Below are 54596 nucleotides of genomic sequence, written 5' to 3' on the forward strand. Positions count from 1 at the left end.
CTGCGTCAGTGAATCTTGCTGTTGTTGCAGCGGTTGAACTTTCGCCTGATGCTCCTGCTTATCTTGATCGGTCGCGACAACGCGGCGTCCGTGGCGGACACCTGAGAAGGTCGCGTACCAGGAATAATAATCTCGCTGCAGAATGGGATCGAATTTGTGATCATGACAACGAGCACATCCAACCGTGAGCCCCAGGAATGCTTCAGCGGAGGAGCGAATCATCTCGTCGATGGTATTGGCTCGGATTTGAGCAGCTTGCTCGGCATCCTGATTTCCGACATCGTCATATGGGCCAGCGACAAGAAAGGCTGACCCGATTTCACTTTCTGGATTCCCTATGCCGATGACATCACCCGCGAGATGTTCTCGGATGAATTGGTCGAACGGTTTGTCTTCATTGATAGATTGAATCACATAATCACGAAACGGCCAGAGATCATTGATGAGCACATTTCGTTCGAAGCCGTTGCTTTCTCCGAACCGAACGACGTCCAGCCAATGGCGGCCCCAGCGTTCACCATAATGTGGGGAGGCAAGTAGTCGATCGATAAGTTTTCGATAAGCTTCAGGCGAATCGTCATTGAGAAAGTGCTCGACCTCTTCTGGTGTTGGCGGCAATCCCGTTAAATCGAAAGTTGCCCGGCGAATGAGTTCGCGTCGAGTTGCTCGCGGATTCGGAGAGAGCTTTTTCGCCTTGAGTTTCGCAAAGATGAAACGGTCGATGGGATTCGTGTTCCAGTCTTCCGGTGCTTGTTCGTGCATCGGTGGAGTGGAAAGGCTCAGAGGTTGAAGCGACCACCACGATCCGTCCGCCTTCGATTTCTCGCGGACGATCACATCCTCGGGCCATTTCGCTCCTTCCAGAATCCATTGCCGGAAGATGTTGACTTCAGCTTTCGTGAGCGGTTCCCCCTCCTTGGGCATTGCTGGTCGTGTCCCGTCGGAGGACGAAATTTGGTCAAGCAGGTAACTGGAATCGGGCTCACCAGCACTTAGGTAATTGTTCCGAATGAGGTGCTCGGCAGAATCCAGTGAGAGCTCCCCTTTCGGGTTTCCGGGAGAGTGACAGCGAATGCAGTGCTTCTCCAAAAGGGGAGCGATCTCCGTTTCGAAGTTGACCAGCTTTTCCGCCTGAACATTTGCGGGAACGATGAGCAGGATCAAGGCGAGTTGGCTGAGCAGTTTTCCGGACATTAACTCTCGCATAAACAATTCATCCCGGGCAACACCTGGCTGCCTTCTGAGTGAGGACTTTGCGTCCGTGTGGTCTTTTTGCATCGGCGCGTTTTGATTCGTTGTTGAGTGTATCTTCTGCGAATGCCGAATTCAAAACGGCGACCATTTCGGCATTTTTGGGAACTCCACGTTTCTCCACGGCTTCACGTTGATTTCTTCTCAATAAAGAGCCACCAGAAACGCCATCAAAAACTGTCGCCAGAGAAACTTGCTCGCCCGTATGCCAGTGTCGGTCGCTTTTCTCCAGTGAATCTCCAGTGAAATTGCTGATCGCCACGCGGCAGATGGAGACTCCAATCCGAAAAAACAATCTCATCGCAAAGCAGGAATTGTCGCTGACTCGACAATTCGTCAGTTTTTTTGAGCGATGCCAAAACGCAACGAAACACTAAATATGGTTTAAAGGGTCGTGTGACAGACTCGATTGCTCATCAGTTTGCGAAAGGTTCAAAATCAGGCATGCAAGTACGGTTCTGTCATCTAGGTTTTCATGTTCGCTTTGAAAATTGACGAGATCAAATCCAGCGTTGGTCATTACGTCCTGCCTCGTGGCGAGAAGTCTGTCAGGTCATGAAAGTGACTTCATAGGCACGACAAGTATTGAAAAACTCTAGCTGTAACAAGACCTGAAATGATTTCGGAATCCTCGTGATTCGGAATGGATTCAGCAGTGTTGTTCGCGGTTTAGAATATGATTCCCCTGATGAAATGCGGAGCTTCGGATGTCTCAACAACAGCCTGTGATTTGTCTTGAATTTAGTGAACTCACGCCGGTCCTTCTCGACAGATTTCTGCAGGCAGGGCATCTCCCAAATTTTCAGAGGTTGCGAGATGAGTCCATTGTTCAGACAACAGATGCGAATGCTGAAGGCGAATGGCTGAACCCCTGGGTTCAATGGGTAACAGTCCACTCAGGATTGGAAGCTGCCGAACATGAAGTTTACCGACTTTCAAACGCTTACAAGCTGACCTCGCCCTCGATCTGGGATGTGGTTTCAGCTGCCGGGAAGAATGTTTGGGTTTGTGGCAGCATGAATCCCTGGTGCAGCGAAGATCTGAACGGACACATTCTTCCCGACCCATGGTCCTATCAGGTGAATCCGTATCCCGAAGGAGAGTTCGACGACTACGACGGATTCGTACGAAAGAATGTCCAAGAGTATGCTGCGAAGAAAACACCTGTCTCGATTCGAGAACGCTGGAAGTTTCTCTCGTTTATGCTGGATCATGGATTGCATGTTTCGACCATCAGAAGAATTCTCAGTCAGCTGGTGAAAGAGAAATTCGGACGACATCGCTGGAAGCGAGCTGCCGTATTGGATGCGATTCAATACGACCTGTTCGAATGGTATTACAAAAAGCATCAGCCCACGTTCTCAACGTTCTTCTCGAACAGCACAGCTCATTTTCAACACAAATTCTGGAGGAACATGGAGCCAGAATCGTTTTTGATCCGACCATCATCGTCTGAACAGCGGGCTTACAAGAATGCCATTTTGTACGGCTATCGCCAAATGGACCAACTCGTTGGACGAGTCTTGAACCTTGCTCCGAAGGCGACAATTGTGTTGATTTCTGCTTTGGGCCAGCAGGCATTCCAGGAAAAAGATAACGAAGGGGGCATCAGGCACTATCGTCTGCACAACAAAGAGGCTTTGACGAACAGTTTGAAGATTGCCGGTGAGTTCAATTATGAACCAATCATGGCGGATGAATTCTTCCTGAAGTTTGCGAATGAGATCGATGCAGAAGCCTGTTCAGCTCGGTTGCTGTCGCTGCAACTCCCAGATGGAACGCCAGCATTTTCTGCGGAACTTGAGGGGTGCGAAGTGATCGCCCAGTGTCGGTGCCGTCAACTTATGCCGGACAATGCTCAACTCACCGTTGCGAAGAGTGAGGAGCAGATCAACTTTCGTGACGTCTTTTACTGGGTTGATTCGATCAAGAGCGGAACACATCATCCCGACGGAATCTTCTGGATTCGGCAACCGGGACACGCTTGTGAAGTTCGAGATCAGAAAGTTTCCCTGACGACCATCGCGCCGTCGATTCTTGAACTCCTCGACATCGAAAAACCAGAGTCAATGCACGATCAATCCGTACTGCAATCGATCGGTGCGGCTAAGAAGTCTTCTCGACTTCACGAACTCGTGCAAGCCTGACATCCGAGGTCTCTCCCTGGCTGCAATCAGTTCGCTGATTGCAGCGTCGAATATCGACGGCATCTGGATTCAACGATGCGTACTCTGGCAGCGGCATGATGATTCGTTCATCATGTAAAGCTCGGATTCGCTCTCTGTTGATTCAGGAACTCGCATGCTGGTTGCTCGCTTTTCATTGCGGTTTGCTCAAATTCTTTTTACTGGGCTGATCACTCTCTCAGTTGGGAGTGTTCTTCAGGCTCAGAACTTCGGGGAGATGATTCGGAGTTCAGATCCGCTGACGCCTGAAGAGGAATTGAAAACCTTCACCGTTCCCGAGGGCTTTGAAGTTCAACTTTTTGCGGCTGAGCCGGATATTCAAAAGCCGATGAACATGGCTTTTGATTCACGTGGACGATTGTGGGTGAGCGGGTCGAACGATTATCCGTTTCCGAATTTTACTGAGTCAGCGACTGACAGCATTCGAATTCTGGAAGATACCAACGGCGATGGCCGCGCAGACAAATTCACAACCTTTGTCGAGGGGATCACTGTTCCGATCGGACTATATCCCTATCAAGACGGGGTGATTGCCTTTTCAATCCCGAACATCACTTTTTATCGAGACACCGACGGCGACGGGAAATCTGATGAAGCGAAAGTACTTTATGGTCCATTTGATTATTCGCGAGATACACATGGGCTGAACAATGGATTTCGGCGCGGGCTCGATGGCTGGATGTATGCCTGTCATGGATTTAATAACAATTCGAAAGTGGCCGGAGCGGATGGGCATGCCATCACGATGCAATCCGGGAATACATACCGCTTTAAACTCGATGGTTCTCGCATCGAGCACTTCACGCACGGGCAGGTGAATCCATTCGGAATGACGTTCGATCATCTTGGCGATGCCTACACTTCTGACTGTCACACAAAACCGGTCACGCTGTTAATCCAGGATGGCTACTATCCCAGCTTCGGGAAGCCGCATGATGGCCTCGGGTTCGTTCCGCCGGTGATGGAACACTTGCATGGCTCGACCGCCATCGCCGGAATTTCTCAATACACCGGCGGTGGATTTCCAGAGGAGTATGAGAACAACCTGTTCGTCGGGAACGTCATGACAAGCCGTGTTCATCGAGATGTGATTCAGTACACCGGCTCAACAGTCAAAGTCGTCGAGCAACCGGACTTTCTATCCAGCAGCGATTCCTGGTTCCGACCGGTTGAGACACAGTGCGGACCCGATCAGGCTCTGTATGTTGCCGACTTCTACAACCGTATTATCGGGCATTATGAAGTCCCGCTCGATCACCCGGGTCGTGATCGACATCGCGCCCGCATCTGGAGAGTGAGTTATGTTGGAGATCAGCCTGTGGACAGGTTGCAGCCTCCACAGGATCTTACGAAGCTCTCTGCAAGGGAACTCATTTCGCAGCTGACAGTCCCAAACTTGCCTTACGATTACCGCATCGTTGAACAACTTGTCGATCGTCTCGGCGAGGACTGTTTGCCTGAAGTTCGAAGTGCGCTTGAAGATCCCAAAACGCCGCTGCAGCATGCCTATCTGCTTTGGGTGAGACATCGGCTCGACGATCTTTCGATTGTCGATCTGCAAACTGCTTTCGGTTCAAAAGACGAAGTGGTTCGCATCCACGTTCAGCGAATTTTGGCGGATCTCTCAGACTGGTCGGAGGGACATGTTCAGCTCGCCTGTGACGGTTTGCAAAACAGTCCACTCGTTCGCAGAGCCGCAGCGACGGCGCTCGCGCAGCACTCACGAATTTCACACATCCCGGTACTCGTGGCAGCACATCAAACGGCATCTGAACATGATGTGCATCAACGGCACGTTTGCAAAATCGGACTGCGAAACGCCATGCAGCTCGATGGTGCGTATGAGTTCATCGAAAAGCTTGACTGGAGTGAAGCTGATACAGACTTGCTGGCCCAGGTCAGTCTGGCGGTGAAGTCTGAGGCGTCGGCAACTTATCTGCTGCAACTTGTTGACCGGGTTGAGTTTTCGAATGCCGACTTAAGGCAGATTGTCACGCTCGCTGCGCGGCATTTGCAGGAACAGGATATTTCGCAGGTTGTCAGCCTCTCGAAGTCTCGCTTTGCAAGCGATCTCGATCAGCAACTGGAATTGTTGCTGGCGATTCAATCGGGCTTACGGCAGCAGGGGCGTATGCCGACAAAAGAGCTCAGCAACTGGGGAGTTGATCTGGTTCAGCAGGTTTTCGAGGCAGACGATTCCGGCCGAGGAGATTGGAAATCGCTGGGGCTTCCGAAGAAAAGGCCCATTGACTGGGGGCTCGAACTTCGCAACACCGTAGACGGAAAAAAGGATGTTCCTTTCCTCAGTAGCTTGCCAGCGGGTGAGCGCGCCGTCGGTTTGCTGAGATCAAAAAGTTTTATACTTCCGGCGGAACTCTCCTTCGATCTTTGTGGTCATCTCGGTTTTCCTAATCAGGCTGCCATCCCGCAGAATTTCGTGAGCTTGCATCTGGCGAAGAATCATCAAGAAATTCAGAAAGCACTGGCACCGAGGAATGACACAGCTCAGAGAGTGACTTGGGACCTTGGTGAACATGCAGGAGAAAAAGGCTATCTTCAGGTCACTGACAATGTCAGTGTTCGCGCCTATGCCTGGATTGCGATCAGCGGCATCTCTCCACCGGTCGTTCAAATTCCGAAAGTCGATCTCAAGACAAGTCACCAGCGTTTGATTTCGTCAGCCAACATCTGTCGGCAACTCGGTCTTACTCAATTTGAGGCAGATTTGAAATCGATCGCGCTCAATCCGTCTCTCGTTGCTGCTGTCCGGTTTGCCGCGCTCGAGTCATTGGTGACGAAGCAGTCCTCTCCAGACGCAGATGGGTTGCTCTCGATCTACAATTCATCGGAAGTTACAGGTCAGCAGAAAATCCGTATCGCTCAAGTGATCCTCAACGATATAAACCAGAACGGCAAAGCGGATGCCGATGCTGGCGAACTCGAATTCCTCGCCTTGTTGAAAACGTTCCCGCTTACAGTTCAAACGGCATTGGCCCGTTCAATGTCTCTGCAAGAGGCAGGAGCAACGAGGTTGGCGGAACTGATTGAGAACGGAGCGATCTCACCCTCAGTGCTTGCCTCTGCTGTAGTGAATGCTCAACTTGAAGCTCTTGACGACAAAGACCTGCGTCAGAAATTCACATCCCTCAAGGCGACGCTTCCTGAGGCAGACGACAAAATCTTGAATCTCATTGAACAGCGAAGAAGCGAATTCAAAATGGAACTGGTATCGCTGGATGTCGGCAAAGCGATTTTCAAAAAGAACTGTGCGGCATGCCACTCTGTTGGTGAAGAAGGAAAAAAAGTCGGACCGCAACTCGATGGCATCGGCAACCGTGGGCTTGACCGCGTCCTGGAAGATGTTTTGGCTCCGAATCGAAATATCGATCTCGCCTTTCGCTCCCGTATCTATTTACTGGAAAGCGGGAAAGTTTATTCGGGCTTGTTTCGTCGTGAAGAGGGAGAATTGACGGTCATCGCCGACACCAAAGGGGAAGAAATTTCTTTCTCAACAAAAGAAATCGCCGCTGAGAAAGTTTCAAACCTGTCGATTATGCCTGAGAACTGGGGGGAACTCATCAAGGATGATGAATTTCAACACCTTCTTGGCTATCTCATGAGCCAGCGGCAGAAGTAGACAGTTCGCGACGTGGGCGCTATTCTGTCATAGAGACTTCCCCGGACGCATTTCATGAGTCCGAAAATATAGACACAAACTGAAACCTGCTTCATGTCACGGACGTTTGAAGAACTCGCTCCACAAAATTTCTCTTTCAACAGTCCGCTTGGCTGGTGTCCGGCATGCGAAGGGTTGGGAACCGAAATTGGCACGGACCAGTCCGCAATTGTTGCCAATCCGAATCTGACTCTCGATCAGGGAGCCGTCTCCGCCTGGCCGAATCCGCAAGAGAATCCCGGATTTGCTGCCGTTCTCGAAGCGGTCACTGACCAACTTGGAATTCCTCGTGACCAACCCTGGTATCAGCTCAGTCCACGCTTTCAACGGGTGATCCTGCACGGGACCGATGAGAGATGGTTTTCCGTTTCGCTACCCGGTTCGGTGCAACCGATGACCGTTCAGTACAAGGGGCTGTATCCTGCCATTGAAGAAGCCTCGCGCGTTTCGTATCCGTATCGGGCGAAGTTTCAGGATCTTGTGGGGGAGAAACCTTGCTCGGTTTGTAATGGTGACCGTATCCGAGATGATGCAGCCGCTGTCCGCTTGAACGACAAAACGCTTCCAGAGTTGTGCAAACTTCCACTCGAAGAGCTGTTGCCATTTTTGCAATCGCTCAAGCTCGATATGAGCGAGAAAAAAATTGCTGGCGACTTACTGAATGAAGCGTCCCATCGCCTCTCGTTTCTCGTTGATGTCGGCCTGCATTACCTGACGCTCGATCGCAGTATGCCGACGCTCTCTGGCGGAGAGTCGCAACGAATCCGACTCGCAGGTCAAATTGGTCGCGCATTGACAGGAGTTCTTTACGTGCTGGATGAGCCGACCATCGGGCTGCATCCGCGTGATAACGGTCGACTTATCGAGGCCCTCAACAAGTTGAAAGAACTTGGGAATACGTTGGTACTTGTCGAGCATGATCGAGAAGTAATTGAAGCAGCTGACCGGCTTTATGATTTCGGGCCCGGGTCTGGTCGATACGGCGGGAACGTCGTCGCTGAGGGAACTCCGAAACAGATCAGCCGGCAAACCAAAGCATCCTTAACAGGCGCCTATCTTGCTGGCACAATGGGGATTCCGGTTCCGATTCGGCGCCGCATGCAAGTTATCGACGAAAAGAATGAACCTGTTATCGAACTTGAAAAACTTCAGGAAGTTTACGGCAATCCACCGGGGGAAAGCTGGCTGGAGATTCTGGGTTGCCAGCAAAACAACTTGCGAAATGTCGACTTGCGAATTCCACTCGGGACGATGACCTGTGTGACGGGGCTTTCCGGGTCGGGCAAAAGCTCATTGATTCAGGATACGCTCGCTCGCGGAGTTGCACGGCATTTGAAACTGAAAGGTCCAACCCCGGGACCGTTTCGGGAGATGAACGGAGCTGAGCAAATCAGCCGTGTGATCGCTGTTGATCAAAACCCGATCGGAGCAACTCCGGCCTCGAACCCAGCGACGTATACGGGAGTCTTCGAACCGATTCGCCAGCTCTATTCGAAAATTCCGGACTCAAAGATTCGTGGTTACAAGCCGGGGCGATTCAGCTTCAACCGGGCTGGCGGACGCTGCGATGACTGTGAAGGGATGGGGCAGAAGAAAATTGAAATGCACTTTCTTCCAGATGTTTGGGTGGAGTGTGATACCTGTCGTGGAAAACGTTTTAATCAGGAAACTTTGGCGGTCAGATACAAGAACCATTCCATTGCCGATGTTCTGGAAATGAGTATCGGGCAGGCACTGGAATTGTTCCAGAACATTCCGAAGATTCGAACTCCTTTGGCAACGCTCGATGCCATCGGGCTGGACTATTTAACTCTTGGGCAATCTGCGACCACGCTCAGTGGTGGTGAAGCGCAGCGAGTCAAACTCGCTGCCGAACTGGCAAAACCGAACAGCGGTCGAACGTTGTATCTGCTCGATGAACCAACCACCGGTCTGCATTTTGATGACATTGCCAAGCTGTTGAAAGTTTTGAACAGCCTGGTCGAACATGGCAACACGGTGGTCATCATTGAGCACAATTTGGACGTTATTAAAACCGCAGACTGGATTGTTGATATCGGTCCTGAGGCTGGTATCGGCGGCGGGTGGATTGTCGCAGCGGGAACCCCGGAAGATGTGGTTGCTCAAAGTGATCATTATCTTTCCAACGGAACTACTAAGAAAAAAACGAAGCGGAAGAAGAAATCTGTTGCTCCACTGGCGACCGACCAGCCAGCATTTCGAAGTTGGACCGGCGAGCTTCTAAAGCCTGTTTTGAAACACGATCAACGTGGTGAGGTCGATGTTTTTGATGCGAAGGAAGCAGCTCGCAAGAAAGAGGGTGATCTCGACATCTCTAAAGTCGGCAAAGACATCGCTGCCCCTTGGGAGCAGGATGGTCGCCGCTGGCATACGGTTGACCGCATCGCCCGCAACGGTAAACCGATTCGCTGGGAAGGTGACGCGTTGCTTCTGGTTACCGACACTCTGGCCGAGATCGATGGACTTCAGGAAGCTGCTTGGAACGATCAGGCAAGTGTCGAAATTACAGCCCAGAAAAAAGTTGGAACCGGCTGGTTCTTTCATGGATTAACGGGTGATGAATGGTTGTTGAGATTTTACTTCCGCGTGCCGAAAGGGACGTTCGAAGAAGCGGACGTGCAGGCCCGCATCCCTCTCAAGCCGGTCAATGATCTCGATGAAATTCAGGTCTACAATCGCAGCGAGCGAGTCCGTGTCAACGAGAAGAAAGGTCCATTCCAGGAAGTTGTCTTCGATGTTCACTGGCTCGAAGAAATAGACACCCCGGAGTTTCGTCAGTTTCTGAAAGAGGCTGCCGCAGCGTACTTGAAGCAGGTCGAAACGGTCGAGAAGAAAGATCCCAGTGAGTTAATGCCGTGGAAAGTCCTTGGTAAGAAATGGCATCTCACTCGCAAAGGTTTTCCTTCGAATAAACGAGTAGCCTGGAAATTGGAGACGCTTGAAAAACTGTTCGATATTCTGGACGACACATTCAGCGGGCTCACCCCGGACCATTCCAATAAAACAGATGTCCAATACAAAGACCCAAATACCAACGATGTCGTCGCCAAGCTGCAAACCAAACGTCGCGACGGCATCTATCTGAGCCTCTACTCCGAACCGGGAACCTTCGCTCTCGGTCAGGTTTCCTCACTCGGGAAAGATCGACAAATCACAGCAGCCGGAAGCAAAGAAGCGATCCAAATTCAGTTGACTGCCCAGTCCCATGTCAAATCCGCCGCTCTGAAGAAGTTCCTGAACGAGTTTGTGGCAACTGTTTGTGGTGAGTAACGGTCTCCCCCCGGTGGTGACTCACTCGGGGTTATCTCGACACTGAAGACCAATGTTGGAGCTGCGTGAGTCGTACTGATGAACCTCTCTTTAATTGATCAATCCCTCCTATTGGCAGCGTATTATCGCGGGAACGATTTACAGCAGGACAACTGGACTTCCTGCTGTGATCAGGTCGTGCAGCTGTCACTTTTTTATTCAGGTGATTTGACTGCGGAGGAGTGTCAAAGCAGATTTTCGCAAGGAAATGTTAGCGGTCTCTATCAAGATGATGGAGAGCTCATCTCGCAAGTCGAAACGCGATACCAACAGTTGATTGAGGTTCTTCGAAGTTACCCACATCTCATCGAAGGTGGTGGTGATTTTGACAGCCCTGCTGATCCGACTTTCACAGCTTGCCGTCTCACCGAAAAAGGGCTTGAGTTGATTCCTGAGATCCTCAATCGCTTTCCACAGAAGCCAGATTTTCCCAATTGGCCTGACAAACGGATATGAGATCTCTTCACGGTGAACTTTTCACGGTGATGTCTTTGTTCTCCGGACGCAACATGAATCTACCCGCGAACAATTGCGGGGAAGCAGAAAGACTAGAGCATCTTTCGAATTGGTTTGCAGGTTCTGCCTCGTGGCGAACAGCATTTTTCCTAAAGAAATGCGTTTTTCACGGGCAAGCGGTAGAGCAAACTGCTCTAAATGGAAAGATGACATTAATTTGGGGGCTGAAGAAGATCAAAAAAAGACTCAGCTACGATACCACGTTGACGAAACTCATCATTGGCGAGCAGGTGAGAGAAATCATGTGTGAAGGTAATGTTAATGAATCAAAAAATTGCAAAAACGCAATGCGCACGGCTTGTACTTGAAGGTTCTCGTTTAGAAAATCGGTAAAGGCAGTTGCAGGCACTCGAACGGGCCCCTCCTTTCGACACGTGCTTCTGTGGAAAAGTCGCTCAATATGTGAACGTGATCTCACTGTATCACTTTCTAGCTGTCTGATCGTTTCGAATTGTCCCACTTTAAAGGAGCTACTGATGAGCCGTGCTGAGTTTGGATTAGGTTGCTGCAAAATGTTTTTTGCTGCAGCTGTTGTGATGGTCGTCGGATTGAATCCGACATTCGCTCAGGAGGGGAAACCCAACATCTTATTTATCGTCTCTGACGACACCGGATTTGGAGACCTTGGTCCCTATGGTGGTGGTGAAGGGCGCGGCATGCCGACGCCAAACATCGACCGCATGGCTGCAGAAGGGATGACTTTCTTCTCATTCTACGCTCAACCAAGTTGTACCCCAGGTCGCGCTGCGATGCAGACTGGTCGGATTCCAAATCGTAGCGGGATGACAACGGTTGCTTTCCAAGGCCAAGGTGGAGGTTTGCCTCAAGCCGAGTGGACGCTCGGTTCCGTTTTGAAGACAGCCGGCTACAAAACATACTTCACCGGGAAGTGGCATCTGGGAGAAGCTGACTACGCGCTTCCGAACGCGCAAGGCTACGACGTCATGAAGCATTGCTTCCTCTACCACTGCAATGCTTACACATATGGAGACCCGACCTGGTTCCCCGACATGGATCCCAAGTTGAGAGAGATGTTCGACAAGGTGACCAAAGGTTCTTTGTCAGGCAACGCGGGCGAACCAGCGAAGGAAGACTGGAAAGTCAACGGACAGTATGTCGACACGCCTGACAAAGGGGTGGTCGGTATTCCTTTTATGGACCAATACGTCGAGAAGTCTGGAATTGAGTTCCTGGAAGATGCTGCAAAGAACCCCGATCAGCCGTTCTTCATCAACATCAATTTCATGAAGGTCCATCAACCGAATCTTCCAGCGCCTGAGTTCAAACACAAGTCGCTGTCGAAATCAAAATATGCAGATTCTGTCGTTGAACTCGACACTCGTATTGGTCGGGTCATGGACAAACTGCGTGAGTTAGGTTTGGACAAGAATACACTCGTCGTCTACACGACTGACAATGGAGCATGGCAGGACGTTTATCCCGATGCTGGATATACACCGTTCCGTGGAACCAAGGGAACTGTCCGCGAAGGGGGCAACCGTGTTCCAGCAATCGCCCTCTGGCCGGGTAAAATCAAGAATGGAGTGAAGAACCATGATATCGTGGGTGGTCTCGATCTGATGGCCACATTCGCTTCAGTCGCTGGCGCTAAGCTTCCGACGAAAGACCGCGCCGGAGAGCCGATCATTTTCGACAGCCAGGACATGACCCCAATCTTAAAGGGGACTGGCAAAGGGACGCGGACGGAGTGGTTCTACTTTACTGAGAATGAACTCACCCCAGGTGCAGCTCGCGTCGGCAATTACAAAGCTGTCTTTAACCTCCGAGGTGACGACGGACAGGCAACTGGTGGTCTCTCTGTTGATTCCAATCTCGGTTGGAAGGGTGCAGAAAAATATGTTGCCACCGTTCCACAAGTCTTCGATCTCTGGCAAGACCCACAAGAACGGTACGACATCTTTATGAATAACTACACTGAACGTACCTGGACGATGGTGTCAATTAGCGCGTCTATCAACAAGCTGATGAAGACCTACGTTGAGTATCCGCCACGTAAGCTGCAAAGCGAAACGTACACAGGTCCAATCACGATCTCTGGGTACGAGCGATTCCAGCACGTGCGTGAACAACTCAAGAAGGAAGGTGTGACGATTCCGCTGCCAACAGGCAACTAGAGCAAACTGCGAGTCAGATTTTTGAAATCCTCTCGCAGTCAGTTGTCTCTCCTGATTTTTTAAGTGGACCGTTCATTGAGAGCGGTCCGCAATAAAAAATTAAACCGATCTGGAAATCTTGCACCCAAGGTTCTTCTCAAACTTTGAGAAACCGAGGGCAGGTTTCAGGATCGGTTTTTTTATGTCATCGACTTAAGAAAAACGGCTCGGAGAGCACGTCATGAAGTGGCAGAAGGATCACTTACTTCTGGGCAGAAACCTCTGTTTTCTCTGACACTTTTTTCCAGAAGTACTCTTCCGGTGGGTCATCAAAATCGACGAGGTGCATCTGCTTTTCGCTGATGCTGAGGATTTTGAAATAGCCCTTCTCTCCGAAGTCTTTGATGATTTTCTGTTTGTTTTTCTCTGGCGTCCCACTCACAATCGTATGGGTAAGCAGATCATCTTCGAGCGTCCATTCCAATTCCAGATGCACTTCGTTTCCATAGAGCAACGACGCCCAAAATCCGAATGTGACATCAATACTGGCTGTGCCGTCGGCGCGATTTTCGATGACGCGATTTGCTTCCGGGGCGTTGAGTGCCCACGTTCCGAGGATCTGCTCCGAAGTGATCTCTCCCAGTTGTTCAGTGGCTCCGATCGCCACATCGCTGTTAACAAGCACACCTTCGGTGGCGTCTGACCGGGTTTCCCCGGAAGCAGGCTCTCGTGCGAGGTATAGATAGGCGGTACCGAGTGTCAAGAACACCATAAGCGGGATACTGAGAAGGCCCAAGAATTTCCGGGAATTCGGTGTCATTGTGGAATCTGCCGCTTGATCGCTCATGGTTTGCTTTTGATGTTGATGCAACATCAAAATTCTGTTCGGGAAAGAGTTATTGGGAGTCAATTTACAATTTTACCGACAGATGCCAGAATTGGGTACGCCGATTTGAATCTCCCTGTCCGTCAACTTTCTTCGACGGGGCAGCCGTAAAATTAACGTAATTCACGAGAGAAAACATGATAAGTGGAATTCAGCGATCAGTTCTCGCACTGCTGGTCTTCTTTTCGTCGAGTCAAATATTGATGGCTCAAGGGGTTATCACTCCCAACGATGGTGACAAAGTCGTCATCCTGGGGAACACCCTCGCAGAGCGGATGCAGTATTTCAATCACTGGGAGACATTGCTTCATCATCGATTCCCCGAGAAGAAACTTGTTGTTCGTAATCTGGGTTGGTCCGCGGATGCGATCGATACTCGTCTTCGGTCACAGGATTTTCAGGATCACGGGCACACACTTGTTGATCACCAACCGAACCTGATTCTGGCGATGTTCGGTTACAACGAATCATTTGCTGGCGAAGCGGGCATTCCTGAGTTTGAAGAAAAGCTTTCAAATTTTGTTGATGAGATCAAAGCACTCAAGTATCCGAGTCAATCTTTCAAGCGTGGTTCTTATGAGCCGCAAATTCAGGATAAAGAAGGTGCACCGAAGCACGACGTTCGAGTTGTGTTGATCTCTCCGATTGCCAGCGAAGATCTCCCAAACCGTGGAATCACCGCCGGAACCGACAACAACAAGAATTTGGAATTGTACACTGCTGCCATGCAGCGTGTCGCAAAAGCCAAAGGGGTTCCGTTCGTCGATCTCTTCTCGCCAACCAGGAAGCTTTACGAAGAGGCAAAAAAACCGCTGACCATGAACGGGATTCATCTCAATTTTAATGGCTACCGGGAACTGGCAAAGATTCTTGATGGCGAACTGTTTGGCGAACCAAAAGCCTCGGACGTCAAACTTGGCCAACTGCGAAAAGAGGTCGCTGAAAAGAATTTGCAGTTCTTCTATGACTACCGTGCGGTGAACGGCTTCTACATCTATGGTGGTCGCAAAGAGCCGTTCGGTGTTGTGAACTTCCCGGCAGAGTTCGAGAAACTCCGTAAGATGATCTCTGTTCGAGATGAACGGATTTGGAAGGTTGCCAGTGGGGAATCGGTTCCGAAAGAAATCGATGATTCAGGAACGGGTGACTTTACTGAGATTCAAACTAACTTCAAAAACGAAGTCTATATCACTCCTCCTGAAGAGGCTCTTGAATCGTTCACTCTTCCTGAAGGTTTTGAGATCAACTTGTGGGCCTCGGAAAAGGATTTCAAAAACCTTGAGAACCCGGTCCAATTTACTTTTGACGGAAAGGGACGTCTGTACGTGACGACAATGCCGTCGTATCCGATGTACCTTCCGGGTGTGCCTGTCGACGACAAGATTTTAATTCTCGAAGACACCAACGGGGACGGAAAAGCGGATTCAGAAAAAGTTTTTGCGAAAGGACTTCATCTTCCGACCGGGATTGAACTCGCCAACGGAGGAGCTTATGTCGCACAACAGCCGAACCTGATGTTCATTAAAGATACCGATGGAGACGATGTTGCTGATGTGTACCAGCATCGGCTTCATGGTTTCGACTCTGCTGATTCTCACCACTCACTGAGTGCCTTTGAATTGGGACCGGGGGGCGAATTGTATTTTCAGGAAGGGACCTTCCACCACACGCAATTCGAAACGCCTCAGGGACCAGAGAGAGTCGCCAATGCCGCAGTGTTCCGCTACGAACCACGTTCAGAAAAGCTGGATGTGTTCGTATCTTATAACTTCGCGAACCCCTGGGGACACTGTTTTGATAAGTGGGGACAGAACTTCGTTGCTGACGCATCTGGTGGAGCAAACTACGTGGGAGCAGCCTTCTCGGGAGATCTCGATCACCCCCGCAAGCATCCTGGGTTGAAGCAGTTTCTCGTGAAGCAATGGCGTCCGACTTGTGGATGCGAAATTGTTTCGAGTCGAAACTTTCCGAAAGAGATGCAGGGCAACTACCTGTTGAACAACTGCATCGGTTTTCAAGGTGTGCTGCAATATCGCTTCGAAGACGATGGATCAGGTTTCGCAGCTGAGCCAGTGGAGCCGCTGTTACGTTCGTCCGATCCCAACTTCCGTCCTGTTGATTTGCAATTCGGTCCCGATGGAGCTCTGTATGTTCTCGACTGGTTCAACCCTTTAGTCGGTCACATGCAGCACAATCTCCGTGATCCAAATCGTGACAAAGTGCACGGTCGCATCTGGCGGATTACTTACAAAGACAACCCGCTCGTCGAACCGACCAAGACCGCACTTCAATCGACTGAAGAGCTTCTGACCACATTGAAGACTTATGAGGATCGCACACGCTTCCAGGCCCGTCGTGAACTCGGTTCTCGGAAGAAAAAAGAAGTGATCCCAGCTGTCGACAACGCGATCTCGGAAATCAAAACTGACAGCGAAGCGGATCAGCACCTGTTGCTAGAGTTGCTGTGGGTGAAACAGCATCACGATGCGGTTGACGTCGAACTTCTCGACCGAATCCTGGCCTCCAAAGATGCTCGTGCCCGAGCAGCAGCCGTTCGAGTTCTGTGCTATTGGCGAGATCGTATTGACGAACCACTCGCGAAAATTCAAACAGCCATCCATGATGAGAATGCCCGGGTCCGTCTTGAAGCGGTTCGAGCCCTCAGCTTCTTCGACAGTCAACAGGCTCTCGACATCGCTGTGGAATCTCTGATTTATGATCAGGATGTCTATCTGGAATACGCATTAAAGGAGACTATGGAGACTCTGCAAAACCGGATCGACGCCAACGGAAAAGCTGTTTCACAAAATGATTCGAATTAAAGCAGTTTGCTCTACCGTGTGCCCGTGAAGAACGCATTTCTTTAGTAAAAATGCTGTTCGCCACGTGGCAGAACCTGCAAACCAATTCGAAAGATGCTCTAAAGCAGATTTTGTTTCCGTGTCTGTGAAGCTCGCATTCATGGTTTCATAGACTGCTTATCACGAGGCAGAGCGTGGCTTCTGTTGAGGCTGCAAAATTACAAACGAGTCAGTTTCAGGCCGAAATCGTTCACGATTTCGGCCTGTTTTTCGTAATTCACCCAGCTTGAATCGTGTTGGGAATTGAATCGTCTTGCTGTGAAGCTGGGTCAGTTCTACAATTTCAGAGTATTCACTGGTAAAGAATACCGATATGAATTGTAAGAACGCCTGTAGGACAATATCTCAAACCTCTGCATCTCAAACCTCTGCTCTGTACGTTTGAACAAGTTTGAGTGAGCACTGCCGCGTGGACACAGTAAAATTCAGCCTCTGAAGGCCTTCTATGAAATACCGATCTGAATCTGTTCTTTGGGCAGCGACCTCTGCGCTGTTGACAGCTGCTATTTTTATGGCGACCGTTTCGACAGGTGTCGCCAAAGCACAATCGAGCGATGACGACGAATACTACGAGCTCATGCGAGTTTTCGTCGACACATTTCAGCAGATTGATCGGAACTACGTTAAAGAGGTCGATAAACGCAAATTGATCGATGCCGCCGTTCGCGGGATGCTCTCTGAACTTGATCCGTATTCGAACTACATCGCTCCTGATGATGTCGACAAGTTCACCGAAGCGATCACTCAAAAATTTGGCGGAGTCGGAATTCGCGTCAACTTCGATGACAAATTGCGCGCGCTCGAAATTATCACTCCGCTTCCGGGAAGTCCTGCTTACAAAGCGGGAATTCATTCGGGGGATCGCATTGTTGAGATTGATGGCAAGCCTGTCAAAGAATTCGAACTCGGCAAGGAGATGGAGAAAGCGATTGAGTTGCTGCGAGGTGAGCCTGGTGAAGAAGTTGAGGTTCTTGTTCGTCGAAACGGGACAGATGAAGAAGAAACGATCAAGCTCGTTCGCGACACAATCGAACTCGAAACGGCTCTCGGGTACTCGCACAATCCTGATTCGACTTGGGACTTCATGATCGATGATGAACACAAAATCGGCTTCGCCCGCCTGACACACTTCACTGATCGCAGTGCGGCTGAGCTTCGCGAAGTTCTGAAATCTCTGCGAAAGCAGGACATGAAAGGATTTATCCTCGACTTGCGATTCAATCCAGGTGGGCAACTTCGCGCCGCGATCGATATTTCAGACCTGTTCATCGAGAAAGGTAAAATCGTTTCAGTTGAAGGCCGAAACCGTCGCGATGACAGCTGGGCCGCGAAACGTTTCGGAACTTTCACTGGATTTCCGATGGTGGTTCTCATCAATCGTTACAGTGCCTCAGCGAGTGAAATCGTGAGCGCTTGCCTGCAAGACCATGACCGCGCTGTCGTAATTGGAGAGCGAAGTTGGGGCAAGGGGAGCGTTCAGAACGTGATCGATCTCGAAAACGGACACAGCGCCTTGAAGCTCACAACTGCCAGCTATCAGCGTCCGAGCGGAAAGAACATTCATCGTTTCCCGAACGCCAAGGAGAGCGACGTTTGGGGGGTGTCTCCAAATGAGGGCTTTGAAGAAAAGTTTTCGAATAAACAAATGCGAGAGTTTCAAATTGACCGGGGAAAACGGGACAATCATTTCCTCGATTCGTCGTACGAAAGTGATTTTGAAGATACTCAACTGCAGCGCGCCCTGGATTACCTGATTGGCGAATTGACCGGAGAATCCAAGAAGGAAGAAGCTCCCGAGGAGGAGAAAAAAGAGGAGAAACCAGCTCCGAAAGCAGACGAAAAAGAAGCAGCGATGAACGTTCCATTTCTTCTTGTCCCGCAAAAAAGCAACATCGGTTGATGCGGAGTGTTCGTCAAATCGCTGGAACTCGTTTCAGCGATTCAATTCACGGAGGCAATGCCTTTGCCTCATTTTATTCATTTGGACTCTTCGCTTTCGTCACGTTATGAACCAGCCTGAAGTTCTTCTGGCGATTGAATCGTCCTGCGATGAGACTGCCGCAGCTGTCATTGATTGTGATCTCAACGTTCTGAGTAGCGTGATCGCTACTCAGGATGAGTTGCATCAACGTTTCGGGGGAGTGGTTCCGGAAATTGCCTCGCGCGCACATCTTTCCAATATTCTCCCGGTTATCGATGAAGCACTTCGGAAAAGTGAGCGGAAACTCGAAGATCTCTCCGCCATCGCAGTGATGACCCAACCCGGTTTGGTCGGCTCTTTACTTGTCGGCCTGACAGCTGCCAAAACACTCGCGCTGGTTTTGAACAAGCCACTCGTGGCGGTCAACCATATCCACGCCCATCTTTACGCCTGCCAAATGATCGCAGAGGAGGAGATCTTCCCGGCGGTTGGTTTAGTCGTTAGTGGAGGGCACACGAACCTTTATGATTGCCGTTCGACTACCGAATACGAGTTAGTCGGCTCAACGATCGACGATGCAGCTGGCGAAGCCTTCGACAAAGCGGCTGCCATGTTGGGGCTCCCATATCCCGGAGGTCCACACATCGCACGTGTCGCACAGCAGGGTAACCCAAAAGCGTTCCGGTTTCCCCGCACGTTCATTAAGGATGAGCGACTCGCCTTCAGTTTCAGCGGAATCAAAACTTCGATGCGGTACACCGCATTGGGGCAACCTGGCGCTCGAGAAGAGCCTCTTCCACTTACGGAACAGCGCATCGCGGACTTAAGTGCCAGCTATCAGGAAGCCATCGTCGATGTCCTGATTGCGAAGTGCCATCAGGCAGCCAAGAAGTTTGGGCGGAAGTCACTTTGCGTTGGCGGAGGTGTGGCAGCAAATCAGCGATTCCGTGAACGCTTGGACGAACTTCAAGAACGAGAAGGTATCCGAGTCACGATCGCCCCGATGTCGCTCTGTACTGACAACGCTGCCATGGGAGCCATTGCCTGGGAGTTGCTGAAGCAGGGTGATATCGCCGATCTCGACGTCGATGTCACTCCCGGTTTAGTCCGTCATCGTTCGTGAAGTTCACTTTCGTGACGTCATAGATTGCTCGTTTCGAAGCTGAACTCGAACATCCTATCAAGCGAACTACTCTTAAGCGCGGTTCTGGATGATGGCGAGCGATGCGTCTGCTTGCATGCGAGCTTCTCGAGCATCGAAGATGATTTGCGAGAGCCGCTCGGGATAAGAGATTGCGGTCAACGTCATGAGGGTGGTTCCCTTGGCGTTTTGAAGATTCAAATCTCCAGTTCGGTGGAATTTGTAACCACCACTGGATGTGATTTCGATCTCTTCAAAATCTGTCAGGGCAATTTGTTGGCTCAGAGCATTGCCGATGATGCTGCGTTGCTGGATCGAGCGGTTCGTCAGGACGTAATAGCTTCCGAAAAGTTTGGTGAGAATGTACGCCAGCAATCCTAATGGAAGCAGTAACGCACCCACGAGTATCGAAATCACTAAGCGGAGTGGCAGAAACGGAACACCAGCAACTCCGTCCATGATCGAACCAATGAGGCCACCAAGTGCACTTCCAGCGACGGAAGGGTAAATGGCTTCAATGTCTGCTTCACGGTTTGCAGAAACTCCTGCAATCGGTTGGACTGTCGCGGTTGCCATAAAATGACCTGAACTCGGTGCTATCAGTAGATTTAAGAGAATTTAGATTGCGGGAATCCTACCAAAGCGGTGTTTTGGATTCCAGCTATTCATACCGTGTTGCCAGAGCTGGGAACAATTTTGTCGTGGACTACGAACACTTCAAGGGGCCGGAGAAATGAAAAATCCCTGTAAATCAGGAATTTTTGACGCTTCGAAACTCTTCAAGGGGGTATTCGTTGATGGGAATCCCCAAGCTGCGGATCTCTTGCAGCCGTTTCCAGCCGCGTGTGACCAGTTCTTCCCGAGCTTGAACGTCGGAAGGATCGAGTTCTGTTTTTGAGAATGCACCTTCAACCTGAACGGGTGTAAACTTAGGAGCTACGATGAATTGAGCAAGCGTCGGATTGCATTCCAGATGTCGTTCGGGAGCAGAGAGCAATTGTCGAGCGTCGATTTCGCCAATGACGAACCGGAGGTACAGGTCGCTGCGGGTGATATTGGGAACTTCCTTCCCACAAACTTCACAAAGATAACCCTGATCACATTTTGCCATGTGGCAATCTCCCTTCAGGAGTCTAGAATCAGATTCGGATTCAGTGTTTCGCAGAGAGGCGAGCGATTCGGCATAAACGCCCCGTACTTGGGATCATTGTCGCGTCTGACTCGTCCGAGACAATGGTCCCGGGCGACAATTTGCTGGGAATCATTCTTTGTTGTTCACCTTCTGAATGATAAGTGTAGCAAGTTGCCTTCGTTGAGCCTCCTTTCGTCGTCAACGTCTCGATAGTACTTCATATAGTTATTTGTTATGTCACTCCCTCGCTTCGGCGTACAGAATCCTGTTCTCGTCAACATGATGATGCTCGTCACTCTTGTTGCCGGGGCTGGCTTTGCTTTGACGTTGATCCGTGAGATGTTCCCGGAAAGTCGACCGAATCAGATCGCGATTGCTGCGTTCTACCCAGCGACGCAACCGGCTGAGCTTGAACGTGCGGTGACAATCAAAATTGAAGAGGCGGTCCGGGATGTGGATGGTGTCGAGAAAGTGAACTCGACGGTTTCCGAAGGAGTATCGAACACCACGCTCACGCTCTTTAACTACGTCAAGAACGTTGACGTGGTCATGCAGGAAGTGAAGAACGAAGTCGATTCGTTGCAGGATCTTCCGGATGATCTGGAGAAGATCACTGTCACGAAAATTGAGCCGACCTTGCCGGTGATCATGGTCTCCGTTTATGGAGACGGCGATGAGCGCGCACTCAAACGAGCAGCCAGAGAAATCAAGGATGATCTTCTCGAACTTCCGGGTGTGAGCGATGTTCAACTCGCGGGCGTGCGCGATGATGAAATTAGCGTCGATGTCGATCCCGAAAAGCTGCTCGAGTATGACCTGACTTTCGAAGAAATCGCTCAGGCGATTCGACAGACCAACCTGGATATTTCAGGCGGCAACCTGAAAGGAGACCGTTCTCAAGTCGCGGTCCGGACTTTGGGGGAAGAACGTGAAGGTCAAGACCTGGAAGACCTGGAAGTTCGGGCATTGCCTGACGGACGCGTCATTCGACTGACTGATGTTGCCACAATCCGGGATGACTTTGTTGACAGCGATGTCGCCAGCTTCTGGGCGGGGAAGCGGTCGGCCACGCTTACTGTTCAGAAAACGGCCAGTCAGGATGCGATCCAGATTTCTTCGCTCGTTAAAGCGTATGTTGCAGGGAAACAGGGGAAGCCATTCTCGCTGAAGAAGGAACAGCCTCAAGGATTTCTGGATAGTCTGTTTCCCGATTTTTCAGAAGCGATCATTACAATTTCCGGGAAACCGAACCCGTATAAAATCTACGCAGAGAGTCGCAAGAATCCATTTCAGCATCATTTTCAAGTAGAAACTCATAACGATCTGGCCCGTTTTGTTGAAGGGCGACTCGACTTGATGCTACGCAACGGCAGGTCGGGGCTCATCCTTGTTTTGATCAGTCTCGTTCTGTTTTTGAATTGGCGCGTGGCCTTGTGGACTGCGATTGGACTCCCGATTTCTTTTCTCGGGACCTTCATTGTGATGGCGCTGCTGGGAGTTTCATTCAATTTGCTGTCGATGTTCGGCCTGATCATCGTGCTGGGAATTATTGTTGATGATGCCATCGTCATTGGTGAGAACATATATCGCCGTGTTGAAGAAGGGATGCCTGCGCGAGAGGCAGCCATTCTGGGAGCGGAGGAAGTTCAATGGCCTGTGACCACCGCTGTCTTTACAACCATTGCAGCCTTCCTTCCGTTGATGTTTATTCGCGGGCAAATCGGAGATTTCTTTCGCGAACTTCCGTTGGTAGTGATCGCTGCTCTTTTAGTTTCACTGGTCGAAGCGCTGCTGATTCTTCCCGCACACCTGCGACACTTGCCCTCTCAAAAAGAGAAGCGGCAAGAGGTTCGCAAAAGTGCGTTCGGTCGAATTGGCAGATTTTTTGATCGTCTTCAAGTTGGCGTTCTCGATGTTCTCATGGGAATTTATGCGGGGCTTTTGAGAGTCGCTCTACGTTGGCGGTATGTGTCACTGGCGGTTGCGATGTCGCTTTGCCTGGTCTCACTGGGACTCTTTGTGGGAATGGTTCCAAAAGCTCCGAGCGGTGACGCAACCGGCTCACAAGATCAACCACCTGAATACCAAGTCTCCATCGGAAATCTGGTCAAATGGGAATTCATCCAGAAAATGGATTCCGAATCGATGTACGCTCAAATCGAAATGCCGGTCGGTACGAACATTGAAGCGGTTGAAGAAAAACTGAGAGTCATTGGAGAAGTTGCTGCCGAGATTGTTGAAGTTGAAGGGATTCAGATGGACGTCGGCGTCATGATGGACGTTGGTGGTGCAGGCGGAATGGGCATGGAAGTGGCGTCGCATGTCGGGCAGATTTGGATCGAGTTGATGGCATCCGATGAACGTGAACGGAAAGGGCTGCGGTCCAGTCAGGAAGTCCTCGCTCAACTTCGGCAAGTCTCCGAAAATTTCACCGGTGTGAACTCGGTGAAATGGCAAGTCATGAACGGTGGCCCCGGCGGGAAAGATATCGAAATTCGCATTTCTGGCGGAGAGCTCGAAGAACTGGAACAGGTTGTCCACGAATTTCAGGATCACCTGGCCACATATGCCGGGGTTGTCGACCTCTCTGACGACTTCGATCAAGGAAAGCGGGAGTTGCAAATTCAGCTTCTCGAATCCGCACGTCCTACGGGAATCACCAAAGCATCGCTTGGTCAGCATATTCGCGCTGCCACTTATGGAGCCGAAGCTCGGCGGATTACTCGTAACCGTGAAGACGTGAAAATTATGGTGCGGTATCCTGAGAATTATCGTGAAGATGTATTCAATATCGAATCGATGTGGATTCCGACTCCCGTTGGAGCCGACGGGACTCGCGGTTGGGTTCCATTAAAAGAAATTGCCAAAATCGAAGAGACGCGCGGCTTCACACAAATACACAGGTCGCAGCAAAGACGAGCGATCTCCGTTTATGGCGATATCGATGAAGCTGTCACCGCAGCGAGTGATGTCATCTCAAAAGTCAAAGAAGACTTCGTTCCGAAAATTCTCGACAAGTATCCCGGAGTGAAAATTGAATTCCTGGGGAGTACCGAAGAGCAGGGGAAATCGTTCAGCAGCCTCAAGATGGCATTACCAGTTGCGGGGCTACTGATTTACATGATGCTGGCAGCTCTGTTTAAGTCGTACTTTCAACCGATTGTGGTGATGTCTGCAATTCCGTTTGGATTTCAGGGAGCGATCATCGGTCACTGGATTACGAACAATCCCATGACCATTCTCAGCATGATTGGCTTGATCGCACTGACTGGAATTGTCGTGAATGATTCTCTGGTGTTGGTGGACTTCATCAATCGACGTATTCGCGCAGGGATGAACGAATTTGAAGCGAGTGTTCAGGGAGCCACGCTCCGGTTGCGTCCGATTTTATTAACGACGGTGACGACGTCAGCCGGGCTCACTCCACTGATGTTTGAGCGCAGTTTTCAGGCAAAGTTCCTGATCCCCATGGCTGTAACGTTGACCTTCGGTCTGGTCTTCGCCACTGTGCTCACGCTGTTGATCGTCCCGGTACTCAATATGATTTTTTTCGACGTTCGGAATTTCCTCGGTTGGCTGTTCGGCAAGGACTTGAGTACCTTGGCGGAAACAGAATTGGTGACAGAAGCAGAGCCAAAAACAGAACGAGTGACGGGGACGCAGATTTCCCCTCAACCAGAGATTCTTTGAAATGGATGCGGAAGAGGAATTAATAATCATTTTCGTCTACGGGACTCTCAAGCGAGGCGATTGTCGACACCATGTGATTTCTCGATTCCATTTCCTTGGAGAAGCTGTGACCCAGCCCCTCTACCGACTCTTTCATCTGGGATCTTATCCCGGGCTCGTCGAAGTCGCCGAGAATGGAAGTGAAGTCCAGGGGGAGCTCTATGCGATTGATCCGGAGCGAATCAAAGAGGTCGATGAAATTGAGGGAGTTGAGGCCGGTTTGTATCAGCGAGTTCCTGTGCAGTTGCAATCACCTTGGCGAATCATCGGAGCTGAAACGTATCTTTACCTTGGGGATGTTTCTGACGCAGAAGACCTCGGGACGCACTGGAAAGTGGAAGAGACATGATCTTCAGCGGCGCTGAGAACCGTTCAGCTTTGTTTGAATTGCATAAAGAAGAGTGCAATCAGGTGATTCGGAAGTTGATTTCAACACCAGCGAAGTCGATGGATGTCGAGCTTGGTGGAACGGGCTTCAGCGGAGCGATCATCTTCCGAGTCGCACTCGATGACGATCTTTATGCCTTACGTCGCTGGCCCAGTCCAACTTTGCCTCAGCAGCGAATTCTTGAGCTGCATCGTTATCTGCAGCATCTCAAAAATCACAATCTTCCGGTCGCCGTACCTGTCTCGATCTCGGTTCCAGGTCAGCAATTCAATCGGTCACTCGTCAAATTCAATGGTCATTTTTGGCAGCTTGAACCTTGGTTGCCGGGGGAACCGAAACATGGTGACGAAGTTTCCAATGTCGAGCTTCGTGACGCCATGCAGACACTTGCCCGGTTGCATTTCGCATCCAGCGAGTACGTCGTAAGTTCATCTCGGCAGAATTGGTTCTCTGTCAAAACAGCGATCCCTCCCACGGTTCACGAGCGGATCTCGCTGATTGAGTCCTGGAATTTTGAGAAGCTTCAACGGTGCGAACGAGCGATCGAAACAGCACCGTCTGAAATTCGGAATGTCTGTCACTCGGTTCTCAGCCACTTCGTTCAGCATGCAACCCCGTTGCGAGATTCGCTGAGTCAAAAATCCCATCAAGCTGTGCCCCTTTTCCCTTGCTGGCGTGATCTCTGGTCAGAGCATGTTCTCTTCACGAATGGGAAAGTGACCGGGTTGATTGATCCAAACGCAACTCGCTGTGATCACGTTGCAACGGACTTATCGCGACTCCTCGGCAGCTATCTGGGAGACGATAAAGAGCGTTGGCAAGTTGCACTTGAGAGCTACCAAGAGGTTCGTCCGCTCACACAGTTGGACCATGAATTGATTCATCTGTTCGACAAAACGTCAGTCCTGTTGAGTGGAATGACATGGATTCATCGTTGGCAAAGCAGTGCAATTTCAGCTGATCAACTCGACAATGTTCTGGACAGGTTGCGACTCATCGAATCTCGCTTGCAGAAGCTGTGAGAGTCCTCTGGTAGCTTGCGATGTTCATGGGAACACCAAGCCTTGAAGAATGCTTAGAGTCAATGCAGGTCAAATCCGAATTGTCTCCAAGTGTGTGGAAGTGGAGCGGTGATCGACATGGCTTCTTTGCGGATGGGATGCACCAACGTTAATCGCCAGGCATGCAGGCCGATGGCTGCTGGGTCGCCGAGCGTCGACTTTGCTCCATACTTTTCATCGCCGATGACAGGACAACCACGACTGGCAAACTGGATGCGAATTTGGTGCATCCGACCAGTATCGAGATCAATTTCAACAAGCGCTCTTCCCTGATGCTCCGCCAAGACGCGATAACGCAGCCGCGCTTCTTTTGCACCGGTGGTATTTTGCTTGCGAATTTCAACGCGTGATTGATCGGGAATTCGATAAATCCAGTCTTCGAGAGTCCCTGCTGGCTGACTCGGAACGTGCTCGAGGATCGCACGATACGTTTTGGTGACCTGCCGTTTGGCGAACTGATCAGAGACGCGGGCTGCACTTTTCGAATTCCGGGTGAAGATGGATACACCAGATACGGGGCGGTCGAGACGATGCGGAATTCCGAGGTAAACTTTGCCTGGCTTATTGTACTTTTTCCGCAAGTAGTCTTTGACCTGCTCAGCCAGACTTTGCATCCCCGCAGGCGCCCCCTGTGAGATGACTCCGCTCGGTTTATTCACCGCGATCACGGGGCCATCTTCACAAATGACGTTCAGTTTTGGGTTGGGTTGGATGATCGACACAACGAATTCCGCGAATCTTACACGCCAGGAGCATTTTCAATGCTGGCCGTGCCTGTGAAGCTCACTTTCATGACTTCACAGGCTGCTCGCCACGAGGCAGAGCGCGTGCATCATTTTCAAAGTGACTTTAGTTTTCGTCGTCATAAGTCATTAAAGCGAAGCAGTCGTGAGGAGCAAGGACTTCTCTCCCATTGAGAAAGCTGAGTTCGAGAGCAAACGCACAACTGACCACCTCGGCACCAGATTGCTCGATCAACTTCACGCAGGCGTTCATCGTTCCGCCGGTTGCCAGTAAATCGTCAACTAAAAGAACTTTGTCACCTTTCGAGAAGGCATCAGTGTGAATCTCAAGAGTGTCTGTTCCGTACTCTAGTTCGTAATGGAATGAATTTGTGTCGAAAGGCAATTTGCCCGGCTTACGAACCGGAATAAACGCAGCATTCAGTTCCAGTGCCAGCGGAGCTGCGAAGATGAATCCTCGCGCTTCGGCGGCAGCGATCGCATCGATTTTTTGTCCACGATAATGATCGGCCAGTTGCTTGATGGATTCTCGAAAGGCATCGGGGCACGAGAGCAGGGGGGTGATATCTCGAAACATAATCCCCGGCTTCGGAAAGTCCGGGATGTTGCGAATTTTTTCTTTCAAGTCCATGAGAATGTCTTATTGAGTGAGAGTGAAAATGTCTGTCGCGGGTGATCTTACACGAATTAAAATAAATGTTTAGAGCATCATTCGAATTGATGTTCAGGTTCTGCCTCGTGGCTGCTGCAACTGAGTGAAACATACATCGCTTTTGAGTCTCTCGTTTTACTTTGTATCGGGAATTGGCAGATCTTCTTTTCCGATCAGCTGAACTCCGGTGGTTTTGAAATATTTGAGTTCCGCCTGATCCACGAGCTCAACCGCATCAGGGTCCGAATCGTAGAGTTTTTTGATGCTAAACCAAATCGCGATGGCTCGCTCGACCTGGCCTTCTTCAATAAAAGTATCTGCCCGCTCTAAGGCCGACCTTACGTAATCGAGGCGGTCTGGGGGCATCTCATTTGTGATCTCGGAGATCATTTGAATCAGTAACGCTGACAGATTCTGGTCTTCTTCAGAGCTTCCGAGAAGTTCGTAAAACGCCATTAGCTTTGATCGTGCTTCCGCCAGTCGTCCTTGCCGACGTAATTCCATCGCTTGCAGGATGATTGCTTCCGCTTCTGATTTGGGGGCAGGTTGCTGTTTCGTGGCCTTGCCAAACAATGTTTTTCGCAACTCGTAGATTTCGATCTGTTCCAGGTAGGGAGTGACTTCCGGCTCCCATCGCTCTCGGTCGGCTTCAATCAACGGAAGAAAATAATCTTTCTTGGCAGCTTCCCAAGCCAGACCTGCCGGGCGATCCATGAGATCTTCGCCACGCTGAAAGAGTTGTTCCTGAGAAGGCGTGTTGATACGGAATAAGACATAGACAAGCCCGCAGGTCAGTAACAAGACCCCTACCAGAATCCAGGTGTTGTCAAGCAGTCGATGCAGTTTTGAATCAGGCTTCTCTGCATCCATCTGAGCGCGGAACAAATCGCGTACGAGTGTCCCGCCAACTTCGTCGCTGAGACTTGCTCCGGGGGCAACATCTGCCATCGTCTCAGCTGTTCCAACCAACTCCGAATATTCGGATTCCTGCTGCTCTTTCAGATCGACCTTCTTTGGGATTTCCTTCAGACGCAAGCTGAGCACGTAGGCATCGGGGTAACGGTCTTCCTGTTTTTTCGACAGGCACTGGCAAACAACTTCATCCAGCCAAAACGGTACTTCGGGGACCAAACGTTTGACGCTGTCAAACTGGGAGAAACGGTGCTTCTGAATAATATCGAGTGCCGTTTTCCCGGTGAATGGAGGTCGACCGGTGAGCATGACGTACATCACTGCTCCCAGAGAATACAGATCACTCTGCTTCGTGGCCCGCTTGCCTTGTGCCTGTTCGGGGGACATATATTCAGCTGTCCCCAGAATCCCTCCGGTGACTGTTAGTTTTCCGGATGCAAAGACCTGAGCGACCCCAAAGTCCGTCAGCTTGATGGTCCCATCCTTCCCGATTAACAAGTTCGACGGTTTTAAATCTCGATGAATAATCCCGGCGTTGTGAGCTGCTTTGAGTGCCGAGCAAACCTGTACGGCATAATCAATCACCTCGCGCCAGGGAAGTCGTCCTTCCCTTTCCAGTCGGTCAGCAAGTGTTTCACCATCAACGAATTCCATGGTGTAGAAGTACGAACCGAGGTCTTCACCATTCTCGTACAACTCGACAATGTGTGGATTTGTCAGCTGCTTCATCGCTGCAATTTCGCGATCAAAACGAGCGACGAAGCCTGCTTCGCGAGCCATCGACGCTGGCAGCAGTTTCACAGCTGCGAATTCGTCGGTTTCTCGATGCCGTCCGAGATAGACGGTTCCCATCCCTCCGGAACCAAGTTTCCGTTCTATGAAATAGGGACCGATTGTCGCAGGTAATTCGCGATCGGCTTCAGTCTCGAGATGAAAATCTGATTCGGAAGTGCTCACAATTGTCTACAATTCGTCAGACATGATTCATTCACTCTAACAAAATCGGAACGTACGACGGACCGCCCAGCAAATGGCGACGATTCCTAAATTTTGTTAGCGGTTCTGGGAACTGGTCCGGAACCCTGAAATTCGCCTCTCAAAGACTGAGGAAATTCCTATTTCCAGAAGTTTTCGGAGAGGTACTTCATATCCCGCAAGATCAGTCTAAGGAGCAACGATGCAGACAGCAATTCTATTAGTGGCACACGGGTCAAGACGTGACGAAGCAAACGATGACCTTCTGAAGCTTGCTGAAATGTTCACAAAAGCCACGACCGACGAAATTGTCGAAGTTGGATTTCTGGAAATTGCCCACCCTTCAATCCCTGAAGGGCTTCAAACATGTGCTGAGCGTGGGGCTGAGTCGATATCGATTCTGCCGTTTTTCCTCTCTCCGGGAGATCACGTGACCCGCGATCTTGCAAACTTTCGAGACCGATTCTTAGCCCAGTCTCCCCAGATTGCGTGCCACGTTTGCCCACCGATTGGACTTCATTCCAAGCTGGTCGAATTGATGCTACTGCGGTTGGGCGAAGGCCGACAACTTGCCACTGAAGTTGCCGGCGAGACAGGGTGAACAACGGACGAGATCGAATCGCCTATTCCGGCAATAAGGGTTTGGGATTCTCAATCCAGGCGGCTTCTCGTTGTCCGGCTCCGGGATGATCGGTATCGCCAAGATCTTTTCTGGCTTCTTCTGCATAGCCAGTCAGACGTTTGACCACTTCTGGGTGATCCGCAGCGACGTTTGTTTCCTCGGAAATATCTTCATTGAGTTGATACAGTTCGGCTGCTTGCTCTTTCGTCGTGCGGGAATTGATTTTGCGTTTCGTGTTTGGCAAGTAAAGTTTCCAGGCACCTGACCTCACTGCCTGGAGCTGATCTCCGAAGTAGTAGAAGAACGCTTTGTGTGGAGACTTGGCGGTTTTCGGTTCGGATAAAATCGGCCAGATGTCTCTACCGTCGATGATTCGGTCGTCGGGAATCTTTGCGCCAGCAAGCTTGGCGAACGTTGGATATAGATCCATTGTGGAACATAACGTATCTGTCGTGGCATGGGGGACTTTGCCAGGCCAGCGAATGATGCAGGGAACTCGCATTGCCCCTTCACTGACATCGTATCCCCAACCTTTCAGCGGAGCGTTGCTTCCTTGCGGCGGATTTCTGCGGGGTGCTCCATTGTCCGAAGTCCAGATGACAAGAGTTTTTTCGTCGAGATCAAGACGCTTGAGCGTTTTCAGGATTTCTCCTGTCGACCAATCCAATTCTTCAACCGAATCACCATAGGTTCCGTTTTTACTTTTTCCCAAGAACGCTTCACTGGCAAATGGGCTGCGGGTACTTCCCGGCATTGCATGAGGTAGGTAAAGAAAGAACGGCTTCTTCTCATTCTCTTCGATAAAGCTGACTGCCCGCTCGGTGTAACGCTTTGTGAGCAAGGCGCGATCGACGCCAGATTCAACGACTTTCTCGTTTTCCATCAGCGGAAGCGGTGGCCATGGTTTCCCTTCACGAGGTGTCATGTCGTCGCTGTACGGAATTCCGAAGTAAGAATCGAAACCCTGGCGGGTCGGCAGCAGTTCTGGTTGATCGCCCAAGTGCCACTTACCGATGATCGTTGTCGCGTATCCGGCAGATTTCAAGACTTCGGCCATCGTTACTTCTTGTGGATGCAATCCTTTCGGCGAGACCGGTTGGAGAACTAAACCACCACTGTCCGATTTTTGCATGTTCACGCGTCGCGGATAACAGCCGGACATCACGCTCGCACGTGACGGAGTACAAACTCCACTCGAGACGTAAAAGCCGGTCAGCTTGAGCCCTTCCTCAGCCATCTTGTCGAGATGTGGAGTTCGATGGAGTTGCGAACCGTAGCAGCCGACATCTCCGTACCCCAAGTTATCGCACAGGATGAAAATGATATTCGGCTTTTCGGCCTGAGCAGAATTGGCGAGCGAAAAAATGTTTGTACACAGAAGCGTCAGCAGTAGAAGCGGCGTCGGAAATCTCATAGATACCCTTTCGGATTGGTGTTCGTGTTTTGCCTCGTGCATCAGTTGTTGGTCCGACATCACAAGAGGTTCTTGATTACTCTCCGGTTGGAAGCTCAATATGTGCGAAGCCCGGATCATTCACAGGCATCACTTTGAGGGCAGTTTTTCGGACGGACTGGTCGATGGCGATCGTCAATTGATGTTGACCTTTTTCGACTTCTGCGGTGATGAGTTCTGAGGAATCGATTGGTTTTTCATCAATCCAGATTTGGAGACCATCTCCAGAATTCAATTTGAAACCGATCTTGCCCGATTCAGAATTAAACTCTGTACGCACGAAACTCATCCCTCGATTTCCGGCAGCCGAACGGTTGCGAATTCGTAGCTCCGGAAGTTCTGAGACAGCGAGTTCTCCGTTGACGTGGCTGTAAACTCGGCTCCATTGGAAGTCTGGATTATCGGTTGCGGCAGCGGCGTAGCTGATTCGACGGAACTGAAACGCAGCTTGCTGAGTCGCTTGAATCGTTTCCCAGTGCCTGACGATTTGCTGTGTGCTAATAGTGAATTCAGGCACGCGACCCAAGGCATACAGAAAGGCTGACAAGTCGATCAACTCCTGATGAGTAATGTTCGATGTCAGGCCGGCCGGCATTAGCGAAGCTCCTTGCTTTTGCTGTTCAATCGAATCTTTTCGGATCACCAGTTCTTTCCCGTCGGCATCTTTCAGGAAGAGTTGACTCTCCGTTTCGCGAGCTTTGATTCCGGAATAAATCTTTCCTTCGTCGGTCGCGACGACAACAGTGTGGAAGCCCTCTTTCACCTTGGCATTGGGATCAAGGATCGATTCGATGATGTAATCTGGCTGGGCTGTTGCCCCCAGACTCAGGAGGTTCGACCCGATTGTTCCACCAGCGGGACCAACTGCATGACACTTCAGGCAGTTGAGGTTTTGTCGGCGGAAAATTTGTTCTCCGCGAGCAGCGTTTCCATTTGCTAGAACGTCTTCAACGAGCGTCTGCATTTGGTCAGGCGTCAGTTTCACAGGATCTTGATTCAGTCCGCCAGCGGTTTGCAAAAGTTTTGCCAGTGCTGAGTCCTGTTGGCCGGACGAACTCAGAATTCGCGCGCCGACAACAGCAACATCTTTCGGGATTGTCTTTCCAGCAAGAGCTTTGGCGACGTGGTCTGTGGCCCCCTTCCGTTGCAGAATGGACTGGAAAAGCGGTTGAGAATCAGGAGCCGATGCCGATTGGAAAAAGAGAATCGACAGGTTCGCGGATTGCTGTGGACGGAAGCGAAGAAGTTCTTCAATTGCGACACGCCGCAAAGCTGGAGCCGATTTGCTCTTGGCAATGTTTGTCAGTTCCGTTGCTGCAGGTTGATCCGAAAAGGCTCCCAATGAGCGAATCGCACTCGAACGATCCTGCAGCGAAATCTTCTCATCTTGCGTCGCGGAAAGAACGACGTCCCGCAACTGCTCGTGCTTCCAGGCTCCGATGCACATGACGACTGCAGCCCGGATTGAGGGACTGTTCGCGTCGGCCAACTTTTTGATTTGATTGAGATCACGAGGCGGGATGATTTTTCGATTCACCGCTGCCGGATAAAGCGTATGAAGGAGTGCATGCCTGACTTCATCAGAGATCTCATCGCTGAGCGATAAATCGAAGATTGCTCCCAAATGTTCAGGAGTCCCGATGTCAGCGATGACTCGAAGAGCATCAAGTCGGGCAGAGCCATCGAGCGTTCCCTGCTGAATCTTCTGAACCAGTGTTGCAGTCCCGGCAGCAGAGCCAGATGCACGCAACAGAAACGGAAGTGCCTGCGGGGGGGATTCCACATTCAGCGACCCGTCCAGCAAGGCAGGTGTCCAAATCGGTTCGAGGTCCCGGCATGTCAGCCAGAGTGCGTAGTCGATGTTTTCGTCAACATCCTGATTCAAAGCCTGAAGGGCGATGCTGACTGCTTCAGGTTGTTTCACTTCTGCGAGAGCACGAATCGCTTCGAGTCGAACTTGCGGGTGAGTGTCTGCGATCCGTTCTGCAAGAATCTCCAGTGGAGAGTCAATCTTCTGTATGAGCTGCCCAACGACGCGTGTCGCTGCCGCGCGGACATGATGATCTTTACTGTTCAGGCACTTCCCGAGCAAAGTGGGGTCAGTTTTCCCGAATGACTGATGAATCCACAACGCTTCAAGGTTGAGTTGGTCGTTGGAATGTTTGTTGGCCCAGGCGAGGACTTCGGGCAACACTTTCTCGCCCTGTTCTTTCAGTACGACTTTTGCTTGAGATCGTGAGTAACGATTAGGTGAGTCAACATGGCTGAGCAATTCGGCCGTTGAGAGTTTCGTGAAGTCGACCGGTTTGAGAGTTGGCTTTCCAGTGTATGTGACGCGCCAGATCCGACCATGTGTGTGGTCGCGACGAGGGTCACGGAAGTCGACTTCGCCATGCTGAATAATGGGGTTGTACCAGTCGGCAATGTAGATCGCACCATCGGGACCTTGTTTGACATCAATCGGTCGAAAGGCAACGTGGTCAGACTTAATGACTTCCTGTTGCTCTTGCGAGCGGTAGCCGGAAGCGTCTTCCGTCAAGACGAATCGACAGACACGGTGTCCACGGAAGTCGTTGGTAATCATGCTGCCTTGCCAATCATCTGGCAGGTGCTCGCTTTCTACAATTTCCAACCCGCAGTGCTTCGGGCTCCCAGGATTAAGACCATGTAAGATCCGCTGAGCGCCGTAGGCTGTCATGTAAGAGGCGCCAGGAACCATGTAGTTGATTCCTTCTCCACCGGCTCCGTCGGTTCCAAAGGTTTGACCGTAGCGGTCGAAGTCGGTTCCCCACTGATTCACGAGACCGCGAGCAAAGACACTCAGCTCAAGCGTTTCGGGTCGAAATCTCCACATTCCGCCGGCGTTGAGTCGGTGAATTCCCCATGGGGTTTCGATGTGGCTATGGATGTAGATCGACTGATTGAAATAGAGATGGCTGTCCGGTCCATATCGGAGAGTGTGAATGATGTGGTGGGTATCTTCAGTTCCGAATCCGGAGAGGACGATCTCTTTGTGATCTGCTTTGCCATCTCCATTGGTATCTTTGAAGTGGAGCAGTTCAGTGCTGGCACCAACGTAGACACCGTCATTCCCGTAGGCGACTGCGGTCGGAATGAGAAGTCCCTCGGCGAAGACTTCTGTCTTATCGCTGACTCCATCACCATCGAGATCCTGTAAGTACAGGATTTTGTCTTTCGGTTTTGCTCCCGGCTCAATGTGAGGATAGGTTTCTGAACTGGCAATCCAGAGTCGCCCCTGTGGGTCGAAGTTCATTTGGATCGGCTTGGCAATTTGCGGATCGGCAGCAAACAGGTTGACTTCGAAGCCTTCGGGCAGAATGAAGGTTTTGCGTTCGAGTTCAGGATCCGTTGGCGGGATGACTTTCAAATCACGTTGTGCGTAAAGTCCTCCACCCAGCAAGTGGATCAGACAAATCATGAACACAAAATGTAGAGCATTTTTCATGCTTGCTGTGCCCGTGAAGTTCACTTTTATGACTTCAAAAACCGTTCGCCCCGAGGCAGTACGTAAAGACCAGTAATTGATTTGCTCTCGATCTCTTCTCATTGATGAACCTGTATGGCGGACGATTTCAGTATCGATGATTTTTTATTAACTATAAAGAATTTGTGATTCTCTGAGGCGACCACTGAACTCTATGGTTGAGAAACCTGTGGCTGAAAGGTGACCTCGATCTTGTTTCAGTCTTGGAGAGGGCAGTTTCAAGCTTTCGAATCAGTTGTTCAAGTGAAGTCACTCCGAATAGCGGAGCTGGTGGCGTCAGCGGCGAGTTAAGGTTTCATCAAGGTTGAGCAACACGTTCGACAGAACTGTCCAGCTGGCCTGGATTTCAACTGGTGTTTTCTCGGTTTCCTGACTTCCGATCACTTTGAGTTTCTGAGCTGACTCAATTTCGTTGGTGTATTTTTCTCTGAGGGATTCGAACGTCGATCTGAGGACATTGAGTTCTTGCTCAGTTGGCTGGCGAGCGGTGCAAAGCAGGAACCCGTAGGTGAGTTGCTCATCCTGCGTCGCTCCTGCTTCACTCAAAATTCGTCCCGCGAGTGCTTGTGCGGCTTCGATATAGACCGGGTCGTTCAGGGTCACAAGTGCCTGCAGCGGAGTGTTTGTCCGAATTCGCCGGACCGTGCAGACTTCGCGGCTGGGGGCGTCGAAAGCATCCATGGAAGGATACGGAAGCGATCGTCTCCAGGTGGTGTAGATTCCGCGGCGGAACTTGTCTTCGCCTTTGCTGGTTTCCCAATCGGTGGAGCCACCAAAGGCTGCCCGTAGCCCTAACTTGGGGCGAGGAGGATTGACGGAGGGGCCGTGCATTTTCCTGCTGAGCAAACCGGAGATTGAGAGTGCCTGATCCCGAATCATCTCGGCGGAGAGTCGGAAACGGGGGCCTCGAGCCAATAGCCGATTCTTCGGGTCTCTCGCTACGAGTTCAGCGTCGACTGTCGAGCTTTGTCGATAAGTGGCAGACATCACAATCAGCTTCAGGAACTGTTTCCGGCTCCAACCGTTGTTCTTTAATTGAATTGCCAGCCAATCCAGTAACTCTGGATGACTTGGGTAGTCTCCCTGCATTCCGAAGTCTTCGCTGGTCTCCACGAGACCGATTCCGAACAGGATTTCCCAGTATCGATTTGCAAAAACACGGGCTGAGAGCGGGTTCTGAGGATCGATCAGCCACTTTGCGAAATCGAGGCGGTCCGGGTTGGGACTTTCACTTCGATGGAATTCCTTGAGGAGACCGGCTGAGACCTCTGGTCCCAGGTCGAGAAAGTTACCACGCACATGGATATGAGTTTTTCGGTGTTTTTCCTCGAGGAGTGCGCGCATGATGGGAACCGTCACAGGCTTGATGTTTTTCAATTGCGTCTCGGTTGCCGTGATTTGTTTTTTAAGCTTTTCAATCTCGGGACTGTTCGCCCCGAGATACTCTGCAATGGCAGCACGCTCATCATCAGCGATTTTCTGAGTTGAATCGGGAACGTGAACTTCCGTTTCCTGTTTATTTGCCTTCAGCCTGGACTTCGCCCACGTGGGGGTTCTCTTTTCGTCAAGCAAAACGACTCGAAAGTCATTCAGGCGGCTTCCGATGTTCGGGCTGTCACTTCGGTTCCAGACAGAGATTCGGTCAATCTGATACGTCGCTCCCAAGTCGACTTCCCACCAGGGTGATGCATCTCGATTGGTATGCGTCGTCGATTTCGCTTCGAAAAAATCTCCGTCGGTGTTTCCATCGACCGCAAGGTTGGCTGTCCCGTTGTAGCCTGTGCTGCTTTGAGTCGCTTTCTTGCCTGCTGCGACCTGCTCATTTGCTGAAAAGACTTGCACCTCTGCCAGAGATAGAAACTCAGTTTTCCCGGGAAGTTCTATTCGCACAAACCGGGCCTGGATCGGACCATCTGCGAGTTTTACGGCGGGTTCCTCTTTTACAGAATCTTGTTGCAGCTTTTCGAGATCAGCTTTCAGGCCGTCGATTTTCGCTTGCAAGCTGGCCTTCTGCTCTTCAAGTTCTGGAGTCCAAAGATTCAGCAGGGGAGACTCGTCACGATTGTCCGCATCTTCAGTTTGATTCAGAATCGCGTACACATTGAAATATTCTTCATGAGTAATCGGGTCATATTTGTGAGTATGACACTGGGCACATGCCATCGTGAGGCCCATCCAAACCTGCATCGTCGTGTTGACTCGATCTACGACGGCTGCGCTGCGGAACTCTTCATCATCAGTTCCGCCTTCGCTGTTGGTCATGGTGTTCCGGTGAAACGCTGTTGCGATCAATTGCTCCTCTGTCGGACTTGGGAGTAAATCGCCAGCGAGTTGTTCAATCGTGAATTGGTCGATCGGCATATCCGCATTGATTGCATCGATGACCCAGTCTCGGTATTTCCAGATGACGCGCGGCGGATCGTCTGCGTATCCAGCTGAGTCTGCATAGCGGGCCAGATCCAACCAGATTCGAGCCAGACGTTCTCCATAGGCGGGTGACGCCAGCAACCTGTCGACCAGGCGTTCGTAGGCTTGTGGTGATGCGTCGTTGATGAACTGTTCAATCTCTTCCGGTGATGGAGGCAGCCCGGTGAGATCCAGCGAGAGACGTCGAATGAGTGTTGGCCGGTCCGCTTCGGGAGAGGGTTTGAGTTTCTGGCTGTCGAGCTTCTTGAGGATGAAACGATCAATGTCGTTGCGGCACCAGTCTGGATTGCTGGCATCGGGCACTTCCGGAAGTTTCGGAGCGACGAACGACCAGTGCTTGTCGTACCTGGCTCCTGATTGAACCCATCTCTTCAGTGTTTCAATTTCCTGCTGAGTCAGTGCTGGCCCTTGATCCGCAGGGGGCATGCGCAGCGACTCATCGCTGGTTGTGATGCGGGTGAGAAGTTGACTCGCTTCGATGTTTCCCGGGACAACCGCACGCTCTCCGCTGTCGAGTTCAGCACGTGAGGCAATCGCTTCATCAAGTCGCAATCCTGCTTCACGGGTTTCAGGGTCTGGACCGTGACATTTGAAGCAGCGTCCAGAGAGGATTGGTCGGACATCGCGAGTGTAATCGACCTCTTCCGCAAGCAATGTGGAGACCGCCAGAAAGGGGCAGCAAACAGATAGAATGAATGCACGAAAGTTCATGAAATAATCCGATTGAAGAAGTCCCTGTCCGGAAATCTTTGTGATGAAGGATTTTCTCAATGCTTGAAAGACCAAGTCCGAATCTTCGGTTTGATCCCCATTGAAAATCACCACTCTTCATCTCTTCACTTTAACAAAACGACAATCAATGGTCTGTCATCTCAGTGAATGACAGCGATTTCAGACGTCTTATTAGAACACGTTCGTGTGTCTCGTGTCTGTGAAGAACGTTTTTCATCAGGGAGGATACTGTACACCACAAGAGAGAGGGCGTACATCATTTCAGGAAATACTACAGAGCAAATCCAGATTTCTAAATGATTCTAAAACCTGAGTTCGCTCTCTTGAACACCGAGAAAAGCGACCATTCCACAAGTTTCCCGACTTGTTCCAGTCTTTGCGTTCTGCCTGTTGGCAAGGAGTCTACGAAGCCGTGAAAGCGTTCTTCATGGGCACATGGTTGAGCAAGCTGCTCTAAAAAACTTTACTGCAACCGGCGAACGAGTTCAGCGACTTCTTCAGGAGCGGGTATGGCTTTGACGAACAGTTCCAAATCATCCTGTCCTGAGCTGGAGATCGCAATGTCTCCGATCCCCAGTATTCGCTGAATGACATTCTGATGGACTTGCAGGTTTCGGACATCATCGTGCTGAACTTCGGTGGTCGATTTAGAAAGAATTCCCTTCCGTAGTGTGGTTCGCTTATTGGTGACTTGCAGAGTCGTCGCGATGATTTCCACATACCAATAGATCAAGTATCCGGCAGACAGGACGAGAACTCCCAAACAGATTGCAGCCAGTGTCCAATTTTGATCGATGGATGCCATGACCCCGAAGATGGCTGATGCTATGGCGAGTCCGACTAATGCCAGATAGAGGAAAGGATGCCGGCGAAACATTGCTGGATGCAGTTCAACCAACGTCGACTCATCATCTGACGGACGGGTGATTGTATACTCTGCGTCAACATGCATCGCCTGAGGGTCTTTCTCCATCATCGGCTTGGCTGACGGTTCCTCTGCCAGGAATGGGGTTGAGCAGTGAGGACATTCGACCGTCTCTCCGACGAGAGTCGTGACAATATCAATCGAGGCATCACACGCTGGGCAGCGGTAGGTCAATTGAGAGATCGCTTCTGTCTTGGGTTCCATCGTGACGGTACTTTCTTTAACAAAAAACGCTAACAACACTTCTGGAATCTCTGAGATTGATAGTGATTTCGATCACTGTTTCAGGTGATGTGTCATCGAATCAATCTGAATCACAGAAAGGCGGAGAAGCAAAAGTGGACTGGTCTCTTTTCATCCTGAGTGGTCTTTAAACAATCAATTGATTGCTTCGACAGTACTCATTTCTGTCTAAGTACGAATAAAGCAGGATTTGTGCCAAAACTTCAGTTCAAGAGAGTCTGCTGCCAGACCGGGGCGGTTGAAAATTTCGCGATGGCATGCTGGTTGCAATGAAGAGTTTTAGATGACTTCGCTTCCGTTTTATTGAGATCAGCCACCATGAGTTCTTCATATTTGACATTTCAGCAGGGGAGTTGTGAACCTGCAGATGAGGCATCTTCGAGCAGTGATTCCGAAGAGTCGGGCTCAAATTGTGGAGAGAGCCTGGAATCGCTCGTTGATGAGTCGAAGGAGAAAATGGATGGGGATGAGGTGAACATTGGAGAACTACTCGACTCATTCGAAAGTCGGGGGTTCGGACCGTTGCTGCTCATTCCTGCGTTGATTTCGATTTCTCCGCTCGGCACGATTCCGGGCATGTCGATCGTGACAGGGAGCTTGATTTTCGTGATCGCTGTCCAAATGATCTTTCGATCGGGCCATCCCTGGATACCGAGTCGCCTCGAGACGATCAGCTTCAGCCGAGAACGTTTCGACAAGACAATCGAGAAAATGACTCCTTGGATAAAATGGATTGACCATTGGGTTTGTAAACGCTGGGGGGTCATGACGGCTGGTCCGATGCATTACATCGTCGCTGTAGTCATGATCCTGTTATCGTTGACTTACTACCCGTTGGCCGTCGTCCCATTTGGTGTTCTACTCCCCGGAACGGCAATGACCTTCTTTGCTCTCGGGATTACGATGCGAGACGGCTATTTGGTAACACTCGGCCTGATCGCAGCATGCGGGGCTGCCTACGGCATGGTCGCTCTTTGGCCGTTTTAACGCATTTTCAGTGCTGGTCGTCCCCGTGAAGCTCGCTTTCATGACTTCATGAACTGCTTGCCACGGGGCAGGAAGTTGCAACTCAATTTGAGACTGCTGTGTGTGCTTTGTCTGTGCTTTGTTTTTCGAATCCGGATCGTTTCTGGATTCCCTCAAAATAAGGCAGTATCAGTCATCAGAACAGTTGAATTTGCTATACTCTTCGCTCTTGGATTGTAGATTGAATCAAGCAAGAGAGCCTGCGCAACAGAATATCGGCAGTATTGACATCCAGCGACGTTTGATGAGCAGATCAACAAGCCTGCGGGAGACTTCGAGACACGCCTCAACAATGAAGATCGGTCAAACGCAATGGCATGGTGGTTACAGAGATGGGACACGCTTCGGGGAAGCCTGTGGTTTATACCTGGGCTGGGTGTGCTGGGAGCCTTACTGCTTTCGGTCATTACGCTTCAAATTGACTATCAACTGAGCTATGAAAAGTTGAGCCCGCCAGCTTGGCTGATAACAACCAGTTCTGCAGCACGATTGACGCTCAGTTCGCTCGCTGGAGCATTGATTACAGTGACAGGTGTCGTGTTTTCCATGACGATGCTCACGCTGGCTCAAACATCCAGTCAGTATGGTCCACGCTTGCTGCGTTCATTCCTGAATCAGAATGTGACGCAACTGACTCTCGCAGTCTTTGTGGGGACAAGTTTGTACTGCATGTCTGTCCTGCGGACGATTCGGGAAATCGAGGAGGGGAATTTCTTTGTTCCGCACCTTTCCGTCTTCGTTGGTTTGTGCCTGGGGTTAATGAGTTTACTCTTCTTTGTCTATTTTATTCATTACACGGCAAGTTCAATTCAGGCCGAGTCCGTTATCCGGGCAGTCTCTTATGAACTGGATGATGCGATCGAGCGTCTCTTTCCGGAATCTCTCGGCGACGACTCGGACGACAGCGATGCAGACGACAGTGCTTCCGGCGATAGTGACCCAAACCAGGAGAAGCCAGATTCTACGCTCCTTATTCAGGCGGATTCGATCGGATATGTTCAAGGAATTGACGGTGATCGCCTGATCGAGCTGGCAGATCAGCTCGACACTGTTTTCTATGTTAGAGCCAAACCCGGCGATTACATCTTTCACGGCGCACCACTTCTTGATGTCGCCAAAGACGGAAAAGACGAAGTTGAGGAAGAGTTTCAATCAAAAGTGAGAGAGACCTTCTTAACCGGAGTGCGGCGAACCCCAAGGCAAGATACAGGGTGCGTCATTAAAGAATTGGTCGAAGTTGCCATCCGAGCACTCTCGCCCGGGATCAATGATCCCCACACAGCTGTGGCTTGTATTAACAGCCTGGCATCAGCTTTGAGCAGCGTCGCAGGTCGAAAGTTTCCTGATTCACATCGCAGAAATGAAGAAGGCAAGGTTCGTGTGATTGTCCAAACTCCGACCTTCTCGCAGCTGCTTGACGACTGTTTTCGCGAGATACGTTTTTATGGAGCAGATTCTTTCTTGATTTTGGAGCAACTCTCGAAAAGCTTGCAGATGCTCTCGTATTTCGTTCAGCGCAAAGCAGATGCAGAAGCCATTCGTCGTCACCTGAAGATCATCGATAGTCTGGCTGAGCAAAACCTCACGATAGACGACGAGAAAAAACAGATCTTCGCGATCACCGAAGAGGCTAAACATTGCCTTGAGAAGATCGTTTGAGAATCGTTGAAGCTGCGGGGCGCCACTATCTCTTTTGCGGTCCGGAGATGAGGCAGATCACTGCGACAAACAGCGACGCACCGACAATTGACCAGACGACTGGAAAAGAGTGCGAATCAATCTGAATTGAGAACTGTTCCGGGAGTCCCAATTTCATCGCCAGCCAGCGCCCCAGCATCGCTCCAACAAATCCGAGCGCAATGGACCCCAGGCAGCCGACCTTCGATCGACCGACAATGGCTTGACCAATACTTCCGCAGATTCCGGCGATCAACAAAAGGAGGAGTATTTCAACAAAAGTCATGGCAGTTTCGCCTCGCGTGGTTTCAATTTTGTTTCACGTCGTGAGCTGTCTTGAAAAACTGAGTTCGTACTCTCAAAGACTACGGAAGCCCTTCATGCGAGAAGTGGCTGAATAGTCTCTCAGTCCTCATGTGTTTGGAGTGACACGATCGTGAACGCAAAAAAGAGCCATCGAAAGTTCGATGACTCTTTTTGCTGAATTGAGGAATTCTGCGATTCCCATAGGTCCTGTCGGGCTATTGAGGTCGTACAAATTCACTCGATATTTCGATCACCTGATTCAATTCTTGTGAGAGCGAATCAGGCATTCGCCGAGAGGTTGTCTCAGTGCTTCAGGTGAGCACCAGAGCAGTTTGCTCTACTTGCTCTAACGTGTGCTCGTGAAGAACGCATTTCATCTATAAAATTGCTGTTCGCCACGAGGCATCAACGCATCCATCATTTTCAAAATGGCTCTAAACGTTTACGCGGCGACCGCTGAGCAGTGAGATGACAGCGAGAACCAGGAAGACAAAGAAGCAAATCTTAGCCGCTCCGTACGCCATACCACCGACCAGGCCGAATCCAAACAGACCAGCAAGTAACGCAATGACCAGAAATGTGAGTGCCCATCCTAACATGATTTTTCCCTTTCAAAAGGAGTTTGATTTTTGTTGAAAGAGGCTAAGGCACACTCCGTGCCAATTCCGGTAAGTTATGCATGATTGGTCTGTAAGATGTTTGCGAGAAACAGTTTATGGGTATTTACGGGGTGAGCGAGTCGAGCAGCCCGAAAATGCGATCGGTCGCTGATCTATCGAACTGTCCATTACAAGACCAGCAATTCTGTCGATGTCTGCTTGATGTTCGACGCTCAAACTCTAAAACACCCATGAGAATGTTTCTTGGAGACAGATCGACATGAGGCATCACGGGCACATGGCGGAGCAAACTGTTCCAGGAACTGCTCCGGGGCTTTAACTTCATTACTCATACAGAGAGGTACGCAGTCATAGAATCCGTTTCTTGAGAGCTTTCAACTCGCTTTCACATTGCCTGACTAGCTCGTGAAAAAACAGGAAGACCATATCGGTGCATAGAGAACGGTGCGTAGAGTGCGATCAGAATTTTTTAATTCGTTGTTCTTCTGCGGGATGACGATTCTTCGTTTAAATTTTGTTAGAGTTGAAAAATAATTCACAGTCAGCCGAGACTGATCTTTGGAGAAAAACATGGCACGTGTATTAGTTATCGACGATGATCGATCGGTTCGAATTCTCGTTGAGAAGGGATTGGAAAAGAGTGGGCATCATGTCTTCGCGGTTGCGAATGAAGCCGAAGGTCTCGATGCGATCCGTGAGTTCAAACCGGATGTGTTGTTGCTCGATTTGGTTCTGAAAGAAGGTTCAGGGCTGACGGTATTTCAGAATGTCCAAAAGCTGGATTCGCGATTACCGGTCATTTTCATTACCGGAGAAGCTGGAAGTGAAACGACGATCGAAGCGATGCAGATGGGGGCATTGGATTACATCGCAAAACCTCTCGACATCACCATCCTTTCTGAGTTGGTCGAGCAGGCGGCTCGTACGCGACAACTTATGAACACGCCTGTGGCACTCGGCGTGAACCCGGCAGAATCTGGCGGTGACGATGCGTTTCTAGGTCGCAGCCCCAAAATGCTGGAGGTTTTCAAAATCATTGGCCGTGTTGCCAAACAGAAGATTCCGGTTCTCATCCGCGGAGAGAGTGGAACTGGGAAGGAATTAGTCGCTCGGGCGATTTATCAGCACAGCGACCGCTTTGATCGTCCATTTATGGAGGTCAACTGCGCCGCGCTCCCAGACACGCTACTGGAGAGCGAGCTTTTTGGGCACGAAAAAGGTGCTTTCACCGGAGCGGATCAACGCCGGATTGGAAAGTTCGAACAGTGTGACGGCGGAACGATTTTTCTCGATGAAATCGGGGATATGGCACCCGTTGTTCAGGCAAAAGTTCTGCGTCTCCTGCAAGAACAGCGTTTCGAGAGAGTCGGAGGGAATGAAACGATCCAGACAGACGTTCGAATCGTGACCGCTACAAACCGTCAACTGGAAGAGATGGTTGAGAAAGGGAGCTTTCGTTCAGATCTAATGTATCGACTCAATGGAGTGACGATTTCCCTACCGCCACTTCGTCAACGAGGAGCAGATATCAAAGATCTGCTTCAATATTTCTTGTCTCAAGCGATTCAGGAACTCGGTTATCCTGAGTTACAGGGGCTTTCTGAAGATGCCCTTCAGGCCTTGATGGATTATGAATGGCCCGGAAACGTCCGCGAACTTCGATCGGTGATGCGGCAGGCTGTAATAAATTCGACTGGCACAGTCATTGCAGAGAGTTTTCTGCCTCCAGAAATTCGAGGGATTCAAGTTGAAGAGACTGAGTCGAGGAATGGGGCTGACGACGGGAGTTCAATGAACTTGGCTGGATTCGTCAGTCGCAGGCTGAAAGCAGGATCGACGAATTTGTATGCTGAAACTCTGGAAATCATGGAAAGATACCTCATGGCACAAGTTTTACAGCAGACCGAAGGGAACCAGTCTCAAGCTGCTGAAGTCCTGGGGATTACACGCGGGAAAATTCGAGATCGGATTGCCGCATTCGGAATCAATGTGAACAAGACGGTCTCGGTCGATCCAGAGTGACCAGCAACAAGAATCAGGAGACATTTCGTGGCGGAGAACTGGCAGTCGCTCTTCTTTGAGCAGGTTCAAGATGCCTACATCGTGATTGACGTCAACAGTGTCGTCCTGTCGTGGTCCGCTCAGGCTGAAAAGTTGTTTGGTTGGAGCGCCGACGAAGCTGTCGGGACGACCCTCGCTTCCCTCATCATCCGTGATGAGGACCTGGATGCTCATCTGTCTGGTTTGAAAACATATCAATCCACCGGCGATGGGCCACTCATCAACAACACGACAAAGCATATTGCGAGAACGAAATCAGGTTCGACGGTTCCCGTTGAACTGTATGTTGTCCCGATCAAATCGGGAGAGAACTTCCAATTTGTAGGTTGCGTTCGCGAAGCCGAAGAGATCGATCGTCAATCTATTTTTCGACCTGCACTTGAGTCGTTTCCCGGAGAAGAAAACTCGATTCAAATTGCTCTTCAAAATGCTTTGCAGGAGATTTGCACGACTCTGGGCTGGGAGGTTGGCCACGGGTTGATCGTTGATGAACTCGAGAAAAGTTTAGTCTCGACCGAGATCTGGCAGTTTGCGACGCAGGAAGTGGCCTCTCAAGCGGCTGATCTGAAGAATGCGACCCATTTTTTGTTAGGGGAAGATCTTCCCGGGCGTGCCTGGGAGAGCCATGAAGAAGTCTGGCTGACGAGCACCAACTCGCCCAGAGTGCGGGACAACGCATCCCTCAGCGAGTTCTTCAACTCTGGAGTGGCTGTTCCGATTCTCACCGATGGAAGTGTCTCAGCGGTACTGGAGTTCTTCGATTCTGGAGACCGAGCCCAGAGTCCTGAAGTTGTGGATCTCATCAAGCAGTCAGCTTCCAAGCTCAGTTATGAGCTTGAACGACATCGTTGGCATCGAGAGATGTCATTCCTGGCTGAGATCGTCGAATCAACGACTGATGCGGTCATCGGAAAGGATCGAGCTGGGAAAATTGTACTCTGGAATCATGGCGCCGAGTTGACCTACGGATACTCCGAGGCAGAAGCACTCGGAAAGTCGATTTCCATCATTTTGCCAGATGGAGTGAATGAAGAAGAACAAGAAATTCGGGACATCGTTGCGACACAAAAACGCCTCTCCTCATTCGAGACCGTTCGAAGGAACAAGGCTGGGGAACTTCTGGATATTTCGCTGACGATTACTCCGATTCGTGATCGGGAAAATCGATGGATCGGTTCCGCAACAATTGAACGTGACATCACCGCTTTTACTGAATCGATTTATGAACTTCATGATCGTGAAGAAAAACTCCGGCTGATTATGGAAGCTTCCGGAGAAGCAATTTACGGAATTGACCTCGAAGGAAAATGCACCTTCGCGAATCGTGCATGCATGCAAATTCTGGGGTACGAATCAATGGATCAGGTGCATGGTCAAGACATGCATTTGTTGACTCATCACTCTTTCGCAGACGGAAGTGAGTATCCGCGGCACCAATGTAAAATCCTGCAAACATTCCGGTTAGGGAAGTCGATCCATATTCAAGACGAAGTTTTTTGGAAGAAAGACAACACAAGTTTTCCCGCAGAATATTGGTCCTCGCCCATCCGTCGCGGTGATGAAATTGTGGGTGCGGTTATTGTCTTTGAGGACGCAACGCAAAAACAAGCGGATGATCGGACGCGGGCAGAATTGGCAGCTATTGTTGAATCTTCACGTGACGCCATCGTCGGGAAATCACTCGATGGAATCATCAAAACCTGGAATCGTTCAGCGGAAGAGCTTTACGGATATTCCGCAGAGGAAGCAATCGGTCAGGCGTATTCGTCGCTTGTTTGCCAAGGAGATGACTCAGAGTCGACAATTCAGGAAATCCACAACGACGATTCCGGCATACCAATTGAAGCTGTCCGGAGACGCAAAGATGGGACTCTGATTGACGTCGGGGTGACCGAGTCGGCGATTCATATTGCTCAAGGGAAAATTATCGGGACGGCATCGATTGAGCGAGACATCACCGTTCGAAAACAACGAGAGGCAGAACTCGAATCCGCTCGCAAAACTGCGGAAGTCGCAAACCAAACGAAAACAGAATTCCTCGCAAACATCAGCCATGAATTACGTACGCCCATGAACGGCGTGTTAGGGATGCTGCAGGTCGCACTCGAAGAACAACTTCCCGCAGCGTTGCGAGACTATCTGGCAACGGCTCACGATTCTGCGGAAACATTGTTGTTGCTTCTCGACGAGTTGTTGGACTTTTCGCGTTTAGAAACAGGGCAGTTTGAGATCATCTCCGAAACGTTCGATATCCATTCGGAAATCGATTTAGCTTTGAAGGCCCTTGCACTCCGTGCTCACGAGAAGGGCCTCGAATTGATCGTTGACATCGATCCGAATGTCCCAGTCTGGGTTGAAGGTGATGCGGGACGTCTTCGTCAAATTATCACCAATCTTGTTGGCAATTCGATCAAATTTACCGACGTCGGCGATATCGTTTTGAAGGTGTCGAATGAATCTCGAACGGAAGAATTCATTCGGCTGAAATTTATCGTCAAGGATACAGGGATCGGGATTTCAGACGAAAATTTGGAAACGATTTTTTCTCCCTTTACCCAAGTCGATTCCTCAATGACACGTTCCCGAAGCGGGTCCGGGCTTGGGCTGGCGATTTGCGATGAACTCATCGAAAAGATGGGTGGGACAATTTCTGTCACCAGTGAAGTTGGAGTTGGGACGACCTTCGAAGTCAATCTTCTCTTCCGATTTGCCAACAAGCCGGAACATCATCCAGACTTGCGTCAATTAGCAGGAGAACAGGCGCTCATTGTGGACGACAATGATGCTAACCGCGAAATTCTTTCGAAACTCCTGGATAATTTCTCCATGCGGGTGAACTCTGCTGAGAATGCCGGAGAAGCGATCAATTTATTGCGAAAATCGTCGGACTCTGAATCGATGTTCGGGATTGCGATCATCGATTCCCTGATGCCTGAAACGGACGGGATGAGTCTTGTCCAGGAGTTGAGGAATCAGGGGAATAACATGCCGATCATTCTCATGGTTTCTCCCGGAGAGCGACTCGCCGTTGAGCAAAATGCCCAGAAGCTTGGGATCTCAACATTTCTGGAGAAGCCGGTCTCTCGCTCAGATGTTTTCGATGCCGTGATGACAGCGTTGCGTGGACCGCAATTAACCCGTGAATCGTTTGAAGAGCTGACCCCGGTTACACATCGAGCGCTTTCGGTCCTTGTTGCGGAAGATACTCCTGCCAATCAGAAAGTGGTCAGAGCGATTCTGGAAAGGCGAGGACATCAGGTGACGATCGCTCACAACGGTAAAGAAGCGTTGACGAAGCTGAATAATGATCAAAGCTTCGACATCATCTTAATGGATGTTCAGATGCCTGTGATGGATGGGCTACAGGCGACTCGCGCGATTCGTGATCAGAAGGAATTTCATGACATTCCGATTATCGCGATGACTGCCCACGCACGCCGTGAAGATCGCAGGCGTTGTCTTCAAGCGGGGATGTCAGGATATATTTCCAAACCATTGGACGTTAATAAACTGATTCGGCTCATTGAAAAGTTTTCCAAGAGTAAAAAAAGTAGTCCTGCTCAGGTTGAATCAAAATCACCTGTCCGAGAAAAAGTTCAACCAACAATGATCGTGAATTTAGATGCAGCTCTCAAGCGATTGGGAGACGACGAGGAGCTTCTAGACTGTATGAAAACCGCGTTTCTAGAAGATTCCCCGCAGTTACTTGAAGAAATTAAGACTGCCCATGAGAACTCCAGTTTCCCAGAGTTGCACCGGGCAGCACACAGCTTGAAAGGACTTGCATCAAACTTCGACGCATTCAAACTCGTTGCTTCGGCAGCGGAGATTGAGAACGCCGCAAAGGTGAGTCAGCCGGTGGAGCCGACTTTGATTGCTCAGGTCGAACGTGACCTCGACGATGTCAGAAAGGCCGTGCAATAGGAGATTTGAAGTCGCAGCGATTCACAGAATTAGCGATTCTGAGATTTCACTGCCTGTTCAGATTTTGTGAAGCAAGGAGTGACTCCACTGCGCAATGGAAACCGCGGATAGCCTGCTGAAGCTATCCGCGTGCAATATTTTTGATGATCAGCGACGCGATTTTTAATCGTCTGCGAGTGAGTCACGCAGGTCGCGAATCTGATCATGCGTCGCTTTGACACTGGCGTACTGGCGAGTCAGGATGTCGTTGACTGCGCTTCCTGCAGTCTGTCGGAGTATCTCTTCGTATGCCTCTTTAATCTGATCTTCACCACGTTCAGCTTCAGCCACAACTGCGTGGGCGTCGTTTGATGTCATCAACTCGCGGCATTTCATCCAGCATCGGTGAAGTGCTGCAGCGTAGCTGCCTGAGCGATTGACCGTCTCGTCGTTAATGGTCAGGTAAGTTGCCAGCTCGTCTGCTTGTTCGCGACGTTGCTGACCAATTTCTTTGAATGCAACTTTGAGCACACCCGAGTTGATATTCTTTGCTGCGTAATCAAACCCGTCTGCACTATCAATGTTCATTTGAACGAGTTGCTCCAGGCCTTCAATTGTGTTTTTATTTAAATCAGCTTTTGTTTCGAGAGCCATCTCTATTCCTCCAAAATTAAATATGATTGAGTTGAGAATATTGAATCTAATAGGGCAAGGAACGTGCCAAAGCGGTTGACAATCTAGTATGTCCTTCTCTCGTGATGGGGACCCTTCGAACGAAAACGACACATTTGTCAGCGAATTGCCACAGATTTAGAGACTTTTTGGAGGCTAATGAAATCTTCTGGAAAACTTTCTGAGCGGACGAACTCACCAGCTTCAGAAGCCTTTCTCAATCTGGTTGATTGCTACTCTGCCAGCCTGTTTGAATATCTATCAGCCTCACGAGCGTTGACAGACCAGTGATCACAGCTGGTGGAAAACCAAGTGGCAACATTCTGTAGCTGAACTGTGTAACTGAATTGTGCGGCTGAACTGGGCGAATGAAATGAGGCTCAGACCTTTTGGTGGAGTTCCACTTTGCTGAGGTCGTGACCTTCACCGGACGCAGGGATAAGGGGTCGCGTGAAGCGACCTCGCGGTTGAAGCTCAATGTTGCAGTGTCTGGTTTGCAGTGTCTGGTTTGCACTCTTTCCGGAATTGCCTTCCTGTTTAAAAGGTCTGTTTGCACGACGCTGGTGTGAAAACTTTCTTTGTTGGCTGGTTCTCGATCAGTGTGAGTTGTGCGAGATCAATTTCTTACGTCGTACGCCGCTTGGATTTTTTTGCTGTGAAACAACTTCGATATTGCATTTCCCGAATTAGTGTTCGCGTTCAACTTCGTGTCGGACAGCTATTTTACTGACGAAACGCCTTTTAAACGGGCACACGGTAAAGCAAGCAGCTGTGGAAATAGCTCTGACGTTCTTACTGGAGTGGGACAGGAAGTTGCAAAAAATGATGAGAAAAATGACTTTGGCATAAAGCCTGCATAATCCGGTTTCATCAAACATCAGAACAATCTTCAACAGTCAGTTGGATGATTCAAGATTTTCAATCAAAAGGAGTATGCAGATGTTATTTTCAAAACCTCACCTGATTCTTTGTCTTGCCGGGCTTCTCGCAGTTGGGTGTACCACAGATTCGGGAGACATCCAGGAAGCACGCCAAGATCTGGAAGAGACGAAACAGGAAGCCAGACAGGACATCGCACAGGCCGAACAGAACGTTCATGAGACTCGTAAGTTCAGCCAGGAAGAAATGGAAGAAGAGCAAGAAGCTTTGGAAAACTTAGCTGAGACTAAGAAAGAAGCTCGAGAGGACATCAACTCAGCGGAGAAGAATCTTCGCGAAACAAAAATCGAAGCTGAGAAAGATCGCAGAGCTAACCTGACAGCCGCTCAGGAAGATTTGAAGGCTCAGGAGAAAGACGTTCTTCAAGCTCAACAAAAAGTTGATGAATTGAAGGTCGAACTTGACGCTGCTCAAGCGAAGTTGAAAGAGCTTCAAGAGGGTGCCGACAAGGATGCGATTGATGCAGCACAGGACGAAGTGAAATCGAAACTTGAAGAATTGAAGCAAGCAAAAGATACTCTTGAAGAAGAAAAAATCGAGGTTGCTAACTCTCATAAGAAGATCAACGAATTGAAATCTGAATAGAGTTACGATCGACACTCTTTTCTAAGAGACTGAATTAGACCGTCGCGAGGGGATGATGATCATCCTCTCGCGATTTTTTTTGGTTTCGGGACTTCAAAAATTGAGCGGGAGCGAACTTCAGGTGGGCGAAAACAGGATTCATGTTAACATGATCGAGCGGTGGCGAGCATTGAATCAGTCGGAAGCGAAGTAAGTTGCAGAGCGTAATGCAGGTGATTGCACGCTAGTGCAAAACACTGCACGAGCCAGGGCGTTTGCTCTCCAGAATTTCCTGAAAGTGGTGATGTCAGCATGCTGAATGACTCGCGTTGTTGTGAATTTCAGCAAAGCGACTGCCTCGGCACGTCAATCGCACTTGGCCGATTTTGTGAAATAACCAATCCCCGCGACGATCTAAAAGTAAAGTTCAACACGTGCCTGCTTCGAAATTAAGACTCTTTCAACGTGTGGCAATCTTGTTCGTGATGTGCTGCACTCTCCTTGCACACGGAGAAAACGCTGTTGCCTCTGCTGCTCAAATCGACACGCAGACTCCTGTGGCAGAAAGCTCTCCGCCAGAAGTTCATGATGAGGGACTTGAAAAAGAAGGACTTGAGAAAGAAGGCGAGGAACATGGAGGGCAGCACGCTGATCCCATTGCTCCGGTGTTATTTGGGATTGTGGTGATTCTTCTGGCGGCGAAAGTTGGCGGGCACGTTTTTGAGATCCTGGGACAACCTGCTGTTCTGGGCGAACTTGTCATCGGAATGGTGCTGGGGAATTTATCTCTGATCGGGATTGATCAACTCGACTTTCTGAAAGTGGACTACACGCATCATCAAAACTTTGACCTGCTCGATTATGAACACTTAGCCGGAGTGACCGTTGATCACTTGGCTCGAATCGGTGTGATTTTACTTTTGTTTCAAGTCGGGCTGGAATCCTCAATCCGACAGATGCGGCGCGTCGGCTCGTCGGCACTGCTGGTGGCGTTGATTGGTGTGATAGTGCCAACAGCCTTAGGGTGGATTTGCGGGGCAATCATGCTGCCGAATCACCATTGGCCCGTCCACATGTTTCTGGGAGCAACGCTGAGTGCAACGAGCGTGGGGATCACGGCTCGTGTCCTGAAGGATCTGAACGTTTCCACAACCAAAGAGTCACAGATCATTCTGGGTGCTGCGGTGATTGATGATGTCTTAGGCCTGGTCGTTCTGGCGGTGGCTCAGGGAATGATCGCTGGAATGGGAGCTGCGATGATGGGGGGCGAATCTCAATTCGGGCTCATGGAACTAGGGTATATCATGATGAAAGCGATGGGCTTTCTGATCGCGGCGATTGTTCTGGGACAGTACGTTTCAAGGCCTCTCTTTGCAGTTGCAACCTATCTTCGCGGGAAGGGGCTGCTGGTTGTTACCTCCCTGTTGATCTGCTTTGGGTTTGCCTGGGGCGCCGATGCTGCTGGACTCGCGACCATTGTCGGAGCGTTTGCTGCTGGGTTGATTTTGGATGAAGTCCACTATGCCGAACTTCGTGAAAAGCATGATGAGGGAACTCTCGACGAGTTGCTCTCACCGCTGATTGACCTGATGGTGCCCATCTTCTTCGTGGTGATGGGATTGCATGTTGACCTGCGTAGCTTCGCAAGCTTCTCGGTGATTGGTCTGGCGAGTGTGCTGACGATTGTCGCAATCCTCGGCAAGCAGGCTTGTGCACTGGGAGTCCTTGAGCGCGGAGCGAACAGGACCGTTGTGGGGCTCGGAATGATTCCACGTGGAGAAGTCGGCCTGATCTTCGCTGCGATTGGATTGCAACTTCGGTTGGGGCCAGAACGAGTTGTTGATGAGAGTACCTATTCCGCACTTGTTGTCATGGTGATGGTCACCACGATGGTCACTCCGCCGCTATTGAAGTGGGGCTTCGGACGAGCTGAGTCAAAAGTCGCTGACGAGAATGGCCTCACTTGAAATCGTCAGAGCGAATCTCGCATGGATTGCAGGTCCCGAGGTAAGGTCCGTTTTCGATTTCAGATCGGTCGTGATCCCGGTCGTGGGGTTGATGTTTCTAAAACGATCCGGTTACAAAGATAAGAATGACAACCGGAAAAACAACATGCTGCATTGTCGGCGGTGGCCCAGCCGGGATCTTTCTTGGATATCTCCTCGCTCGTTCCGGTGTGCCCGTGACTGTGCTGGAAAAGCATGCAGATTTTCTCCGTGACTTCCGGGGCGACACGATTCACCCGTCGACATTTCAACTCCTTGATGAGCTTGGCCTGCTGGAAGAGTTTCTATCGATCACTGACTTTCAAACGGAACAGCTTTGGATCAATTTTGAAGGTCAACGAATTGCCGGGCCGACGTTTGCTCACCTGAAGACAAAGTGTAAGTTTATCGGCTTCGCGCCCCAGTGGGACTTTCTGAATTTGCTCAGCCAGGAAGCAGGCAAGTTCGATTGCTTCGACTTGAGGATGAGTACTCGAGCCACTGATGTGATCCGGGAAGAGGGCAAAGTCGTTGGAGTCCGCTGCGAGTCAGACAAGCGTGAATACGAAATCAGAGCCAATCTTGTTGTTGCAGCCGACGGACGAAATTCAACAGTTCGTGCAGTGACAGGTCACACGGTCGTTGAATCCGGAGTTCCCATTGATGCACTCTGGTTTAGGATGGATCGACCTCAACATGGTGAAGGGGAGACGCTGGGCTGGCTCCGCGATGGGCACATGCTAGTGACCATTCCCCGCAGAACTCACTCGCAGATCGCTATGGTAATTCGCAAAGGCTGTTTCGATCAGATTAAGTCTCAGGGGATCGATGCATTCCGCCAGACAATTCGTAAGGTCTGTCCGCCGCTTGCAGATGTTGCCTTAAGTTTGAAAGACTGGGGTCAGGTGAAACTGCTGACAGTGCAGATCAATCACATGGAGCAGTGGTTTGAAAATGGGTTGCTGTTTCTTGGCGATTCGGCGCATGCGATGTCACCCATGGGGGGAGTGGGGATCAATCTGGCGATACAGGACGCTGTCGCCGCAGCCAATCAGCTTGTGACTCCTTTAAGGAATGGCACCCTCAAATTGGAAAATCTGCAGGCGATTCAAACCCGAAGAGAACCCGCAGCTAGAAAAACACAACGACTCCAGGTTCGTGCCCATGCCATTCTTTTTGGAAGGAGTACTGGACCGGATCAGGCGTTCTCCATTCCATGGACGATGCGAACCGCAGCTTGGCTGTTCGCACCACTTTTGCGAAGAATCGCTGGACGATGGATCGGTCTGGGCTTTCAACCGGAACAGATCCAAACGAAAATTGTGGAAAGTTGAGGTCTCGCAATTCGAGTACGTGAACTTCACGTACCCGACAAGCATAGAAGCTGCTCTAGAGCATCTTTCTTTTAGTTTTTCAGTAGATTTGAGGTGATTGGTGATTTAGTCTATTGGTTGTGTGGGGC

35 protein-coding genes (1 of these 35 cut by a window edge) are annotated in these 54596 nt (G+C 50.3%); 20 read left to right on the plus strand and 15 right to left on the minus strand.

The window, feature by feature from the left end; genetic code table 11:
* Together ACN0YR_RS12310 and ACN0YR_RS12315 are read right to left on the minus strand one after the other, a co-directional pair.
* Positions 1-1206, minus strand: the 5' portion of a protein-coding gene (locus tag ACN0YR_RS12310; protein ID WP_417849526.1) for a DUF1553 domain-containing protein. Its footprint begins 1677 nt before the window's first position; the window shows 1206 of its 2883 coding nt (coding positions 1-1206); the start codon lies at positions 1204-1206; the stop codon falls past the left edge of the window.
* Positions 1207-1213: 7 nt separating this feature from the next.
* Positions 1214-1552, minus strand: coding sequence for a hypothetical protein (locus ACN0YR_RS12315; protein WP_417849527.1), 339 nt, complete (start codon positions 1550-1552; stop codon positions 1214-1216).
* A gap of 406 nt (positions 1553-1958) precedes the next feature.
* Between ACN0YR_RS12315 and ACN0YR_RS12320 the strand changes: the two genes are divergently transcribed.
* The 6 genes from ACN0YR_RS12320 (at position 1959) to ACN0YR_RS12345 (ending at position 13094) form a co-directional block, all read left to right on the plus strand.
* Entirely contained in the window at positions 1959-3398 is a 1440-nt protein-coding gene (locus tag ACN0YR_RS12320; RefSeq protein ID WP_417849528.1) for a hypothetical protein, read from the plus strand.
* A 154-nt stretch (positions 3399-3552) separates the two neighbouring features.
* Entirely contained in the window at positions 3553-7074 is a 3522-nt protein-coding gene (locus ACN0YR_RS12325) for a PVC-type heme-binding CxxCH protein (protein WP_417849529.1), read from the plus strand.
* 93 nt (positions 7075-7167) lie between these two features.
* On the plus strand, positions 7168-10404 hold the full coding sequence (gene uvrA / locus ACN0YR_RS12330) for an excinuclease ABC subunit UvrA (RefSeq protein ID WP_417849530.1): 3237 nt from the start codon (positions 7168-7170) through the stop codon (positions 10402-10404).
* A 78-nt stretch (positions 10405-10482) separates the two neighbouring features.
* Positions 10483-10899, plus strand: a complete 417-nt coding sequence (locus ACN0YR_RS12335; RefSeq protein ID WP_417849531.1) for a hypothetical protein — start codon at positions 10483-10485, stop codon at positions 10897-10899.
* A gap of 53 nt (positions 10900-10952) precedes the next feature.
* Positions 10953-11267 (plus strand): hypothetical protein, encoded by a 315-nt coding sequence (locus tag ACN0YR_RS12340; RefSeq protein WP_417849532.1) that lies wholly within the window; start codon positions 10953-10955, stop codon positions 11265-11267.
* A gap of 228 nt (positions 11268-11495) precedes the next feature.
* Complete coding sequence (locus ACN0YR_RS12345) at positions 11496-13094, plus strand: arylsulfatase (RefSeq protein ID WP_417849561.1); 1599 nt, start codon at positions 11496-11498, stop codon at positions 13092-13094.
* Between the two features lie 241 nt (positions 13095-13335).
* Here the strand turns inward: ACN0YR_RS12345 and ACN0YR_RS12350 are convergent, their stop codons facing one another.
* Complete coding sequence (locus ACN0YR_RS12350) at positions 13336-13920, minus strand: hypothetical protein (RefSeq protein ID WP_417849533.1); 585 nt, start codon at positions 13918-13920, stop codon at positions 13336-13338.
* A 176-nt stretch (positions 13921-14096) separates the two neighbouring features.
* Between ACN0YR_RS12350 and ACN0YR_RS12355 the strand changes: the two genes are divergently transcribed.
* The 3 genes from ACN0YR_RS12355 to tsaD all read left to right on the plus strand — a co-directional run bounded on the left by ACN0YR_RS12355 (position 14097) and on the right by tsaD (position 19864).
* Positions 14097-16781: a PVC-type heme-binding CxxCH protein gene (locus ACN0YR_RS12355; RefSeq protein ID WP_417849534.1), complete on the plus strand. Its 2685-nt coding sequence runs from the start codon at positions 14097-14099 to the stop codon at positions 16779-16781.
* Between the two features lie 484 nt (positions 16782-17265).
* Entirely contained in the window at positions 17266-18720 is a 1455-nt protein-coding gene (locus ACN0YR_RS12360; RefSeq protein WP_417849535.1) for a S41 family peptidase, read from the plus strand.
* A gap of 106 nt (positions 18721-18826) precedes the next feature.
* Entirely contained in the window at positions 18827-19864 is a 1038-nt protein-coding gene (gene tsaD / locus ACN0YR_RS12365) for a tRNA (adenosine(37)-N6)-threonylcarbamoyltransferase complex transferase subunit TsaD (RefSeq protein WP_417849536.1), read from the plus strand.
* Positions 19865-19936: 72 nt separating this feature from the next.
* Here the strand turns inward: tsaD and ACN0YR_RS12370 are convergent, their stop codons facing one another.
* A complete protein-coding gene (locus ACN0YR_RS12370; protein ID WP_417849537.1) occupies positions 19937-20458 on the minus strand; it encodes a hypothetical protein in 522 nt (173 codons plus the stop codon).
* Positions 20459-20633: 175 nt separating this feature from the next.
* Positions 20634-20993 carry a hypothetical protein gene (locus tag ACN0YR_RS12375; protein ID WP_417849538.1) on the minus strand — a complete coding sequence of 120 codons (360 nt, stop codon included), beginning with the start codon at positions 20991-20993 and terminating at the stop codon, positions 20634-20636.
* Between the two features lie 255 nt (positions 20994-21248).
* On the opposite strand from ACN0YR_RS12375, the gene ACN0YR_RS12380 reads away from it, so the two are divergent.
* The 3 genes from ACN0YR_RS12380 (at position 21249) to ACN0YR_RS12390 (ending at position 26153) form a co-directional block, all read left to right on the plus strand.
* Entirely contained in the window at positions 21249-24704 is a 3456-nt protein-coding gene (locus tag ACN0YR_RS12380) for an efflux RND transporter permease subunit (RefSeq protein WP_417849539.1), read from the plus strand.
* Between the two features lies 1 nt (position 24705).
* Positions 24706-25092: a gamma-glutamylcyclotransferase family protein gene (locus ACN0YR_RS12385; RefSeq protein ID WP_417849540.1), complete on the plus strand. Its 387-nt coding sequence runs from the start codon at positions 24706-24708 to the stop codon at positions 25090-25092.
* 62 nt (positions 25093-25154) lie between these two features.
* Entirely contained in the window at positions 25155-26153 is a 999-nt protein-coding gene (locus ACN0YR_RS12390) for a phosphotransferase enzyme family protein (RefSeq protein WP_417849541.1), read from the plus strand.
* A 59-nt stretch (positions 26154-26212) separates the two neighbouring features.
* On the opposite strand, the gene ACN0YR_RS12395 is transcribed toward ACN0YR_RS12390, so the two are convergent.
* From ACN0YR_RS12395 to ACN0YR_RS12405, 3 genes are all read right to left on the minus strand, one after another.
* Positions 26213-26914, minus strand: coding sequence for an RluA family pseudouridine synthase (locus ACN0YR_RS12395; protein WP_417849542.1), 702 nt, complete (start codon positions 26912-26914; stop codon positions 26213-26215).
* Between the two features lie 127 nt (positions 26915-27041).
* A complete protein-coding gene (locus ACN0YR_RS12400; RefSeq protein WP_417849543.1) occupies positions 27042-27566 on the minus strand; it encodes an adenine phosphoribosyltransferase in 525 nt (174 codons plus the stop codon).
* A gap of 156 nt (positions 27567-27722) precedes the next feature.
* Positions 27723-29456 (minus strand): protein kinase domain-containing protein, encoded by a 1734-nt coding sequence (locus ACN0YR_RS12405; RefSeq protein ID WP_417849544.1) that lies wholly within the window; start codon positions 29454-29456, stop codon positions 27723-27725.
* 220 nt (positions 29457-29676) lie between these two features.
* Between ACN0YR_RS12405 and ACN0YR_RS12410 the strand changes: the two genes are divergently transcribed.
* Positions 29677-30075, plus strand: coding sequence for a sirohydrochlorin chelatase (locus tag ACN0YR_RS12410; protein ID WP_417849545.1), 399 nt, complete (start codon positions 29677-29679; stop codon positions 30073-30075).
* Positions 30076-30097: 22 nt separating this feature from the next.
* On the opposite strand, the gene ACN0YR_RS12415 is transcribed toward ACN0YR_RS12410, so the two are convergent.
* The 4 genes from ACN0YR_RS12415 to ACN0YR_RS12430 all read right to left on the minus strand — a co-directional run bounded on the left by ACN0YR_RS12415 (position 30098) and on the right by ACN0YR_RS12430 (position 39342).
* On the minus strand, positions 30098-31510 hold the full coding sequence (locus ACN0YR_RS12415) for a sulfatase (protein WP_417849546.1): 1413 nt from the start codon (positions 31508-31510) through the stop codon (positions 30098-30100).
* Between the two features lie 76 nt (positions 31511-31586).
* Positions 31587-35117: a PVC-type heme-binding CxxCH protein gene (locus ACN0YR_RS12420; RefSeq protein WP_417849547.1), complete on the minus strand. Its 3531-nt coding sequence runs from the start codon at positions 35115-35117 to the stop codon at positions 31587-31589.
* 213 nt (positions 35118-35330) lie between these two features.
* Positions 35331-38192 carry a DUF1553 domain-containing protein gene (locus tag ACN0YR_RS12425; RefSeq protein WP_417849548.1) on the minus strand — a complete coding sequence of 954 codons (2862 nt, stop codon included), beginning with the start codon at positions 38190-38192 and terminating at the stop codon, positions 35331-35333.
* A 484-nt stretch (positions 38193-38676) separates the two neighbouring features.
* Positions 38677-39342 carry a PH domain-containing protein gene (locus ACN0YR_RS12430; RefSeq protein ID WP_417849549.1) on the minus strand — a complete coding sequence of 222 codons (666 nt, stop codon included), beginning with the start codon at positions 39340-39342 and terminating at the stop codon, positions 38677-38679.
* Positions 39343-39699: 357 nt separating this feature from the next.
* Here ACN0YR_RS12430 and ACN0YR_RS12435 point away from each other — a divergent pair, with 357 nt between their 5' ends.
* Both ACN0YR_RS12435 and ACN0YR_RS12440 read left to right on the plus strand, forming a co-directional pair.
* Positions 39700-40368: an exopolysaccharide biosynthesis protein gene (locus ACN0YR_RS12435; RefSeq protein WP_417849550.1), complete on the plus strand. Its 669-nt coding sequence runs from the start codon at positions 39700-39702 to the stop codon at positions 40366-40368.
* A gap of 351 nt (positions 40369-40719) precedes the next feature.
* Positions 40720-42066, plus strand: coding sequence for a DUF2254 domain-containing protein (locus tag ACN0YR_RS12440; RefSeq protein ID WP_417849551.1), 1347 nt, complete (start codon positions 40720-40722; stop codon positions 42064-42066).
* Positions 42067-42091: 25 nt separating this feature from the next.
* On the opposite strand, the gene ACN0YR_RS12445 is transcribed toward ACN0YR_RS12440, so the two are convergent.
* Positions 42092-42370, minus strand: a complete 279-nt coding sequence (locus tag ACN0YR_RS12445; RefSeq protein WP_417849552.1) for a GlsB/YeaQ/YmgE family stress response membrane protein — start codon at positions 42368-42370, stop codon at positions 42092-42094.
* 454 nt (positions 42371-42824) lie between these two features.
* A complete protein-coding gene (locus tag ACN0YR_RS12450) occupies positions 42825-42989 on the minus strand; it encodes a DUF1328 domain-containing protein (RefSeq protein ID WP_145205232.1) in 165 nt (54 codons plus the stop codon).
* A gap of 591 nt (positions 42990-43580) precedes the next feature.
* Here ACN0YR_RS12450 and ACN0YR_RS12455 point away from each other — a divergent pair.
* Both ACN0YR_RS12455 and ACN0YR_RS12460 read left to right on the plus strand, forming a co-directional pair.
* Positions 43581-45032: a sigma-54-dependent transcriptional regulator gene (locus ACN0YR_RS12455; protein WP_417849553.1), complete on the plus strand. Its 1452-nt coding sequence runs from the start codon at positions 43581-43583 to the stop codon at positions 45030-45032.
* 27 nt (positions 45033-45059) lie between these two features.
* Complete coding sequence (locus ACN0YR_RS12460; protein ID WP_417849554.1) at positions 45060-48995, plus strand: PAS domain S-box protein; 3936 nt, start codon at positions 45060-45062, stop codon at positions 48993-48995.
* A 162-nt stretch (positions 48996-49157) separates the two neighbouring features.
* Here ACN0YR_RS12460 and ACN0YR_RS12465 read toward each other — a convergent pair whose 3' ends face one another.
* A complete protein-coding gene (locus tag ACN0YR_RS12465; RefSeq protein WP_417849555.1) occupies positions 49158-49628 on the minus strand; it encodes a PA2169 family four-helix-bundle protein in 471 nt (156 codons plus the stop codon).
* A gap of 957 nt (positions 49629-50585) precedes the next feature.
* Here ACN0YR_RS12465 and ACN0YR_RS12470 point away from each other — a divergent pair.
* From ACN0YR_RS12470 to ACN0YR_RS12480, 3 genes are all read left to right on the plus strand, one after another.
* Positions 50586-51170 (plus strand): hypothetical protein, encoded by a 585-nt coding sequence (locus ACN0YR_RS12470; protein ID WP_417849556.1) that lies wholly within the window; start codon positions 50586-50588, stop codon positions 51168-51170.
* Between the two features lie 413 nt (positions 51171-51583).
* Positions 51584-53116: a cation:proton antiporter gene (locus tag ACN0YR_RS12475; protein ID WP_417849557.1), complete on the plus strand. Its 1533-nt coding sequence runs from the start codon at positions 51584-51586 to the stop codon at positions 53114-53116.
* A gap of 125 nt (positions 53117-53241) precedes the next feature.
* Entirely contained in the window at positions 53242-54468 is a 1227-nt protein-coding gene (locus tag ACN0YR_RS12480; RefSeq protein ID WP_417849558.1) for an FAD-dependent oxidoreductase, read from the plus strand.
* Positions 54469-54596: the final 128 nt, after the last annotated feature.

Origin of the sequence: Thalassoglobus sp., assembly GCF_048270125.1 — a bacterium.
In the GTDB taxonomy this organism is placed as follows: Bacteria; Planctomycetota; Planctomycetia; order Planctomycetales; family Planctomycetaceae; genus Thalassoglobus.

Excerpts from the sequence above, each read along its gene's own strand:
- ACN0YR_RS12315 (WP_417849527.1), bottom strand. The coding sequence starts at position 1,552 with ATGAGATTGTTTTTTCGGATTGGAGTCTCCATCTGCCGCGTGGCGATC.
- ACN0YR_RS12320 (WP_417849528.1), top strand. The coding sequence starts at position 1,959 with ATGTCTCAACAACAGCCTGTGATTTGTCTTGAATTTAGTGAACTCACG.
- ACN0YR_RS12325 (WP_417849529.1), top strand. The coding sequence starts at position 3,553 with ATGCTGGTTGCTCGCTTTTCATTGCGGTTTGCTCAAATTCTTTTTACT.
- uvrA (WP_417849530.1), top strand. The coding sequence starts at position 7,168 with ATGTCACGGACGTTTGAAGAACTCGCTCCACAAAATTTCTCTTTCAAC.
- ACN0YR_RS12335 (WP_417849531.1), top strand. The coding sequence starts at position 10,483 with ATGAACCTCTCTTTAATTGATCAATCCCTCCTATTGGCAGCGTATTAT.
- ACN0YR_RS12340 (WP_417849532.1), top strand. The coding sequence starts at position 10,953 with ATGAATCTACCCGCGAACAATTGCGGGGAAGCAGAAAGACTAGAGCAT.
- ACN0YR_RS12345 (WP_417849561.1), top strand. The coding sequence starts at position 11,496 with ATGGTCGTCGGATTGAATCCGACATTCGCTCAGGAGGGGAAACCCAAC.
- ACN0YR_RS12350 (WP_417849533.1), bottom strand. The coding sequence starts at position 13,920 with ATGAGCGATCAAGCGGCAGATTCCACAATGACACCGAATTCCCGGAAA.
- ACN0YR_RS12355 (WP_417849534.1), top strand. The coding sequence starts at position 14,097 with ATGATAAGTGGAATTCAGCGATCAGTTCTCGCACTGCTGGTCTTCTTT.
- ACN0YR_RS12360 (WP_417849535.1), top strand. The coding sequence starts at position 17,266 with ATGAAATACCGATCTGAATCTGTTCTTTGGGCAGCGACCTCTGCGCTG.
- tsaD (WP_417849536.1), top strand. The coding sequence starts at position 18,827 with ATGAACCAGCCTGAAGTTCTTCTGGCGATTGAATCGTCCTGCGATGAG.
- ACN0YR_RS12370 (WP_417849537.1), bottom strand. The coding sequence starts at position 20,458 with ATGGCAACCGCGACAGTCCAACCGATTGCAGGAGTTTCTGCAAACCGT.
- ACN0YR_RS12375 (WP_417849538.1), bottom strand. The coding sequence starts at position 20,993 with ATGGCAAAATGTGATCAGGGTTATCTTTGTGAAGTTTGTGGGAAGGAA.
- ACN0YR_RS12380 (WP_417849539.1), top strand. The coding sequence starts at position 21,249 with ATGTCACTCCCTCGCTTCGGCGTACAGAATCCTGTTCTCGTCAACATG.
- ACN0YR_RS12385 (WP_417849540.1), top strand. The coding sequence starts at position 24,706 with ATGGATGCGGAAGAGGAATTAATAATCATTTTCGTCTACGGGACTCTC.
- ACN0YR_RS12400 (WP_417849543.1), bottom strand. The coding sequence starts at position 27,566 with ATGGACTTGAAAGAAAAAATTCGCAACATCCCGGACTTTCCGAAGCCG.
- ACN0YR_RS12410 (WP_417849545.1), top strand. The coding sequence starts at position 29,677 with ATGCAGACAGCAATTCTATTAGTGGCACACGGGTCAAGACGTGACGAA.
- ACN0YR_RS12415 (WP_417849546.1), bottom strand. The coding sequence starts at position 31,510 with ATGAGATTTCCGACGCCGCTTCTACTGCTGACGCTTCTGTGTACAAAC.
- ACN0YR_RS12420 (WP_417849547.1), bottom strand. The coding sequence starts at position 35,117 with ATGAGAAGAGATCGAGAGCAAATCAATTACTGGTCTTTACGTACTGCC.
- ACN0YR_RS12425 (WP_417849548.1), bottom strand. The coding sequence starts at position 38,192 with ATGAACTTTCGTGCATTCATTCTATCTGTTTGCTGCCCCTTTCTGGCG.
- ACN0YR_RS12430 (WP_417849549.1), bottom strand. The coding sequence starts at position 39,342 with ATGGAACCCAAGACAGAAGCGATCTCTCAATTGACCTACCGCTGCCCA.
- ACN0YR_RS12435 (WP_417849550.1), top strand. The coding sequence starts at position 39,700 with ATGAGTTCTTCATATTTGACATTTCAGCAGGGGAGTTGTGAACCTGCA.
- ACN0YR_RS12440 (WP_417849551.1), top strand. The coding sequence starts at position 40,720 with ATGGCATGGTGGTTACAGAGATGGGACACGCTTCGGGGAAGCCTGTGG.
- ACN0YR_RS12445 (WP_417849552.1), bottom strand. The coding sequence starts at position 42,370 with ATGACTTTTGTTGAAATACTCCTCCTTTTGTTGATCGCCGGAATCTGC.
- ACN0YR_RS12450 (WP_145205232.1), bottom strand. The coding sequence starts at position 42,989 with ATGTTAGGATGGGCACTCACATTTCTGGTCATTGCGTTACTTGCTGGT.
- ACN0YR_RS12455 (WP_417849553.1), top strand. The coding sequence starts at position 43,581 with ATGGCACGTGTATTAGTTATCGACGATGATCGATCGGTTCGAATTCTC.
- ACN0YR_RS12465 (WP_417849555.1), bottom strand. The coding sequence starts at position 49,628 with ATGGCTCTCGAAACAAAAGCTGATTTAAATAAAAACACAATTGAAGGC.
- ACN0YR_RS12470 (WP_417849556.1), top strand. The coding sequence starts at position 50,586 with ATGTTATTTTCAAAACCTCACCTGATTCTTTGTCTTGCCGGGCTTCTC.
- ACN0YR_RS12480 (WP_417849558.1), top strand. The coding sequence starts at position 53,242 with ATGACAACCGGAAAAACAACATGCTGCATTGTCGGCGGTGGCCCAGCC.